The organism is Arthrobacter sp. AFG20, assembly GCF_002892795.1.
GTDB lineage: Bacteria > Actinomycetota > Actinomycetes > Actinomycetales > Micrococcaceae > Arthrobacter.
In genome coordinates, this window is record NZ_PJMC01000012.1 from 1 (window position 1) to 57,671 (window position 57,671).

Here is a 57,671-nt window from a genome sequence, read left to right on the forward strand (position 1 = left end):
CGCCGTGCGGGATGCAGAAGGTCTTGTGCAGGTTCAGGTGCGACACGTCACCGCCGAACTTGCCCGGCTGGGCCAGGCCTACGAGCGCATTGAGGTTGGCCCCGTCTACGTAGACCTGGCCGCCGGCCGCGTGCACGGCGTCGCAGACCTCGCGGACGTCGGCGTCGTACACACCGTGCGTGGACGGGTAGGTGATCATGATGCAGGACAGGGCGTCCTTGTTGGCCTCAATTTTCGCGTACAGATCGGTGTGGTCGATGGTGCCGTCGGCGGCGGTGGCCACGACGACGACCTTCATGCCGGCCAGCACAGCCGAGGCCGCGTTGGTGCCGTGCGCCGAAGCCGGAATGAGGCAGATGTTGCGCTGGTCATCGCCGCGGGACAGGTGGTAGCCGCGGATCGCAAGCAACCCTGCGAGCTCGCCCTGGGAGCCCGCGTTGGGCTGGATGGAGACCTGGTCGTAGCCGGTGATCTCGGCGAGGTCGGCTTCCAGGCCATCGATCAGTTCGCGCCAGCCCTCGGTCTGCGAGTCCGGCGCGAAGGGGTGGATCGAGGCGAACTCCGGCCAGGATATGGCCTCCATCTCGGCGGTGGCGTTCAGCTTCATGGTGCAGGAGCCCAGCGGGATCATGGTCCGGTCCAGCGCCAGGTCGCGGTCGGAGAGCTTGCGGATGTAGCGCAGCAGTTGGGTTTCGGAGCGGTGCGTGTTGAACACCGGGTGCTGCAGGTAGTCGGAAGTGCGCAGCACGGCTTCGGGGAGCTCAAAACCCGCTGCGTCCCCTACCGGACCGGCGCCGAAGGCGACGGCTACAGCGGAGAGTGTTGCCGTCGTCGTCGTCTCATCAATGGAAACGCCGACGGTGTCCGCGTCGATGAGGCGCAAGTTGATGCCGCGGGCCTCTGCCGCCGTGATGACCTTGGTGGCCTTGCCGGGCACGCGCACGGTGAGGGTGTCGAAGAAGGAGTCGCTGGCGAGGTCGCGGCCTGCTGTCCTAAGCGCGGTGGCGAGGATGCGGGCGTTGTTGTGGACGGTCTCGGCGATTGCCTTCAGGCCGTCGGGGCCGTGGTAGACGGCGTAAAAGGACGACACGATGGCCAGCAGCGCCTGGGCGGTGCAGATGTTGGAGGTCGCCTTCTCGCGGCGGATGTGCTGCTCGCGGGTCTGCAGCGCCAGGCGGTAGGCGGGGGCGCCGGCGTTGTCCTTGGAGACGCCGACGATGCGGCCCGGGAGCGTGCGCTCCATGCCGGTGCGCACTGCCATGTAGGCAGCGTGCGGGCCGCCGAAGAACAGCGGCACCCCGAGGCGCTGGGCGGTTCCGACGGCGATGTCCGCGCCCTGCTCGCCCGGAGGCGTGATCAGGGTCAGGGCGAGCAGATCGGCGGCCACCGTGATCAGCGCGCCGCGCTCCTTGGCGGCGGCGATGACGCCGGACTGGTCCCACACCCGGCCCGAAACGCCGGGCTGCTGGAGGACGATGCCGTTGATGTCGCCGTCGGGAAGTCCTTGGGAAAGGTCCGCCACCTCAACCTCGAAGCCGAGGGCTTCGGCGCGGCCAAGCACGACGGCGATGGTCTGGGGGAGGCAGTCGGCGTCAAGGACCGTCTTGCCGTCCTTGGCCCCTGCGTTCTTGTTGGCCCGGCGCATCAGCAGCACAGCCTCGGCCACCGCCGTCGCTTCATCCAGCAGGGAGGCGTTGGCGACCGGCAGTGCGGTGAGGTCCTGGACCATGGTCTGGAAGTTCAGCAATGCTTCGAGCCGGCCCTGCGAGATCTCCGGCTGGTATGGGGTGTACGCGGTGTACCAGGCGGGGGCTTCGAGGACGTTGCGCCGGATCACCGGCGGAGTGACGGTGTCGTAGTAGCCTTGGCCGATCATTTGCACGGCGGTCTTGTTCTTGCCGGCCAGGCGGCGGAGCTCGGCCAGGACCTCAGCTTCGCTCAGCGCAGCGGTGAGCAGCAGGGGGTTTTCCTGGCGGATGGACGCCGGAACGGCAGTATCAACGAGGCCATCGACTGAGTCATAGCCGATGTTCTTGAGCATGATGTCGATATCGGCCTGGCGCCGGGCGCCGATATGCCGGTCGGCAAAGGTTGATGGAAGCGATTGAATCGTCATGAGGAACTCCAGGTCTGGCCGGCCACGTGTGGCACGGCATCGTTTGGGTTCCTCCCCGCTCTGTATTGGACCTGAGAGATTCCGCGGACATGGTTCTCCGCTTGCACCGTCGGTGAGCCAAACACAGTTTGGCTGCTTTCCAGAGTTGCCTAGCCGCGGCGGTACGGGGGCCTGAGAGATTCCTGGGGAGGATTTGCTCCTACGGCGCCTGCCCGGTGAATGACTGGGAGGACTCTCCCGCCACGGGTCGAAAGGCTATGAAGATGTGGGGTGATTCGGCTCACAAGTTACCGGACAATTCCGTCCGCGCCAAATCGGAGGCCCCCGTTTGACATTTCTTCGTGACGGAGACCACACTGATCCGGTGGCCAGCGGGTCCGGCCGGGAAGACGGCCGCCGTCGGCGCGCACGATTTTTCTCTACATAATTGAAAATGCTTACGATCTGCGGCGGGAGAGTCCTGCCGGTACGTTCAGCAGGCGCCGTAGGAGCAAACCCTCCCCAGGAAACTCTCAGGCCCACGTACCGCCGCGGCGAGGCAACTCTGGAAAGCAGGCAGGCACGTCCTGTCTCACCGACGGTGCAAGCGGAAGACCATGTCCGCGGAATCTCTCAGGTCCAAGACAGAGCGGGGAGGAACCGAATCAGTGTGGCTATTGGCCACTTGAACGATGGAGTTCCTTATGACGATTCATCCGCCTGCCTCCCCGGCCGGTTCCCCGGCCGGTGAAGCTCCCCGCCTGGAGCGGCAGCTAAGCAACCGGCACATCCAGCTGATCGCCATCGGCGGTGCCATTGGTACGGGCCTGTTCATGGGCTCCGGCAAAACCATTTCCGCGGCCGGCCCGTCCGTGATCTTCGTGTACATGATCATCGGCTTCATGCTCTTTTTCGTCATGCGGGCCATGGGCGAGCTGCTGCTGAGCAACCTGAACTACAAGTCCTTCAGCGATTTCGCCGCTGACCTGCTGGGGCCCTGGGCGGGGTTCTTCACCGGATGGACTTACTGGTTCTGCTGGGTGATTACTGGGATCGCGGACGTCATCGCCATCGCAGGGTACTCGCGCGAGCTCTGGCCCGGACTGCCGCTCTGGATTCCGGGCCTGGCCACCGTCGCCATCCTGCTGCTGCTGAACCTCACCACAGTCAAGGCGTTCGGCGAAACCGAATTCTGGTTCGCCCTCATCAAAATCATCGCCATCGCCGCCCTGATCATCGTGGGCATGTTCATGATCTTCAGTGGTTTCCACAGCGACGCCGGACAGGCAAGCTTCACCAACCTGTGGAGCCATGGCGGCTTCTTCCCCAATGAATTCATGGGTTTTGTGGCCGGCTTCCAGATCGCCGTGTTCGCTTTTGTGGGCATTGAACTGGTGGGCACCACGGCTGCGGAGGCCAAGAACCCGGAGAAGAACCTTCCCAAGGCCATCAACTCCATCCCGGTCCGCGTGCTGCTCTTCTACGTCGGCGCCCTCATCATCCTGATGTCCGTCACGCCGTGGACCCAGTTCGCCGCCGGCCACAGCCCGTTCATTGCGATGTTCTCGCTGGCCGGACTCGGGGCCGCCGCCACGGTGGTCAACCTCGTGGTGTTGACCTCGGCGATGTCCTCGGCCAACTCCGGAATCTACTCCACCTCCCGCATGGTCTACGGCCTGGCCCAGGAGGGTGATGCCCCGTCGGTCTTCAGCGCCCTGTCACGCCGCAAGGTCCCGCAGAACGCCCTGTTCCTCTCCTGCGTCCTGCTGCTCTCGGGCGTGGTGCTGATGTACGCCGGCCAGGACATCGGCAAGGCCTTCGACATGGTCACCACCGTTTCGGCCGTCTGCTTCGTCTTCGTCTGGTCCATCATCCTCGCCAGCTACATCGCGTTCCGGCGCCGCCGCCCGCACCTGCACACCGCGTCCAAGTTCAAGATGCCCGGCGGCATTCCCATGGTGTGGGTGGTCTTCGCCTTCTTCGCCTTCGTGCTGTGGACCCTGACCACCCAGCCCGACACCCTGACCGCGCTGCTGGTCACCCCCGTCTGGTTCGTCCTGCTCGGTGCGGCCTGGCTGGTTCTGCGCCGCCGGCCCGCGCACCTGGCCCGCTACGCCGCCTTCCAGCATGAACTGCAGGCTGAGGAGACCGCCGCCCGCGACCATGCGAGCCAGCGTCTCGAGGAGAAGGAAAGCGTCAAGTGATGATCAGGACCGAGGAAAAGCCCTCATTTGCTGACCCGACGGCGGAAGGCCAGGCCCGCGGGGCCCAGACACCCGGGGCCGGCGGGGAGTTTGTGCTCACCTTCCATTGCCCGGATTCCCTGGGAATCGTCCAGTCGGTCGCGGACTTCCTGCTCAGGCAGGAGTGCTACATCGTTGACCTCAAGCAGTTTGGCGACCGGAATGCGGGGCACTTCTTCATGAGGGTCCACTTCGCCTCGACAGGTGACACGACAGGTGACACCGCCGCCGTCGAGCAGCTTCGGGACAGCTTCGCACCGCTGGCAGGTCAGTGGGGCATGGATTGGCGCCTGGAGCGCCAAGACCGCAAGCAGCGGATCCTGGTGATGGTGTCCAAGTATGATCACTGCCTCAATGACCTGCTGGTCCGCGCCCGCAACGGCGAACTGCCGGTCGAGATTGCGGCGGTGGTGTCCAACCACCCGGACCTCGAAGGGCTCGCGGCCTGGCACGGGGTCCCGTTCCACCACATCCCCGTGACGCCGGAGACCAAGGCCGAAGCGGAGGCCAAGCTGCTGGGTCTGGTGGATGCCTATGAGGTTGAACTGGTGGTCCTTGCCCGCTACATGCAGGTTCTCAGCGACTCGGCCACCGCCCGGCTCGCCGGCAGGGCCATCAACATCCACCACTCCTTCCTGCCCAGCTTCAAGGGCGCCAGACCGTACCACCAGGCGCATGAACGCGGGGTGAAGACGGTCGGCGCCACGGCCCACTACGTCAACTCAGAGCTTGACGAGGGCCCGATCATCGCGCAGCAGGTGATTGAGGTCGACCACACGTACACTCCCGCGGATCTGGTGTCAGTGGGCAAGGATGCGGAGTGCAGGGCGCTGACGAATGCCGTGCGCTGGCACGCCGAAGGAAGAATCATCCTGTCCGGGAACCGGACGGTCATCCTCCGCTGACAAGCCCGTCCAACCGAACCTGGAGTTGCTCATGACGAACCAATTGCCTGTGCGCCTGGAGATCATCCCCACGGACGGCATCATTCCCAAAGTCCAGGCGCACGTTCCGGCCGGATCAACGCTGACCGTGACGTGCCTGCCACACCACGGGGTCGAGGCCACCGTGCGGGCCTCGGTTCAACTTGGCCAGCTTGGCTACGAGGTGATTCCCCATCTGGCTGCGCGGAGCATCGAGAGCCGCCCGCAGTTGGCTGGCATGCTCCGGGACTGCGAGGCTGCGGGGATCACGGAGGTTTTCGCGATCGGAGGGGACGCTCCGGAGGCTGCCGGTCCCTACGGAAACAGCGGCCGGCTCATGGAAGACATTGCCGACCTGACCGGCGGGACCATGGCCATCGGCGTGGCCGGATATCCCGAAGGTCATCCGAAGCACAATGAGCTGCAGATGCTCGATGCACTGCTGGAGAAACAGCATCTGGCCTCGAACGTGGTGACCCAGATGTGCTTTTCGGCGCCCAGGATTGGCTGGTACGCCGAACTGCTGCGCCGCGAGGGCGTCGATCTTCCGGTCTGGGCGGGCGTGGCCGGGGCCGTCCCGCGCGCCAAGCTCATCGCTCTGGCCACCAAGATCGGGGTCGGCCCGTCGCTGAAGTTCCTGAACCGCAAGGGGCCCCTCGCCCGCAGGCTCCTGAACGCCGGCAGCTATTCATCCCGGTCCTTGGTTTCCGAACTGGCCGCCGCTGAGCCCGCACTCGCGGGCATCCACCTTTACACGTTCAACAACGTCGAAACCCAGCCCGCCATGAACTGGAGTGGCGGGGAAGGCGCGAAGGCTTCCTGAACTAAATCCCGTAACCACAGCGCGAACGTACAGTTGTGGCCCCCTTTCCGCCGGGAATTGGGGCCACAACTGTACGTTCGTGTTTTTTCATGCCCGCAACATCTTGCATTGTGAGCTTAAACCCATAATATGAGAACAGCGAATGTGTCGCTCCTCACGACCGACCCTGCTCCCAAGCCTTCAGTGCGGAAGGCCCAACGATCGGATTCCCCTCATGTCAGACATCGCTGTCCTGGTCAACACAGCCGTCGCGGTGCTCGCCGCCGTGCTGCTGATTGTCCGTTTCAGAGTCAACCCCGTCATCGCCCTGGTGGTCAGCTCCGTGTACCTCGGCCTCGCCGTCGGCCTCGGCGTCGAAAAGACCGTCGAAACCATCACCGCCGGATTCGGCGACATCATGGTGGACGTCGGCCTGCTCATCGCCTTCGGCGTCCTGATGGGCTCCATCCTCAACCAGAGCGGAGCCATCCGGCGCCTCGTGGAGCACCTGCTCAACACGTTCGGCCCCAAGCGACTGCCCTACACCATGGGCCTGGCCATCGGAACGGTGCTGCAGTCCATTTTCCTGGACGTCCTGCTCGTCATCTCGGCCCCGCTGGCCCGCAAGCTGGCCCCCAAAATCGGCAAACTCGGCACGGCACGCATGGCCACCGCCATGGCCATCGCCCTCGAATGCGGCATCGTCTTCACGGTTCCCGGCGTCGCATCCCTTGCCCTGGCAGGCCTCCTGAACGTGCCGCTCGGCAAAATGCTGCTGTTCGGCCTGCTGCTGGTTATCCCCACCATCATCATCTCCATCGCCATCATGACCTTCCTCTTCCGCCGCGGCTTCTGGAACGAAGCGAAGGATGAGGACCACACCTTCGTCGCCGAGGAAGACCGGGAGGGTGAGGAGGAAGAGTACGACGGCGGTGCTGGCCGCCCTGTTGCCGCCGGCAACGCCGCCAGCGGGCCGGGAACCAACGGAACCGTGGCCCAGGCGACCGGTAGCGTCGCCGTAGCTGAACGCGAAACCAAGCAGTTCCCGCTGATCGTCCTGTTCGCACCGCTCCTGACCTCGCTGCTCCTCATCGGCGCCGGGGCCATCCTGCAGATCCTGAAGATCGACCTGCCCTGGCTGCAGCTCCTGGGCGAACCCGTCATCGCCCTGCTGATCGGCCTGATCGGCACCTGCCTGGTCACCCGCTCAGCCATCGGGCAGAAGCGCGTCGAGGAGGCCATCGCCGTCGGTTTCAAGGAGAGCGGCCAGATCCTGATCCTCACCGGCGTGGGCGGCTCCCTCGCAGCAACCGTCGCCGCAGCCGGCCTCGGCCACATCCTCGGCGGTTTCTTCTCGGCAAGCACCGTCGCCCCGCTCCTCGTGGTCTGGGCCATCGCGGCCGTGCTCCACATCGCCGTCGGGTCCGTGACCCTGTCCGCCATCACCGCCGCAGGCCTGCTGGCCCCCATCGCACCCGTCATCGGCCTGGACCCCGTGCTGCTGGCGCTGTCCGCCGGCGCCGGATCACTGTTCATGGTCCACGTCACCAGCAACACCTTCTGGCTCCTGCAGTCGCTCCTGGGCCAGAGCGTCCGGGGTGCACTGAAATCGGTGACCGTCGGGGTGTCGGTGGCCTCCGTCGTCGCAATCCTCCTGATCCTGCCCATGAGCCTGCTGTTCTAATGAAACCTGAGACCCCCGAGCGTTCCCGGCGTACGGCCACGAAAGAAGAAGACACCATGACACCACCACGCATCGCGCCCCTGGAAGGCATCCGCGTCCTGGAACTCGGAAACTACATTGCCGCACCGACGGCGGGAAGGCTTCTCGCTGACTTCGGCGCCGAGGTCATCAAAGTGGAGCGGCCGGGGACCGGTGACGAGCTGCGCAACTGGCGGCTGCACAAGGGCGACACCTCCATGCTGTACCGGACCATCAACCGCAACAAGAAGTCCGTGGTGCTGGACCTGCGGACCGATGCAGGCAAGCAGGCGGTCCTGAAGCTCGCCGCGAAGTCGGACGTCCTGCTGGAAAACTTCCGCCCGGGCACGCTGGAGAAATGGGGCCTCGGCCCGGAGGTGCTCAACGAGGCCAACCCGGACCTCATCATCACGCGCATCTCCGCCTTCGGGCAGACCGGCCCACTGTCCGAGCGGCCGGGGTTTGCCGCCGTCGCCGAAGCGTACGGCGGGTTCCGTAACCTCGTCGGCGACCCCGACCGTCCGCCCGTACGGGTCGGCGTCTCCATTGGGGACTCGATCGCCGGGCTCTACGCCGCTTTTGGCTCCATGATGAGCCTCTACCAGCGCGAAGCGCGGCGCGGGGATGCGGGTGGTGCCGGGCCGCTGAGCCCCGTGCCGCTGACAGAACGCGTGATCGACGTGGCGCTCAACGAGGCCATGTTCTCCATGATGGAATCCCTGATCCCCGACTACCAGGCGTACGGTGTGGACCGGCAGCGCGTGGGCGGCAGGATGGAAGGGATAGCGCCTTCAAATGCATACATCTGCCGGGATGGGGCCAGCATCGTGGTCGCCGGAAACGGGGACTCCATCTACCAGCGGTACATGCAGACCATCGGCCGCCCCGACCTGGCCGAAGACCCCACGCTGCAGAGCAACGCCGGCCGGTGGGACCGCCGCGAGGAACTGGACCAGGCCATCGGCGCCTGGACCGCGGAACTGGATGCCGCAGACGCCCTGGCCGCCCTCGACGCAGCCGGCGTCCCGGCGGGCCCGATCTACACCGCGGCGGACATCAGCACCGACAGCCAGTACGCCGCCCGTAACATGGTCCAGAAATTCGACGTCTCCACCGGCGAGGAGATCCTGCCCGGCGTCGGCTTCCCGGGTATTGTTCCGGTGATCGGCAGCGAATCGCTTCCTATCCGGAACCTCGGACCGGACCTGGGCGAAAACACGGCAGAAATCCTCGCCGGACTCCTCGGCATGGACCCGGCAGAGATCAAAGCGGCATCGGGCCGCGAGGAGGCACTTCAGGCATGAACCAGCACCACAACTCGGCCCTTGCCGCCACCCTCGGTAACGCCATCCTGCGGGATGTCACCCTGCGGGACGGGCTGCAGCTCACCGGGAAAGTCCTGTCCACCGAACGGAAGCTGGAGACGGTCCGGGAATTGCTCCGCGTGGGCGTCCCGGCCATCGAGCTGGGCTCCATGGCCCGCCCGGACCTCGTCCCCACCATGGCCAACACCCTGGAGGTGGTCCAGAACCTCACGCCGGAGGAGCTGGAAAAGTGCTGGATCTGGGTGGCCACCCCCGGCCACGTGGCCAAGGCTGCGGCCGCCGGCGCTCGCAACTTCCAGTACTGCCTCTCGGCGTCGGACTCGCACAACAAGGCGAACATCGGGCGCACCACGGAGGAGAGCCTGGCCGCGCTGCCCCAGGCTGTGGTGTACGCCCAGGAGGTCAACGGGCAGATCCAGCTGTGCATCGCCACGTCCTTCACCTGCCCGTTCGAGGGGACCGTGCCCGAGGAGCGGGTCATGGCCATCGCCAACGACCCCCGTGCGGAGGGAACCACGGACATCGTCCTGTGCGACACACTGGGCCAGGCTATCCCCGCCCAGGTGTCGGGTCTCATCCAGCGCGTCCGGGCGGAATCCCCGGCACGGCGGATCGTCTACCACGGCCACGACACCTGGGGCCTGGGCGTGGCCAACACCCTCGCCGCGATCCAGGCAGGAGCCGCCATGGTGGACGGCGCGCTCGGCGGACTGGGCGGCTGCCCCTTCGCCCCGGGCGCCAGCGGCAACACCTCCAGTGAGGACATCCTGTTCGCCACCCGGCCCGCCTGGGTGACCCCGGAAACCTTCGCGGACCTCGTTGTTCTGTCCGAGAAGCTGCTCGCCGAACTGGGCGAAGCCAACCGCTCCAAGGCTGCCCAGGGCGCCAGGTCCAAGGCCCCGGCGTTCCGCTGGGTCATCCCGTCGGACAGTCCCGCTGCACCTTGCCCGACGGGAGGCAAGTAGGAATGGGCAGCAGTTTCCTGGTCACCACCGCGATCCCGGACCCCGGGCTTCAACTGCTTTCCGACGCCGGCACGGTCACCGTGCTACCGTCGCCTCCCGACTACGACACCCTGGCGGCGCTCTGCGCCTCGGGCGAGTACGACGTCGTCCTCACCCAGCTGCGCGACGTCGTCGACGCCCCATTGCTGGCCGGCGCACGGGTGAAGGGTGTGTCCAACTTCGCGGTGGGCTACAACAACATCGACGTGGACGCCGCCACCCGCCACGGCATTCTGGTGGGCAACACCCCCGGGGTGCTGACGGACGCGACGGCGGACATCGCCATGCTGCTCATCCTCGGCACCGCCCGCCGGGTGGTGGAGGCGGACCGGCTGGTCCGCGACGGGAAATTCCACGGCTGGGAACCCGAGCTGCTGCTGGGCCGGGACGTTTCCGGCGCGGTGCTGGGCCTGGCCGGGTTCGGCCGGATCGCCCGCGCCACCGCCCGCCGCGCCCTGGGCTTCGGGATGGAAATCCTGTTCGCGCCGCGGCCTCCCGGGCACCGGCCGGTCAGCGACGAGGAGCTGGGTGAATTCGCGGGGAAGGTGCGGCAGGTTTCCTGGGATGAGCTGGTGGAACGCAGCGACTTCCTGTCCCTGCACGTCCCGCTCAACGAGCAGACCAGACACCTGGTGGACCGGGCCGTGCTCCAGCGGATGAAGCCCGATGCCATCCTGATCAATACCGCCCGCGGGCCGGTGGTGGACGAGGCCGCCCTGGTCGAGGCGCTCCGGGACCGGGTCATTGCCGGTGCCGGGCTGGACGTCTTCGAGGACGAGCCGCGGCTCGCCCCCGGCCTCGCCCAGCTGCCCAACACCGTGCTGCTGCCGCACGTTGGCAGCGCCACCGTCCCGGTCCGCAGCGAGATGGCCCGCCTCAGCGCGCTGAACGCCGTCGCCATCGCCGAGGGACGCACCCCGCCGCACGCCGTCAACACCCTCACCGGCGCATGACCGTCCTGGTCGCCCCGGACAGCTTCAAGGGGACGTACCCGGCAGCGGAGGTGGCCGCTGCCGTCGCCGCCGGCATCCGTGATGCAGGCGGGACGGCGACAGAGCTGCCCGTCGCCGACGGCGGGGAGGGAACCTTCGACGCACTGTGCGGCAGCCTGCAGGCCTCGGCTGTTTCCGTCGTCGCGCAGAACCCATGGGGTGAGCCGCTCGCGGCCACAATCGGGCTGTCAGCGGACGGAACCGCCGTCGTCGAGCTTGCCCAGGCCAGCGGCCTGACGGTGCCGGGCAGCGGACCGCGCGATGCGGTGTCGGCCAGCACCTACGGCACGGGCATGATGGTTTCCGCCGCCGTGGACGCCGGCGCCACGCACATCATGGTGGCAGCGGGCGGCTCCGCCACCACTGACGGGGGAGCCGGTGCCGTCCAGGCGATCAACGACGGCGGCGGCCTCCGGGGTGCCCGGCTCACCGTGCTCTCCGATGTCACGTCGACGTTCCTGGATGCCCCGCGGATTTTCGGGCCGCAGAAGGGCGTGGGCCCTGCCGGGATCGGACTGCTGGAACAGCGGCTCAGGCAACTGGCGGATTCGTATCCCCGCAACCCCGTTGGCGTGCCGCGCACGGGGGCGGCGGGCGGCCTGTCCGGCGGACTGTGGGCGCACTTCGGCGCCGAGCTGGTGTCAGGGGCCGACGCCGTCCTGGATGCCTCGCAGTTCGACCGGCACCTGGCGGCCGCGGACGCCGTTGTGGTGGGCGAAGGGCGGCTCGATTCGCAGACCGGGGAGGGCAAGATCATCTCGGCCATCCTGGAACGGGTCCGGAGATCGGGGCGGACCATCCCCGTGGTGGCCATCGTGGGGTCCGTCGCGGAGGACCTCGGCGCGTATGCCGGGAACTTCAGCGAAATACTCGTGGCCTCGGATGCCGACGCGATGTACGCGGCGGGGAAGGCAGTAGCCGGGTACTCCGCGGCACGGTTGTAGCGGCGGGGTGCCTTTTTTCCTGGCGGGGCGCTACGCCTCGCCGGGGAACCGGCCGCCGAGCAGTCGTGTCATGTGTTCGGCCGCTGCAAGCATCGGCTCGACCCAGGCCTCACAGGTCTCCAGGGGCATGCGCAGGGTCGGTCCGCTGATGGTCACCGCGCCCACCAGTCCGGCCGCGGAGTCGAAAACCGGTGCGGAAAGCCCGGAAGCCCCGTCTTCCCGTTCACCCACCGTGATGGCAAAGCCGTCCGTCCGGGTCTGCTTCACCACGCTCTCCAGGTCTTCGGAACTGGTAATCGTGGACTCGGTGATCGGCTCCAGCGGATCCTTGAGGACGGCGTCCATGAGCTCGGGATCCCACGCCAGCAGGACCCGGCCCGCGGAGCCCGCGTAGAGCGGAAGCACCTTGCCAAGATGCATCTCCCGGCGCAGGGCATGGCGGGTCTCAGCCATGGCGACGCACACCCGGTAATGCTGCTCGGCCTTGAAGAAGCAGGCCGTCTCGCCGGTGGTGTCCCGCAGGGTCTTCAACAGGGGGCTGAGAACGTCGATGACTTCCATGCCCCGCGTGGCCGGGGCAGCCCAGTACGCCATCCGCATGCCGATGCGGTAGGCATCCTCCTCCCGGTCCAGGAAGCCCTGGGAGGTGAGGTTGGTGACCAGCCGTTGAACCGTGGAAGTGGGCATCCCGGTGAATTCCCGGATGTCGCTCAGCGAGAGCACCGGCCGGGAGAGCGAGAAGGCATCCAGGATCGACGTGATCTTCCCCAGGACAAGCAGGGGGTTGCTGCTGGATTTCGCTGAAGCATCGGCTGCCGACATAGGACTCACGCTAGACGGTGGCTTCACCCCGGTCCAATCCCACTGGCCAATCCTTCACCCGCTGGACCCCCCCTTCGAGTTTTTGTACAGATAATGGCCGCTAAACCCCCCGCAACCCGTGATATCTGTACAAAAACTCTAGAGGAGCTGCTCCCCGACGGTCAGCTGAAGCCTGATGGTGTCGGCTTCCTGCCGGACCGGCGTCGCCAGCCCGAGGTTCTCCCGCAGCGTGGATCCGGCGTACTCCGTCGGGTAGACGCCACGTTCCTGCAGCTCCGGGACGAGGTGGTTGACGATGTCGTCCAGGCCGGTGGGGATCAGCCACGGCGAGATGTTGAAGCCATCCACGGCGCCGGTTCGGGCGTACTCCGCCAGACGGTCGGCCACCTCGGTGTAGGAACCCGTGAAGCTGGAGTCCCCGCGGCTGGTCCGGGCCGAGACGAACTGCCGGATGCTGAGCCCCTTGTCCTTTGCTTCGGCCCGCCACTGGTCCGCCAGCTGCTTCGCCTTGGCGCCGTGGAAACCGCTGCCGCGGGTTTCGGAGGTCTCCTCCACTACCGGGTCGATGTCCGGCAGCGGCCCGTCCGGATCGAAGCCCTGAAGCTCGCGGCCCCAGAACTGTTCGAGATAGGCGATGGCCTGCTCGGGTCCGATCTGTAGGCTCCGCACCCAGTCCTTCTTCTCGAGTGCTTCCTGCGGGGTGGCGGCAAGAATGAACTCGCTCGCCGGCATGATCTTGACGTCGTTCGCACCGCGGCCGGCCTTGACGGTGCGCTCAACGATGTCGCGGCGGAAGTCGAGGGCGTCGTCGAGCCTTGGGTGGGCGGAGAAGATGACGTCGGCCTGCCGGGCAGCGAAGTCGCGTCCCTCCGGCGAGTCGCCGGCCTGGAACAGCACCGGCCGGTACTGGGCGCTGCGCGGCAGCCGCGGCACGTAGTCCACCGTGTAGTGCTTGCCCTCGTGGTGCACGGGCCGGGCCGAACCGGGTGCGGCCCAGGCGGAGGCGCCAGGCGTTTCGGCGATGGCGCCGTCCTCCCAGGAGTCCCAGATGCGCTTGGCGGTGTTGACGAATGCTTCAGCGTGCACGTACCGGTCGGCGTGGTCCAGGTAGCCGCCGCGGCGGAAGTTCGCCCCGGTCCAGGCGTTGTCCGTGGTGACCACGTTCCAGGCCGCGCGGCCGCCGGAGAGCAGGTCCAGGCTGGACAGCCGGTGTGCCAGATCAGCGGGATCGTTGTACGTGGTGTTCTGGGTGGCCACCAGGCCAATGCGGGTGGCCACGGAAGCCAGCGCGGCCAGCATGGTCTGCGCGTCCGGCCGGCCGGCGACGTCCAGGGCGTGTGGGCGGCCGAGGTGCTCGCGGAGCCTCAGCCCTTCGCCCAGGAAGAACGCGGCGAACAGTCCCCGTTCCGCTGTCTGGGCGATGCGGCGGAAGGACTCGAAGTCCGTCTGCGATCCGGATTCCGGCGACTTCCAGACGGTGCCGGAGTTCACGCCCTGGAAGAAGATGCCGAGCTGCAGCTGGCCTGAGGGCACGAAGCCGTTGCCGATGGGTGTGTCTTTCATGGGTCTCTCCCTAGTTATCGGCCGCGGAAGGCGCGTGCACAGTGGCTGATTCCGTGGCGGTGGCGGCGGCATACCGGCTGGCCGGACGCTGCAGGCCCAGCAGGTCCCGGAAGGTGGAACCCGGCTGCTGCGCCGCCAGCACGCCGCGGCGCCGGAGGGCAGGAAGCACCAGCTGGGCCAGCTCCTCCAGGTCCACGTCCAGGACCGCGGGGTGGAGGCGTACGCCGTCGGCAGTCTCCAAAACGGAGGCCAGCAGTTCGGTGAGCTCCGCAGCGGTGCCGACGAAACGGGCGCGGCTGCTCTGCCAGGGAGTATGCGCATCCAGCTCGGCGAGGCGCCCGACGGCGCTTTGCCCGCGGGCGTCGAGGACGACGTCGAGCTCGGCGATGACGGCGGCCGCGGGAACGGCTGCCCGCGCTTCGGCGATCTCGCCGGCCAGCAGCTCGGGTGTGGGCGCGGAGACGAGGACGGCGTCCGCCGCCCCGGCGGACAGCTGGTCCGCGCCCAGCAGGCCAGCGGGAGCCAGGACCGGCAGCTGTCCCTGCAGCGGACGGGGAATGATGGACGGCCCCTTGACGGAGTAGCCGGCGCCGGCAGCGCTCTCAAAGTCGACGTAGTGCAGCTTGTCGACGTCGAGGTACCGGCCGGTGGCGACGTCGCGGATCACGGCGTCGTCCTCCCAGGAATCCCACAGCCGGCGGCCCACCTCGATCGAATCGGCGGCCTCCCGGCCCAGCCCGTCAGCAGAGACGAAAGAACGTCCGACGGCGGCAGCGTCAACCGCCTGGTCCGAGGCAGCCACCAGCCAGCCGGCGCGCCCGCCGGACACGTAGTCCAGGCTGGCCAGCTGCGTCGAGATGTGGAATGGCTCCGTGTAGACGGTGTCCACCTCGGGGACCAGCACGATGGAACCCGTGACAGGCCCGGCGAAGGCTGCACGCTGCAGGGCGTTCAGCCGGCCTGGGACGTCGCGGCCGTCCACCGAGTCAGCCGCTGGCGGCAGCGATCCGTCGGCAAAAGTCGCCACGTGGAACCCGGCCGATTCGGCGGCCAGCACCGTGGCGCGGACCCGCGTTCCGTCGAGCAGTTCGGCGGGACTGTGCCGGGCCTTGCGCCACGCGGCGGGGTGCGCGCCGTCGCCGTCCAGTTCCAGGGCGAGGAAGCCCTGCCGCACCTGCTCGGTAGAAGGACCAGTGGAGGGGGTGGCTGCAGTGCTCACTTGCCGGCCTGCCTTTCGTAGGGGTTCTGTTCGCCGGCTTCGATGGCCACTGTCAGACGGTTTTCGGCTGGCGGCAGCGGGCAGGTGGCGAGGTCGGTGTAGGCGCACGGGAGGTTCACCGCGCGGTTGAAGTCCAGGGCCACGCGGCCGTCAGCGTCCGGTGCGACCACCGTGAGCGAGCGGTTCGCCGCGTAGGTGGTCTTGCCGGACGTCGCGTCCGTGAACAGCACGGACAGGGTGCCCGGCGCGTGGCCGTTGAAGGCCGTGAGCGTGAGGTCCTGGCCGTCCAGCTCGAACCGGATCTCGCCGGGTGCTTCGTACACGTGCACGATGCCCTCCACGGCGGCCCCAACGGTAGTGGGCCGGGGTGACTCGAACGGCACGTACACGCCCCCGACGGCGAAGCGCGGGTCCGGGGCGTAGGCCGGCGTGCCGCGGTACTCGTTGAGCAGCGGGTTCTCCGGGTGCCGGGGCCGCACGATGTATTCCCCGCCGCGCTTGGCGAGTTCGACGACGGCGGGACCGGCCGTGAGGTTGATGCCCTCACGCTCGGGGATGGGATCGAAGGCGACGGCGGTACTTCCGTCCGTAACTGAGCTGCTGTTCAGCTCCCGGCCGTCGCGCAGCAGGCTTTCGCCGGCCCCCAAAACCACCGTGACGGCGTCGTTCTGCACGCTCCAGATGCCCGGAACGCCCTCGAGCCGGGAGGGTTCCGCACCCAGCCAGTGCAGGTGGGTGACGGCGAGGAAGCCGTGGGGATCGGCGCGGCGGCGCTCATGCGCGGCGTGCCACTGCTCCCATTCGGCGGCGAAGACTGCTGTGCGGGAATCCTGTTCAGTGTGCGTAGACGTGGGCACGGTCGCTCCTGTGGTTGTCGTGGTCGGTGGTGACGGCGGAGGCGGCGTCCGGTTCGGTGGCTCCCGCAAAACCGGGACGGCCGCCAAAGGGATCCGCGGACTCCCAGAGGGTGGTGGGGGCTGATGCGCGCACGGCCGGGATCACCTCGAGCGCGAACCGCTCCAGGATCTCCAGCTGCTGCTCGAAGGGCAGGGTGGTGGGCAGTGAGATGGACTGCAGGTCGTGCCCGTACAGCTCGTGGTAGCTGAGGATCTTGTCGATCACCTGTTCCGGGCTGCCCACCAGTGCCGGGCCCTCCGCCACCGCGTGGTCGATGTCCCGGAACGGCGAGTTGTTGCCGGGAACGTTGCGGGCAGCCGTGAGGCCCTCGTACACCGGGCCGTATTGGCGCTTGGCCTCCTGCGTGGTGCTGGCAATGAACACCCCGCCGGCCCCGCTGCCAGAGCCGAGGTAACGGTGGCGGGGATCATGTCCGTGCCGCTCGTACTCCGCCACGTAGTGGTCGATGAGCACCTTGTAGTTTTCCCGCGGCTGGATGGCGTTCGCGGTGAACAGCGGGTCGCCCCAGCGCGCCGCCAGCGCCGCCGACGTCAGCGTTGTAGCAGACCCGTGCCAAATCCGCGGGGAACCGGCGTACGGACGTGGCGTGGTGGTGGTTTTATCGGTGAGCGCCGGACGGAAGCGGCCGGACCACGTCACGTCCTCCTCGCGCCAGAGCCGGCGCAGCAGGGCGTACTTCTCTTCCAGCAGGTCCCACTGGTCCGCCAGGTCCAGGCCGAAGAGAGGGTACTGCAGCACCTCGTTGCCCTTGCCGATCACCAGTTCCAGCCGGCCGCGGCTGAGCTGGTCGATCGTGGCGTAGTCCTCGGCCACGCGAACCGGGTCCAGGACGGACAGGACGGTGACGCCGCTCTGCAGCCGGATCCGGGAGGTGACCGCCGCGATGGCCGCGAGCACCGTGGTGGGGGAGGACGAGATGAACTCGCCGGCATGCCGCTCGCCTACGGAGAAGCTGTCGTAGCCTAGCTCCTCGGCGCGCCGGGCGGTCTGCACCACTTGGTTGAGACGGTCGGCTGTGGAGACGATTTCCCCGGTGACCGGATTCTTCAGGTGCGGGATGATGTCCAGGACCTGGAACTTCATTTTCCGGCCCCCGTTTGGGTGGAAGCGAAGTTGGCCTCGGTCACGGTCTTGGACTCCGGCAGAGCTTCCTCGGACAGTCCCCAGCGGTCCAGCACCTTGGCGTAGGAGCCGTCCTTGATGGCGGAGTTCAGCGCCTCGGCGATCACCGGTGCCAGGCCGTTGCCCTTGAGCATGGTGGCCGCCACCAGGGTTTCCGACGGCCAGCCGGCGTTGACCTTGCCGACGATCTTCAGGTCGTCGCGGGTGTTTTCCCGGTAGACCGTCGAGGGGTAGGGTGCGATGTTCAGGTCGGTCCGGCCCGAAGACAGCGCCAGGATGGTGTCGGCGTCGGACGAGTAGTACTGCAGGCTGGCGGGTTCTTTGCCTTTGGCCTCGAGCTCCTTGTTCCACGCCAGCAGGATCTTCTCCTGGTTGGTGCCGGAACCCACGGAGATCTTCAGGCCGGAGATGTCGTCGGCGCCCTGGATGTTATAGGACGAGGACTTCTTCGCCTCAAAGCCCATGTAGGCGGCCCGGTAGCTGGCGAAGTCGAACAGCTTCACCCGGTCCTTATTGATGCCCACGTTGGAGAAGACGGCCTCGAAGTCGCCGGACTGGGTCTTCAGCGGCCAGTTCTCCCAGGACGTCACTTGGATGTCGAGCTCCAGGCCCAGCTTGTCCGCCACGAGCTGGGCGATGTCCAACTCGGAGCCGATGGGCGTCTTGTCGTCCGTGGCGTGGAAGGACAGCGGAATCGAACCGGCGGTGGTGGCCACCGTGAGCTTGCCGTCCTTGCCGATCAGCGCCGGCACCTTCGCGGCCAGTGCGGCATCCCTTTCGGCGTGGATCCGCTGCTGGTCCGGTGAGGTGTTGTAGACGACGCCGTTCCGGGCCGCCGTCGTCGCCGCAGCTGATGCGGCACCGGCTGAACCGCCGGAGGCGACGGCGCCGGGATCGGAGCAGGCGGACAGGGCCGCTGTGCTGAGCAGCGTGCCGAGAAGCACGACGGCGGGCAGGGCACCGTTGCGGCGCTGGTTGGAGAAGGGTGCCATGGGAGTTCCTTAGATGTTGAAGGCGGGCTCGATCACCTTGGAGAAGAAACTCCGGGTGCGAACTTCGCGCGGGTTCGTGAAAATGTCCTGAGGTTTGCCTTGTTCGACGATCTGGCCTTGGTCCATGAACACCACGGTGTCCGCCACGTCGCGGGCGAAGCCCATCTCGTGCGTGACGATGACCAGGGTGGTGCCGGACTTGGCTAGCTCGCGGATCACGTCCAGCACCTCGTTGACCAGTTCGGGGTCAAGGGCCGAGGTGGGCTCGTCGAAGAGCAGGATCTTCGGGTCCAGGGCCAACGCCCGGGCGATGGCGACGCGCTGCTGCTGGCCCCCGGAGAGCTGGCGGGGGTACGCATCGGCACGGTCCCGCAGGCCCACACGGTCGAGGAGTTCCAGGCCACGCTCGCGGGCCTCGGACTTCGACCGTCCCTGCGCCACGACGGGTGCCTCGGCCACGTTCTCCAGCGCCGTGAGGTGCGGGAACAGGTTGAAGTTCTGGAACACCATGCCGATTTCGGTGCGCTGCTTCAGGATGTCCCTCTCGGGCAGCTCGTGCAGCTTGTTCCCTTTGACCCGGTAGCCCACCAGCTGGCCGTCGATGGCGATGAACCCGCCATCCACCTTTTCCAGGTGGTTGATGGTCCGCAGCAGGGTGGACTTGCCGGACCCCGACGGGCCCACGATGACGGCCACGCCGCCGGGCTCCACCGTCAGGGAAATGCCCTTCAGGACCTCGGTGGGGCCAAAGAACTTCCTGACCTTGGTGATCTCCACGAGCCCGCGCGTGGCGGCGGGGGCCTCAAGTGTTGTGCTCATCGGAGTCATTTCCTTCCGGTGGTGTTGACCGGGGCGTGGGTGGCGAAAAACTTCCGGGCCTTCTGCAGCGGTGTGAGGGGCAGGGTGCGCACGGCTCCCTTGGAGTAGTGGCGCTCGATGTAGTACTGGAACACGCTGAGCACGGAGGTGATCACCACGTACCAGAGCGTGGCCACGAGCAGCAGCGGCAGGACCTGCTGGGTTCGGTTGTAAATGACCTGCACTGTGTAGAAGAGCTCGGAGTAGGCCAGGACGTAGACGATGGAGGTGCCCTTGACCAGGCCGATGATCTCGTTGAAGGCCGTGGGCAGGATGGCGCGCATGGCCTGCGGCAGCACAATCCGGGTGGACCTGCGCCAGGCCGGGATGCCCAGGGCGGATGCTGCCTCGACCTGGCCCTGGTCCACGGAGAGGATTCCGCCACGGATGATCTCCGCGGAGTAGGCGGCCTGATTCAGCGTCAGGCCGAGCACGGCGGCCGCGAACTGGCTGATCAGGGTGGTGGTCTGCGCCTCGAAGAAGCGGATGTCCGTGAACGGAAGCCCTAAGCTGATCTTCTCGTAGAGGTAGCCCAGGTTGTACCAGAGGAGCATCTGGACCAGCAGCGGCGTGGAACGGAAGATCCACGAGAACGTCCAGGACACGGAGACCAGCAGCGGCGAAGCGGACAGCCGCATGAGGGCGAGGATGAAGCCCAGGATGAAGCCGAGAGCCCCGGAGATGGCCGTGAGCTTGAGGGTTTCCACCAGGCCGTTCACCACGGATTTGGCGGTGAACCACTGGGCCACCACGCCCCATTCCCAGCGCGGGTTCGTGGCCAGGGACCACACAACGGCCGCCACTCCGAGCGCCACCAGCACGGTGCCCACCCAGCGCCACGGGCGGCGGGCGGGAACCAGGCGGTAGTCGGCGTAGTCGACGGCGGCACGCAGCCCGGCGGGGCCGGCCGGCACTGCCGGGGCGGACGGTGAGTCAGCGGCGGGTGGTGTGTCCGTGACGGCCTGCGGGTCAATGGGGGACGGTGTCTCAGCCGGGGGCTGGGACGTCCTGGTAGCTGCTGAACTCATGCGCCATCTCGCTTCTTCCGGTTGATACTTCGGGGGTAGTTGGCTGCAAATCTAGGTGCGGCCGGAAGGTCCGGCAAAGCCGCCTGTTGCATTCGTTCACGCGGCTTAGCGGGGCGTCATGAGACGAATTCTTGCACTGATTTACGCGGCATTACGCGGGGTGAACGGCCGTGACAGGGCCCTCGACGGGCAGTTTGTCCAGACCCTAGATTGAGGGCCCAACCCTTTTCTAAGTGGCCCTTTCTCATCAGGAGTTTCCGATGTCAGCGCAGCACCCATCCGTGGTCTTCATCGGCGGCGGTCCGCGCACGGCCGGCATCCTCGAACGGCTCGCGGCCAACAGGCCCGGGCTCGCGGAGGGCCCGCTGCAGATCCATGTCGTGGAGCCGCACGAGCCAGGCTCCGGCAGGATCTGGCGCTACGACCAGCACCCCGGCCTGATGCTGAATTCCGCCGCGGCGGACGTCACCATGTTCACCGACTCCTCGGTGGTCTGCGAGGGACCGGCCATCGACGGGCCGGGGCTCGCGGCCTGGGCTGCCGGCATCCTGGACGGTTCCATCACCGACGCCCCGGCCCTGCCCCCGCACCTGAAGGAACAGCTGCGCTCACTGACGGCCGGCACCTTTCCCACCCGCCAGCTGCAGAGCAAATACCTCGAGTGGTTCTTCCGCCGCGCCGTCCGCGCCCTCGGCAGCGACGTCCGCGTCACCGTCCACCGCGACACCGCGGTCAGCGTCGAACCGCTGGGCGACCCGCGTGACGGCGGGACCGATGACGGCGGGTACAGCGTGCGGCTGGCCGGCGGCGCCATCCTGCACGCCGACGTCGTGGTTACCGCGCTGGGGCACACCGACGCGGAGCCGGACGCCGGCTCCGCCGCCTGGACCGATTTCGCGGCCCGGAACGGCGGGTTCCACGCGGCGCCCAGCTACACCACCGACGTCGACTATTCACCCATCGCGCCCGGCCAGGACGTCATCGTCTCCGGCATGGGCCTGGCTTTCGTGGACCTGCTGGTGCTGCTCACTGAAGGCCGCGGCGGGCGCTTTGAAGAGACGTCCGACGGCGGGCTGCGCTACCTTCCGTCCGGGGCCGAGCCCAGGCTCTGGGCCGGGTCGCGGCGCGGTGTGCCGTTCCACTCCAAGATCTCCGTGGCACTGCGCGGCGAACCGGCGGCGGCGCCCAGGTTCTTCACCGCCGACGCCGTGGGGGCGCTTCTTGCGGAGCACGCCGAACTGGATTTCCGCACGCATCTGTGGCCCCTGATCGCGAAGGACGCGGGCTACGGCTACTACCGGGAGCTGTTCACCGGCAGCCCGGAGCGGGTGGCGCTGGGCTGGGACGAGTTTGCCGGGCGGTTTGCTGCCCTGGACTGGTACAGCAGCGCACGCCACGAGCTCGTCGCCGCCGCCGTGCCGGACGCTGGGCTGCACCTGGACCTCGAACAGCTCGACAAGCCGTTCGACGGGCAGCTCTTCACCGGCCACGATGACGTCCAGGCAGCGGTGGCCGCCTACATCGAACATGACCTTGAGCTGCGGACAGGACCCGACCACCCGGAAACGCTGGCACTGTTCATGGCACTGCTGAAGGTGTACATGGAACTGGGCAGGATCGTCCCGCCCGAACGGCTGAACGCGCGCTCGCAGGAGGAGGTGCACGGCTGGTGGCACGGGTTCTTCAGCTTTGTGGATTCCGGCCCGCCGCCGCGCCGCCTGCGCGAAATGCTGGCCGTCCACCGCGCCGGGCTGCTGCACTTCCTGGGACCGGGACTCGCCGTAGCCGCCGACGACGCCACCGGCGAGTTCGTGGCGACGTCCGCGCAGTCACCGATAAGCATGCGGGCGAAGGCCTTCATCGAGGCCCGGCTCCCCGGTCCCGCCGTGGCCCGCTCCGCCAACCCGCTGCTCCGCTCGCTGCACGGCACGGGCCTGGGCGCTGAGCAGCACCTGCTCACGTCCGAGGGCGGCCACTCCACCGGCCGGCTCCTGGTCAACTCCGGCCACCAGATGGTGGGCCGCGGCGGCGATACCCGGAGCCGCCTGTTCGGCATCGGCCCCGGGACCTCAGGCTGGGGAGCGGGCGCCTTCGCCCGGCCCGGCACCAACGCCGCGCCGTTCCGGGAGAACGACGCCTTGGCACGAAGGATCCTCACTGCAGTGTCACGCTCTCCGCTCACTGTCCTGGAACTGCCCATGCACGATCCCCGGGTCCGGCCGCTCCTGGATGAGCTCGCCGTCGAATACGACACCCGCTACGGCGACCTTTTTGGCCGGGGCGCGGCGGCAGAGGAACTGAACAGGTACCCGGCCGAGGAATTCGAGGCGCCGGCGGGCGCCCTGCTGATCATCCAGGCGAATGGCGAATCCGTGGCCGGCGGGGCCTTCCGCCGGTACGACGCCGAAACCGCCGAGTTCAAGCGGATCTGGACACACTCGGCGCACCGGCGGCGGGGCCTGGCCCGGCGGGTGCTGGAGGAACTGGAGCGGCTCGCGGCCCGGCGCGGGTACCGCAGCGTCTACCTCACCACGGGTCCACGTCAGCCGGAGGCCAGGCACCTGTACCTGAACACCGGATACACGCCGCAGTTCGACCTCGCCGCCGATCCCGAGACCATCGGGCCGCTGGCGTTCAGGAAGGACCTGGCTGAACCTGTTCTCCTGGCAGGGGATCCGGCTCAGGACCGGGGTGAGGCGCCCAGGTTCACGGGGTCTTCATCGGTCAGGTAGGCGAACTCGGAGTGGGCGGCGAGGTCGATGCCGCGCAGTTCGTCCTCTTCGTGGATGCGCAGGCCCATGGCCATGTCCACCCCCTTGGCGATCACCCAGGTCAGGCCGAAGGAGTAGGCCAGCACGGCAACGGTCGCGAGTGACTGGATGCCCAGTTGCTTCAGCCCGCCGCCGTACAGCAGCCCGCTCACGCCGTTGGGGGCGCTGTCCGTGGCGAAGATGCCAATCAGGAGCGTGCCGATGATGCCACCCACGAGGTGCACGCCCACCACGTCCAGTGAATCGTCGAAGCCGAGGCGGAACTTCCATTCGATCGCCAGCGAGCAGACAGCGCCGGCGATGGCGCCGATGGCCACGGCGCCCAGCGGGCTGACTGCACCACAGGCGGGGGTGATGGCCACGAGGGCGGAGACCAGCCCCGAGGCGGCGCCCATGCTGGTGGTGGCGCCGTGCCGGATCCGTTCAATGAGGGCCCACGCGAGCAGGCCCGCAGAAGCCGCTACAGCCGTGTTGAGGAACACCACCGACGCCGAGTGGCCGGCGGTCAGCGCGGAGCCGGCGTTGAACCCGAACCAGCCGACCCAGAGCAGGCCCGCGCCCACCAGCACCAAGGGACGGCTGTGGGGCTTGGAATGCTCCATCTTGGGCCAGCCGGAGCTGCGGCCCAGGACCAGTGCCAGGGCGAGGGCGGCAGCACCGGCGTTCATGTGCACCGCTGTTCCGCCGGCGAAGTCGATGGCCTTGATGCCGTTGGCGATCCAGCCGCCCGTCACCGAGCCGTCGGCTGAGCTGAACGCGAAGACCCAGTGCGCGATGGGGAAGTAGACCAGCGTGGCCCATACCCCGGCGAACACCATCCAGGCGCCAAACTTCATCCGCCCGGCGGCCGCGCCGGCAACCAGTGCGGTGGTGACGCAGGCGAAGAACAGTTGGAAAGCCGTGAACAGCGCTGCCGGCAGTGCGGCGTCGGGGTTGTCCGTCAGCATCGGCTCAAGGCCCGCGTACTGCGTGACGTCCCCGATCAGGCCCAGGCCGTTCACGGAATTGCCAAAGGCCATCGAGTATCCAAACAGTGCCCACAGCACGGCCACCAGGCTGGCCCCGCCAAAGCACATCATCATCATGTTCAGGATCCGGCGCGATCCCACCATGCCCCCATAGAAGAGGGCCAGAGCGGGAATCATCATGCACACCAGTGCAGAACTTGCGAGGATCCAGGCAACATCTCCAGCGTTCATTTTGAACTCCACTCAAGAAATCGGTGGGTGGCATTTTGCTGAGACCGGACGAATGCCGTGTGTCCCCACAACATAGGCCGCCGGAAACTGCGGTGGGTTTCGGGCAGGTAAATTGCTTGTCACAAGTGTTGCTGGCCACCACGACGACGGCGGCGGGCCCCCCATCAGGGCCGCCGCCGTCGTCGTGTTTGTGTTGAGTCGTGTCCGTACAGATAACGCTCCTAATGTTGGGCGTTGTGGGTGGTGTTCCCGGAGATGTCCACGTCGCCCAACCAGCCGGGCACGGCTCCGGCCACACCCAGGGAGCCAATGGCGATAGCCCCCACCACAGCCAGTGCGCGGAGGTGGGCCGACGCCGTCTTCCGCCCCGCCGGCTCGCTGGCGTCCCGGCGTTTCGCGTGGAGCAGGACGACGGCGATCACCAGCGTTCCCAGCTCGAGGAGGCTTGCGGCCGAATCGGCCAGGCCCGCGGGCTCGGGCACTCCGGGGTTGGGGCCAAAGGGGAGCCCGGCAGTGCGGGACCACACCCACAGAACCAGCGGCACGGCCGAGGCGGCCACAATGGCAAAGAGGACGTTCGGGCCGGGCCGTCCCAGCAGCAGGACGCCGGCGGCCACCTCCGCCATTGCCAGGGCCAGGAAGAAGGCGCTGGCGACGACCCAGTGATTGAGGTGGTCCGGTATGACGGCGAGGTGGATGGCGGCGCAGCCGAACAGTGCCACCGTCGCCACCAACTGCCTGAGGTCCGTGGCGGCCGCCCGGGCCCTGCCGGTCACGGCATGCCGCGGGGTGCGCTCCGGCGTCGTCTTCTGCTGCCGGCTGACGTCCAGCCGGCCGCCCCGAATAGCTATGGTCCACCCGGTCACCACGAGGTTGGTGACCAGGAGCAGGCCGACGCCGTAGCCAAAGGCGGCCAGCTGCAGTCCCAGCGACGACTGGTCCAGCTGGTCCACCGACTGGACGGAGGACGCATGGTGCAGGTTGCTCATGAGATCGTGCTGCAGGGCGTAGTCCCAGGCCTCACTGGCGGCCAAGATGGCAGTCCCGGCCACCGTGCCGGCCGCGGCAATCAGCAGGGCCGTCGTGAAGAAGGCCTTCTTGCCCGCCAGCGCCGGCCCGAACCACCGCATCGCCAGCGTCACGGCCGCAATAACAGCCACTATGAACGCAGGGAGCAGCACGGTTGATTCCCGAAGCCAGCTTAGAAAAGGCTCCTGGGTGCGTTCGATGGCACCTACGGCGCCCCTGAGCGAAACCATCCAGAATCCGTCGGCGTAGGCCATCATCGCCGCCAGCGGGATGACCGTCCGCCAAGGGACCGCGGGGCGGGCCGGCGCCTGGGCGCCGGTCCCGCTGATGCTCCCGCTGGCAGTGCCCGCGGGTACGGCTGTCATGGGGTGATCTCCCAGCCGAACATCATGGCGTGGTCCTCGTGTGCCAGGTTGTGGCAGTGGGCCACATACGGTCCTACGAAGTCCCGGAAGCCGCGGTAGATGATCACCGACTCGCCTGGATCCAGGGCCACCAGGTCCTCACGAGAGACATCATCGGGATGGCCCTTGTCGCCGCCGCGGGTCACGTCCCTGTTGTTCCGCATGACTGTCCGGTGTTCCTCCATGTGCAGATGGAACGGATGGACCCAGCCGCCGCCGCCATTGCGGATCTCCCAGAGGTTGAAGCTGTTCTTCTTCTGCTGGGCAAGCGGTGAGCGGCCTGCGCGGTTCTTGAGGCTGGCGGCAACGGTATTTGGGGTAAAAGGCTTGCCGTTGATGAGCCACTCGGTTTCGCCGCCGCCGGAGCCGCGCTCCACCTCGAAGATCAGCCGGTTGTCCAGCATGGTCTGCCAGTTGCTCGGCAGCGGCGGCAGAGCGCGCATCTGCGTGGGGATCTGGCTGTCGTCGGGAGCGTCGTCGCCGATGACGAACTTGAGCACGGGAACCTTGTACTTCGGGTCCGGTGCGAACCGGGATGAGTTGCTCCACATCCGGCCATTGGGCATCTTCATCACGTTGGTGAGGTAGATGACGTCGCCCTTGGTGGTGGGTGTTCCGTCCTGGTACCGGGTGAAGTCGACGATCACCTCGCGGCGCTTGGCTGGCCACAGTTCAAAGGAATCGCGCTTGATCGGAGACGGCAGCAGGCCGCCGTCGGACGCGATCTGGGTGAACTGCATGCACTGCTGGCCGTCCGGGATGCGGTACTGGCCCTCGAGTTCGTCGCCCTTGTAGCCGAGCGACACGGAGCTCTTGGGGCCCTGGGTGGAGCTCATCAGCTTGAACTCGTAGATCCGGGCGATGGATGCGTCCAGGAACCGGAAGCGGTACTTGCGCCGCTTCACTTCCATCACCGGGCTGGCGGTGCCATTCACGGTGAAGATGTCGCCCACAAAGCCGTGGTTGGGGAAGTGCTTGTAGAACGTCTTTCCCCACCACTCCGGGTGCTTGGCCGGGTTCTTTGCATCCGGGAATTCCTTCTGGACATCGTGGATGTCCTTGTGCATGGTGACGCCGTCGTCGAGCCGGCAGTCGTAGAAGGCCAGCGGAATATCGTATTTGACGTCGAAGGATCCGTCCGAGTTGTCCTTGCGGACACCCGGAAGCCGCAAGCCTTTGGTCTCGTCGCCCATATCCATGCCGTTCTTCGGATCATAGATCGGGTAGAGGCCCACCATGCCCTTGTAGACATTGGATCCGGTATGGTCCATCCGGTGGTCGTGGAACCAGAAAAAGCTCTGCTTCTCGCGGTCATCATTGCCGGCCGGCCAGTTCAGGTACAGGTTGTCGCAGAACGTCTTTGGCAGGTAGCCCTCGTACTTCGGCCCGGCGGTCATCGAGTAGTGCGGGTTGCCGTCGCTCTCCGGGGCGGTGTGGCCGTTGTGCAGGTGGGTCAGGAAGGACCAGTCCGGCGAGCCGAAGTCCTGGCGGTCAAGGTTCAGCGGGTTCTCGTCGAGGTGGTTCTCGAACCGGACCAGGGCCGGCTTGCCGTATTCGGCATTGATCATCGGGCCGGGGAAGGTCCCGTTGAAGCTGTAGATCGTGCTGTCCGGCAGCTTCCGGATGGTGCCGGCCGGATAGGTCTTGCCCTTCTCGTCGAAGGAGATCGTCGGCCGGCCATTGGCATCGATGGGCAGCACATCGGATTTTGTGAACGCGTGCTGGCCCAATTGCACGTCTATCTTGTACACCAGAGGGTCGGGGGAGCCAACCTGGTTCGGCCAGATCTGGTGCCGCTCATTCCGCATCGAGTTCTGCTGGCCCTGGCCAGGGCCCGGCGGCTCGTTCCACTCCGTGTAGCCCTTCGTGGAGCTGTCGCCCACGGCCGGCGTGGGAGCCAGGGCCTTGGGAATGGTGAGCTCCTGGTCGAACGGCTTCAGGATCAGCGGGCTGGTGGGAAATGCCTCGATGTAGAACAGCAGATCACCGAGGGCGGTGGACGATGCGGCGAACGCGCCGTTCGGCGAAAGGAGCCCTTTCTGCGCGAGCAGCGGGCCCGCCCAGCCCTGGGCGGCGACCAGTGCCGCGCCGGCACCTCCTGCCGCGCCGAGCCGCAAGAGGTTGCGACGGGACACGTTGTTGGTCGGCACTTCGTTTGTGGTTGCGGTTTCTTCTGACACGGATATGCGCCTCCTTCGGGGCAAGAAAGAATGGCCTGTTGGTCCCGATAATTGAGCTTTCTCAGGGTCTTTCCCCGGCGGTTTCTGCACCGGGAAATCCTGGCCTTGCGGAAGCTGGCTGCGCTTGTCGTTGCCCCGCGCAACCACTGTGGGGGCAGGGGGTTGGGAAAACATTGGACGTATCCGATGCATACCCCCTCAATGAGATGGGTATGAGGGGGTGGCCGTCATAAGGCGGAGACCAGGCGAAGAAGCCGCGCCCGCCGGGGCCGTGGTGCTTAGAACAGCGGGGCGAGCCCGTTCCAGCCGGCGCTGATGCGCACCCGGGAGGCAAACAGGCCTGTGCCAAGCCCGGGGTAGAGCCACAGGACGCCGGCGGCGTCGCGCGCCAGCAGGTCCGGGTTGCGGTCACCGTTGAAGTCGCCGGGACTTACGACGGCGGTCATGGCGTTCCAGCCGGCGCCCACGCGGACGCGGGGGAGCCAGCCGCCCGTGCCGCTGCCGCGGTAGAGCCACAGGACACCGGTGGCCCGCTCGCGGGCCAAGACGTCGACGCTGCCGTCGCCGTTCATGTCACCCGGGCCCACCAGAGCGTTGAAGGTGTTCCAGCCGGCGCCCACGCGGACGCGGGGGAGCCAGCCGCCCGTGCCGTTGCCGCGGTACAGCCACAGGAAACCACTGGCAGACTCTCGGGCAAGGACGTCCACGCGCTGGTCACCGTTGAAATCACCAGGACCGATGATGGCGCTCATGGCGTTCCAGCCGGCGCCGATCCTGGTCCGGGGAAGGAAACCGCCGGTGCCGTTGCCGCGGTACAGCCAGAAGATGCCGGTGGCGTCCTCCCGGGCGAGGACGTCCAGCGGGCCGTCGCCGTTGAAGTCACCGGGCGTCTCAAGGGCGCTATAGCCCCGCCAGCCGTTACCGATCCGCGCGCCGGGGAGCGGACTGCCGCGGCCGTTCCCGCGGTACAGCCGCAGCTCGGCCGTTGCCGTGACCCGGGCAAGAATGTCCGTGTTCCAGTCTCCGTTGAAGTCGGCCGTCGACCGGGACAGGGTAGATGCCGGAACAGGCAGGGGAGTGAAGGCGTAGGGGTCGCAGGTCAGGTCGTAGTCCCGGACGTCGTCGTACCACTGCGATAGGTACACGCGGCCGCCGGAGAAGCTGGGCGCGCGGCAAAGATTCAGGGCTTCGGCGGGGAAATCCAGCCGCCCGGCGGTGGCCCACACCGGAACGCCGGAGAGCCGCCAGGAACCGGTGATGCTGGCCCAGCCCGAGGCGAACGAGTACAGCCCATAGGAATAGCCGGAATCCCGCAGGCCACGCATGAGGCCCTCGACGATGTACCGGTTTTCGCGCTGCTGCGCAGCGCCCGCGGTGGGCCACGGCTGGGCCGGGCGGGGTTCGACGTCGATCCACACCACGCGCGGCGCAAACGGGACCCGCGCCAGGCTTGCAACCGCAAACCTGGCTTCCGCGTAGCCGACGTTGGAAAGCTGCCCCGCCCGGGTGGCCGCCGACCACGGTCCCGAGGATCGGTGGGCGGTGAGCTGGGCGGGCGTGGGGAAGGCGGCCATGGTGTAGGCCTGGGCCGGCTTGCGGTTGCTGGACGCCCAGGCAACCTGGCTGGCCAGGCACGGATTCTCCGTGAAGGGCAGTCCCTTCGTCAGGCCGATCACCACGAACTGGGACGCCGCCGGCGGGAGGGGCAGGCCAAAGCCGCCCATCGACGTCGGGCACTGGGGCCAGGAGATGTCATGCCCGTTCAGTGATACTGCGCGTGCGGGAGCGGCGGCGGGCAGGTATCCAAGGAGGAGGGCGAGCAGGACCAAAAGGCCCGTCAGCATATGCCGTGCGGAAGATCCGGCCCCAGAATGATGAACTTTTCCGTCCATCGCCAGCGCTCCTTTGCTCCCATCAGTTTACGTCCCGCCGCGTCTATTCGTGCTTCCGGCTTGGGTCGCGCACAATTACCCCATGGCAAAAACCAGTGCCCGGATGCCCCGGCTTGAGGATGTGGCTGAGCGCGCGGGAGTCTCGCACCAGACCGTGTCCCGGGTGATCAACAACCACCCCAACGTCAGCAAGGCCACGCGTGAGCGCGTCGAGGCAGCGATTGCCGAACTGGGGTACCGGCGAAACACCGCGGCGCGGAGCCTGGTCACCCGGAAGTCGCAGACCATCGGCGTGCTCGGCAGCGAGCTGTCCCAGTACGGTCCGGCCAACACGTTGCTGGGCGTTGAGCATGCCGCGCGCGATGCCGGCTATTTCGTCAGCATCGCGGCCCTGCGCGCGGTGAGCCGCGAGGCGATCTTCGATGCCATCCGGCACTTCCTGGACCAGTCGGTGGACGGCATTGTGGTGATCGTGCCGCATTCCGAGACGCTCCTTGCCCTCGAGGAACTGAAACCCGGCGTGCCCGTGGTGGCCGTGGGATCACTGGGCAGTGAGTCGGTGAGCGGCGCCATGGTGGACCAGAAACGGGGCGCCGAGCTCGCCGTCGGGCATCTGATTGAGCAGGGCCACCGCCGGATCGGGCACATTGCCGGCCCGCAGGACTGGATCGACGCCGTGGCGCGCGCCGAGGGCTGGAGCGCGGCCCTGCGCGCGGCAGGACTGGATGACAACCTCGTGGTTGAAGGGGACTGGAGCGCCGGGAGCGGCTACGAGATCGGGCGGAAGCTGGCTTCAGAGCGGACTGCAACGGCGCTGTTCGTGGGCAATGACCAGATGTCCCTCGGCTTGCTCCGCGCCTTCAGCGAGGCCGGCGTCCGTGTGCCCGAGGACGTCTCCGTGGTGGGTTTCGACGACCAGCCGGAGTCGGGCTATTTCACGCCGCCCCTCACGACCGTGCGGCAGGACTTCGAGGAGCTCGGCCGGCGTTGCATGGATCTGATGCTGCGCGCCATCGAGAAGGGGGACACGGTGAGCACCACGGTGGTGGAGCCTGAACTCGTGGTCCGCGGGAGTACCGCCGCCCCCGCCTGATCCGGCGTCCGCCCGAAATCAATGAAGGTACTTGACGGAGTAAGTTGTTAGCGCTCACAATAGTTTCAGCCCGGAAAGCAACGGGCCTTTATCTGGAGGATTCATGGACGTCACAGCAGACGGCAGCGAAAACTATGTCATCGGGGTGGACTACGGCACCCTGTCCGGCCGGGCCGTGGTTGTGCGGGTCCGGGACGGCAAGGAACTCGGCAGCGGCGTGTTCGACTACCCGCACGCGGTAGTCACGGATGTGCTTCCGGCGGACGTGGCTGACGCTGCCGAGGGAACAGCCGCCCGGCTGCCCGGGGAATGGGCGCTGCAGGTGCCCAACGATTACCGCGACGTGCTGCGGCACGCTGTTCCCGCCGCGATCTCGGACGCCGGGATCGACCCGGCCGCCGTCGTCGGAATTGCCACGGACTTCACCGCCTGCACCATGGTTCCCGTCAAAGCCGACGGCACCCCGCTCAACGAACTGCCCGGATACGCCAACCGGCCGCACGCCTACGTCAAGCTCTGGCGGCACCACGCTGCGCAGGGCCAGGCCGACCGGATCAACGCGCTGGCCGCCGAGCTCGGCGAATCATGGCTGCCGCGGTATGGCGGTCTGATCTCGTCCGAGTGGGAGTTCGCCAAAGGGCTGCAGCTGCTGGAGGAGGATCCCGAAGCCTATGCCGAAATGGACCACTGGGTGGAGGCCGCCGACTGGATCGTCTGGCAGCTCTGCGGCAACTACGTCCGCAACGCCTGCACCGCCGGTTACAAGGGCATCTACCAGGACGGGCACTACCCGTCCGCTGACTTCCTCGCCGCCCTGAACCCGCAGTTCAAGGACTTCGTGAGCGCCAAGCTGGACCACACCATCGGCCGCCTGGGCGACGCCGCGGGTTACCTGACTGCCGAGGCCGCCGCCTGGACCGGGCTGCCGGCGGGAATCGCCGTCGCCGTCGGCAACGTGGACGCGCACGTTACCGCCCCGGCAGCGAAGGCCGTGGAGCCGGGCCAGCTCGTGGCCATCATGGGCACCTCCACCTGCCACGTCATGAACGGCGCCGAGCTCCATGAGGTGCCCGGCATGTGCGGCGTGGTGGACGGCGGCATCGTCGACGGGCTCTGGGGCTACGAGGCCGGACAGTCCGGCGTGGGCGACATCTTCGGCTGGTTCACCAAGTACGGCGTCCCGCCGGAATACCACCAGGCAGCGGCCGAAGCCGGACAGGGCATCCACGAATACCTGACGGACCTGGCCTCCGGGCAGGCGATCGGCGAGCACGGCCTGATAGCGCTCGACTGGCACTCGGGCAACCGGTCCGTGCTGGTGGACCACGAGCTCTCCGGCGTGGTGGTCGGCCAGACCCTGGCCACCCGGCCGGAGGACATCTACCGGGCACTGCTCGAGGCCACCGCCTTCGGCACCCGCACCATCGTGGACGCCTTCCGTGATTCCGGCGTTCCGGTGAAGGAGTTCATCGTGGCCGGCGGACTGCTGAAAAACCGGCTCCTCATGCAGATCTACTCCGACGTGACCGGCCTCCAGCTCTCCACCATCGGCTCCACGCAGGGCCCGGCCCTGGGCTCGGCCATCCACGCGGCCGTTGCCGCCGGGAAGTACGCCGACGTCAGGGCCGCCTCCGAGGCGATGGGCGCGGCTCCCGGTGCGGTCTACACACCCATCCCGGAGAACGTCGCGGCGTACGAAGAGCTGTTCCGCGAGTATCGGACCCTGCACGACTACTTCGGCAGGGGAACCAACGAGGTCATGCACCGGCTCAAGGCCATCCAGCGCAGCGCCGCCCAGTCCCAAAACTCCCACTCCCTGCACGCTGAATCCCTGACCGCTGAGGAGGTTTCCGCATGAGCGCACTGCTGGAAACCATTGCCCGTATCCGCCGCGAGGTCTGCGAACTGCACGCGGAACTGACCCGGTACGACCTCGTGGTCTGGACGGCAGGGAACGTGTCCGGCCGTATCCCCGGCTACGACCTCATGGTCATCAAGCCCTCGGGCGTCTCCTACGATGACCTGACGCCCGAAACCATGGTGGTCACCGATCTCTACGGCACCCCGGTCAGCGGCACCTCCACCGGCGGGAACGGCACGATTGTTGAGTGGGGCAACCCGGCGCTCACGCCGTCGTCGGACACCGCCGCGCATGCCTACGTCTACCGGAACATGCCCGACGTCGGCGGTGTGGTCCACACGCACTCCACGTACGCCACGGCCTGGGCCGCGCGGGGCGAGGAGATCCCGTGCGTGCTGACCATGATGGGCGACGAATTCGGCGGTCCGATCCCGGTGGGCCCGTTTGCGCTGATCGGTGACGATTCGATCGGCCAGGGAATCGTGGAGACGCTCAAGAACTCCAACTCCCCGGCGGTGCTCATGCAGAACCACGGCCCGTTCACCATCGGCAAGGACGCCCGCTCCGCGGTTAAGGCCGCCGTGATGTGTGAGGAGGTGGCCCGCACGGTTCACGTCTCCCGGCAGCTCGGCGAACCGCTGGCCATCGACCCGGCCCAGATCGAGTCGCTCTACGACCGCTACCAGAACGTTTACGGCCGCTAGTACCGGCCCCGCATACCGCGGCCCAGCACTCAAGACTTTTCAAAAGGAGACACCAATGCCCAGCGCCAACAACACCTCCCTCGAGCACTACGAGGTCTGGTTCCTCACCGGCAGCCAGCACCTCTACGGCGAGGACGTCCTGAAGCAGGTGGCGGCCCAGTCCCAGGAGATCGCCGCCGCCCTGAACGCGTCCTCAGACGTCCCGGTCAAGCTCGTCTGGAAGCCCGTGCTGACGGATTCGGACGCGATCCGCCGCACGGCGCTGGAAGCCAACTCGGACGATTCCGTGATCGGTGTGACGGCGTGGATGCACACGTTCTCCCCGGCCAAGATGTGGATCCAGGGCCTCGACCTGCTCCGCAAGCCCCTCCTGCACCTGCACACCCAGGCCAACGTGGAACTGCCCTGGGCGGACATCGACTTCGACTTCATGAACCTGAACCAGGCCGCGCACGGCGACCGCGAGTTCGGCTACATCCAGTCCCGGCTGGGCGTGCCGCGCAAGACTGTCGTGGGCCACGTATCCAACCCGGAGGTGGCCCGCCAGATCGGCGTATGGCAGCGCGCATCCGCCGGCTGGGCCGCCGTCCGGAACCTGAAGCTGACTCGCTTCGGGGACAACATGCGCAACGTCGCCGTCACCGAAGGTGACAAGACCGAGGCGGAGCTGCGCTTCGGCGTCTCGGTCAACACCTGGTCCGTCAACGAGCTCGCCGACGCCGTGCACGGCGCCGCGGAGTCCGACGTCGACGCCCTGGTGGCCGAATACGAGCGCCTTTACGATGTGGCGCCGGAACTTCGCTCCGACGGAGCCCGCCATGAGTCCCTCCGCTACAGCGCCCGCATCGAGCTCGGGCTGCGCAGCTTCCTCGAAGCCAACGGCTCTGCCGCCTTCACCACGTCCTTCGAGGACCTCGGCGAGCTACGGCAGCTGCCGGGCATGGCCGTCCAGCGGCTCATGGCCGACGGCTACGGCTTCGGCGCCGAGGGCGACTGGAAGACGGCCATCCTGATCCGCGCGGCCAAGGTCATGGGCGCCGGGCTGCCCGGCGGCGCCTCGCTCATGGAGGACTACACCTACCACCTGGTGCCCGGCCAGGAGAAGATCCTCGGCGCTCATATGCTCGAGGTCTGCCCCTCCCTGACCACCGCCAAGCCGCGCGTCGAAATCCACCCGCTGGGCATCGGCGGCAAAGAGGACCCGGTCCGCATGGTCTTCGACACCGACGCCGGCCCCGGCGTCGTCGTCGCACTGTCCGACATGCGCGACCGGTTCCGCCTCGTGGCGAACGCCGTCGACGTCGTCGACCTCGACGAGCCGCTGCCCAACCTCCCGGTGGCACGTGCCCTCTGGGAGCCGAAGCCCGACTTCGCCACTTCGGCCGCCGCCTGGCTGACCGCCGGGGCCGCGCACCACACCGTACTCTCCACCCAGGTGGGCGTGGACGTGTTCGAGGACTTTGCCGAGATCGCGCAGACCGAACTGCTCACCATCGACGAAGGCACCACGCTCAAGCAGTTCAAGAAGGAACTCGCCTGGAACGCCGCCTACTACAGGCTGGCCGGCAGGCTGTGACCGAATCCGGGGCGGCAACCGAATTCAAGATCCGGGCGGGGGAGTACGCCGCAGCCATCACTGCACGGGCGGGTGCGCTGCGGGAGCTCCGTTACCGGGGACGGGACCTCATCGTTCCGTTCCCCGAGGGCGGGCCCATCCCCGACTACCGGGGCATCATCGCGGTGCCCTGGCCCAACCGGATCGCCGACGGCAGGTACACGTTCGACGGCGCCGAGTACGAGCTGCCGGTCAACGAGACGGACCGCGGCTGCGCCCTGCACGGGGTGGCGTTCCCCCTGGACTGGGACCTGGAGTCGCATAACGAGTCGTCGGTGACGCTGTCCTGCACGCCGCAGCCGACGGTGGGATATCCGCACGAGGTGCGCATCGTCGTCGAGTACCGGCTTACGGAGGACGGCCTGCACAGCCGGGTCACGGCGTCGAACCTTGGCGGTACCGCGGCGCCCTACGGGGTCTGCCCGCACCCCTACCTGGTGGCCGGGCCCGCGCCGCTCGATGAGTGGACCCTCGACATTCCCGCCGGGCAGTTCCTCGAGGTCACGCCGGACCGGCTGCTGCCGAAGGAAACGCGCTCCGTGGCGGGGCACGAGTTCGACTTTCGCACGCCGCGCACCATCGGCGCCACGAAGATCGACCACGCGTTCACCGACGTAGCGTTCGACGGCGGCGGGCTCACCCGCGTGCTGGTCCGGGACCCGGGCGGAACCGGCGTCGGAATGGCCTGGGACCGCACCTGCCAGTGGCTCCAGATCCACACCGCCGACAAGCAGCCCCCGGCCCCCAACCGGCTGGGCCTTGCCGTGGAACCCATGACCTGCCCTCCTGATGCCTTCAACAGCGGCGTGGACCTGATCCGGCTGGAGCCGGGCACCACGCACGAGGCATCCTGGAGCATCTTCGGCACGTGACCCATTCGACGCAGTGAGCCCAAACACGACGCCACGTCCTCCCGTCATGGAGGACGTGGCGCGCCTCGCGGGCGTGTCCCACCAGACCGTGTCGCGGGTGCTGAATGCCCATCCGAACGTCAGTGCCCAGACCCGCAGGCGCGTGGAACGCGCCATTGCGGAGCTGGGGTACCGCCGCAACACCGCTGCGCGCAGCCTGGTCACCCGGCGTTCCCAGGCCATCGGGGTCCTGGGTGCCGGTACCGCACACTACGGTCCGGCGAACACGCTGCTGGGCGTCCAGCAGGCGGCCCGGAACGAGGGCTATTCCGTCAGCATGGCCAGCCTCAGCGAGGTGACGACCGCCGGCATCCACGATGCGCTCGAGCACTTCCTGCTGCAGTCCGTGGACGGGATCGTGGTGATCGTCCCGCACGAGACGATGCTGGAATCGCTGCATGCCATCGCGCTGTCCGTCCCGCTGGTTGCCGTGGGGTTCGGCGCGGATGAACACCTGACGGTTGCGGCGGTGAACCAGCGCGTTGGTGCGGCCCTCGCCGTGCAGCACCTGGTGAACCTCGGCCACACCGCGATCGCCCACGTTTCGGGGCCGCAGGACTGGATTGATGCCGCGGCCCGGACCGAGGGCTGGCGGCGCACGCTGAATCAGGCCGGACTGCCGGAGGGCGTCCTGATCCAGGGGGACTGGAGTGCCGAAAGCGGCTACCGCGCCGGACTGGAACTGGCGGCCGCCGGCGACGTCACAGCCCTGTTTGCGGCGAACGACCAGATGGCCCTGGGGGCACTGCGCGCGTTCAGTGAGGCAGGCCTGCGCGTGCCCGAAGACATCAGCGTGGTGGGCTTCGACGACCAGCCGGAGGCCGCCTATTTCGTCCCGCCGCTTACCACGGTGAACCAGGGGTTCAAGGAACTCGGCGCGCGCTGCATCCGGATGCTGCTGTCCGACATGGCCCACGGCCCCTCGGCAGCGGCTTCGGTCCTTAACCCCAGGCTCGTGGTGCGGGGCTCAACCGCCGCGCCGGCAGAACCAGCCCAATAAAGCACCACTCGCTCTTAACCAGCAGAGCCCCTCCGCGGTTGTCACCGGGAGGGGCTCTGCTGTGTTGCTCGGTTGGGGAGTAGCGCGTCAGTGGATGACTTCGCGCGTCATCCCGAACGGGACCCGGTCGGAAAGCGCGGCCGTATAGTTTCCCGGCCGGTGGCGGGTGACCAGTATGCCGTGCACGCCGGTGAGCATGGCCAGTTCCTGGAGGTCCTTCACGGCTGCTTCGAGGTGCTCGTCCAGGGCGTGCCGGTTCGTGACGTGGATGTCGATGGAATCGAGGAGGGCGGTCATAATGGATCCTTTCTGCTGGCTGTAGGCCGGTTGTCTAGGAGTTGTCTGACTGCCGGCTGCCTGCTGCCACGGGCGCGGCAGGTTCGGCCGGTGCTTTGGTTTCTGCCGGTGCCTTGGTTTCGGTGGCGGGCGGGGTGGTCCTGAGCTTGAAGCGCTTGGCGATGGAGGATCCGCCGCCGGCGCGGTTCTTGTTGAAGATGTCGAAGCCGACGGCGAGCAGGAGCACCAGGCCCTTGATGAGCTGCTGGTAGTCGGTGCCGAGTCCGAGGATGGACATGCCGTTGTTGAGGACGCCCATGATGAGGCCGCCGATCATGGCCCCGGCCACGGTTCCGATGCCGCCCTGGACCGCCGCGCCCCCGATGAAGGCGGCCGCGATGGAGTCCAGTTCGAAGCCGGTGCCGCCGGCAGGCTGCGCGGAGTTCAGCCGGGCCGTGAAAATCAGGCCGGCCAGGGCGGCGAGGACGCCCATGTTCACGAAGAGCCGGAAGGTCACAGCCTTGGTCTTGATGCCGGAGAGCTCCGCCGCGTGCAGGTTTCCGCCGATGGCGTAGGTGTGCCGGCCGAAGATGCTGTTGTTCATCAGCGCGGAGTAGGCGATGACCAGGGCGGCGAGGACGAGCAGCACGATCGGGGTACCGCGGTAGCTGGCGAGGAGGAACGTGATGACCAACATCAGCACGGCGATGAACGCGGTCTTCGTGGCGAACCATGCCATGGGTTCGTTTTCCAGATTGAACTTGCGGCGGACGCGGCGTTCTTTGATGGACTGGAACAGCAGGGCGGCGGTGCCGCCGACGCCGAGGATCACGGTGAGCCATTCGAGCACCGAGGTGCCGCCGGAGATGTCCGGGAGGAAGCCGCCGCCGAGGGCGCGGAGTTCGTCCGGGAAGGGGGTGATCTGCTGGTTCTTCAGGGTGATCAGGGTCAGGCCGCGGAAGATGAGCATGCCGGCGAGGGTGACGATGAACGCGGGAATGCCGACGTAGGCGATCCAGTACCCCTGCCAGGCGCCGACGAGGGCGCCCACGAGGAGGCAGGCCGGGATCGCCGCCCACCAGGCCCAGCCCCAGTGGACGATCATGACGCCGGCGACGGCGCCGATGAATCCGGCGATGGAACCGACGGAGAGGTCGATGTGCCCGGCGATGATGACCATGACCATGCCGATGGCCAGGATGAGGATGTAGCTGTTCTGGACAACGAGGTTGCTGACGTTCTGCGGCTGGAGCAGGATCCCGTCGGTGAGGACCTGGAACAGCAGGACGATCAGGATCAGGGCGACGAAGATGCCGACCTGGCGGAGGCGGCTTGCCAGGAAGCCGAGGGATTCTCGTAGGGCGGACATGTCCGTTATTCCTTCTCTTTTGTCATGTAGTGCATAAGGGTTTCCTGGGAGGCCTCGGCGATGGGGACTTCGCCCGTGACGTGGCCGGCGGACAGGGTGTAGATCCGGTCGCAGATGCCCAGGAGCTCGGGGAGCTCGGAGGAGATCACAATGACGGCTTTGCCCTGGGCGGCGAGCTCGGCGATGATCGTGTAGATCTCGAACTTGGCGCCGACGTCGATGCCGCGGGTGGGTTCGTCCAGGATCAGCACGTCGGGGTCGGAGAACATCCATTTGCTCAGGACCACTTTTTGCTGGTTGCCGCCGGAGAGTTTCCCGGTGATGGCCGCGACGGACGGTGCCTTGATGTTCATGCTCTTCCGGTAGCCGTTGGCCACCGTGGTTTCCTTGTTGCCGTCCACCCAGCCGCGCTTGGAGAGCTTCGGCAGGGCAGCCATGGAGATGTTCCGCTTGATGTCCTCGATGAGGTTCAGGCCGTAGTGCTTGCGGTCCTCGGTGGCGTAGGCGATGCCGTGGCGGATGGCCTCGGGAACGGTGGAGGTGTTGATTTCCTTGCCGTGCTTGAACACCTTTCCGGAGACGGCCCGGCCGTACGTCCGGCCGAAGACGCTCATGGCCAGTTCAGTGCGGCCGGCGCCCATGAGGCCGGCGAGTCCCACCACCTCGCCCTTGCGGACATTGAGGCTGGCGTTGTGGACCACCGTGCGGGTGTGGTCCTGCGGATGCTGGACCGTCCAGTCCTCGATGCGGAGGACTTCCTCGCCGATCTGCGGTTCACGCTCGGGGTAGAGGCTGTCCAGGTCGCGGCCCACCATGCCGCGGATGATGCGTTCCTGGGTGATCTGGCCCTGGTCCAGGCGCAGGGTCTCGATGGACTTGCCGTCCCGGATAATGGTGACGGCGTCCGCGACCTTGCGGATTTCGTTGAGTTTGTGGCTGATGATGATGCTGGTGACGCCCTGGCCCTTCAGGTGCAGGATGAGGTCCAGCAGGTGGTCGGAGTCCTCATCGTTCAGGGCGGCGGTGGGCTCGTCCAGGATCAGCAGCTTCACTTCCTTGGACAGCGCCTTGGCGATTTCGACGAGCTGCTGCTTGCCCACGCTGATGTGCTGGATGGGGGTGACCGGGTTCTCGTCGAGCCCGACCCGGGCCAGCAGCTTGGATGCCTCCAGATTGGTTTTGCGCCAGTCCACCCAGCCGCGGGAAGCCAGTTCGTTGCCCAGGAAGATGTTTTCCGCGATGGACAGGTACGGGCTCAGTGCCAGTTCCTGGTGGATGATCACAATCCCGCGCTTCTCGCTGTCGCTGATGGATGCGAAGTCGCACGGTTCGTTCTCGAAGAGGATGTCCCCCTCGAAGGTGTTGTGCGCGTAGACGCCGGAGAGGACCTTCATCAGGGTGGACTTGCCGGCCCCGTTTTCGCCGCAGATCGCGTGGACCTCGCCGCGGTTCACATCCAGGGTGACATCCTGGAGGGCCTTGACGCCGGGGAAGGTCTTGGTGATCCCGCGCATCTGAAGAATGGGTACGTTCATTGGTTATTTCCCGCTGATCTGTTCGATGAGCTGATCTGTTCGAGGGGTGCGGGGGCGCCTGCGGCTGCAGGCGCCCCGCCATGCTGCTATTGGATGCGGTGCTGCTACTTGATGTCGGCGTCCGTGTAGTAACCGGAGTCGATCAGTTCCTGCTTGTAGTTGTCCTTGGTGACGATCACGGACTTCAGCAGGAAGGCCGGGACAACCTTGACCTTGTTGTTGTAGGTCTCGGTGTCATTGGTCTCGGGCTGCTGGCCCTTGAGGACCGCGTCCACCATCTTCACGGCCTGCTCGCCGAGCTTGCGGGTGTCCTTGAAGATCGTGGAGTACTGCTCTCCGGCAACGATGGACTTCACCGAGCCCTTTTCCGCGTCCTGGCCGGTCACGACCGGCAGGCTGCCCTTGGAGTAGCCGCCGGTGCTGGTCAGGGCCGAGATGATGCCGATGGAGAGGCCGTCATAGGGCGACAGCACGCCGTCGAGCTTCTTGCCCGAACCGTAGGCGGCGGTGAGGATGTCTTCCATCCGCTTCTGGGCGGTTGCGGCCTGCCAGCGCAGGATGGCGGCCTGCTCAAACTTGGTCTGGCCGCTGGGGACCTTGAGGGTGCCGGCATCCAGGTACGGCTTCAGGGTGTCCATAGCGCCGGTCCAGAAGAAGTTGGCGTTGTTGTCATCCGGGCTGCCGGCGAAGAGCTCCACGTTGAACGGGCCCTTGCCCTCCACCTTCTTGCCGGAGGCATCCACGAGGCCCAGGCCGGTCAGCAGGGATGTTGCCTGCTGGACGCCCACCTCGTAGTTGTCAAAGGTGGTGTAGAAATCGACGTTCGGGGTTCCGTTGATCAGCCGGTCGTAGGCGATGACCTTGACGTTCTGCTCCTTGGCCTTCGCCAGGACGTCCGTCAGCGTGGTGCCGTCGATGGCGGCGACGATCAGGGACTTCGCGCCCTTGGTTAGCATGTTTTCAATCTGCGAAACCTGGGTGGGGATGTCGTCATTGGCGTACTGGAGGTCTGTCTTGTAGCCGAGCTTGGCCAGCGAGTCCGAGACGTTCTTTCCGTCAGCGATCCACCGTTCCGACGTCTGCGTCGGCATGGAGATTCCCACCAGGGCTCCGGCAGCGTCGGCGCTGCTGGTTCCGGTGGAGGCGCCGGGGCGGCTACCGCAGCCGGTGGCTCCCACCGTCACAGCCAGGACGACGGCGACGGCGCCCAGCAGTTTCTTAATTCTCACGTTATTCTCCTTCCGTGGCCTGGTTGGGCCACGAATCGGTGCTTGAGCGGAAAGCGTATGTACTTTCCGCCGGCGCCGGCCACTTGTGTCCGGCGTACCGAGGCCGTTCCGCAGGACGGCACCGGAGGGCTGTCATTACCAGAGCGGAGACTCCGGCTGCCCCAACATTTCTGTTAGCGCTAACAATCTTGGACAATATTATCCGGGGTAGGGCTGTGAAGCAAGACACAAATTGATGACGACTGCGGCGGCCCGCCGTCACGCCTGCTCCTCGCCATTGAAGGCGAAAGGGCGAGTAGGTAGACTGGTCTACCTACTCATCCGACTGTTGGAGGTATCCCCGTGCCTTCAGCTCAAGGCCAGCCAGCACTGAAGCGGCCAGCCCGTGCATCGCTCCTCGACGCTGCGGCCCGCCTCTTCTATTCCGATGGCGTTGCGGCCACAGGCATCGACGCGATCACTGCCGCGGCCGGTGTGGCCAAGAAAAGCCTCTACAACAACTTCGCTTCCAAGGCGGACCTGGTGGCGGCCTACCTCGCCGCCCGCCACGAGGAATGGCTAGGCCTGTACAGGGCCCGGGTTGCGGTGGCGGCCACCCCGCAAGAACGTGTCCTGGCAGTGTTCGATGCCTACATCGACCACGCGAACTTGGCATATGAACACGGCTTCAGGGGTTGCGGCCTGCTCAACGCCGCCGCGGAACTGCCTGCGGCCGCTCCCGGAAGACTGGCCGTGCGGCAGCACAAGGAAGAGGTCGAGGGCCTCCTGTTTAACCATGTCGGGGAGCTGCTGCAAGGACAGCATGAGGCGGCGGCCAGGGTGGCCCGGCATCTGGCCTTCCTGCTCGAGGGTTCCATGGCCAGGGCCGGCCTTGAAGGCGAAGACGGTTGCCTGCAGGAGGCCCGGATGATCGCTGCTCAGATGCTGGAGAAGCTGTGAAGGCGGTGCTTGGCCGTATGAACGGGCCCCTTCTGGGTGCCATTTTCATTGTGGGTGCGTCGGCGCTTTGGGGAACGACGGGAACGGCCGCCACGTTCGCGCCGTCCGTGAGTCCGCTTGCCATCGGTGCGGCGGCAATGGGTGTGGGCGGGTTGCTCCAGGCGCTGTGTGCGGTGCAGCCGATAGCCTGTCACTGGGCCAGCCTCCGCGGGCGGTGGCTGCTCGTCGTACTGGGGGCGGCCGCCGTCGCGGTCTACCCTCTCGCCTTCTACAGTTCCATGCGCCTTGCCGGCGTGGCGCTGGGAACGGTGGTTTCGATCGGCTCGGCCCCTCTGGCGTCGGCGGTCATCGAACGGTTGGCGGAACGGAAGGTGCTGACCCGCCGCTGGATGCTCGGCGCCCTGATCGGCGTGGCAGGCGCCGGACTCCTGAGTTTTGCCGGTGACAGTGCGGAACGCCCGGGCGCCCTTGCCGGATCCTGGGCCGTGCCGACGGGAATCGTTTTGGGGCTGGTGGCGGGCGTGACCTACGCGCTGTACTCGTGGGCGGCCCACGGCCTGATCAGCAGGGGAGTGCCGTCCCGGGCCGCGATGGGTGCGGTGTTCGGGCTGGGCGGGCTGCTGCTGATGCCCGTGCTTGCAATGACCGGCCGGCCGCTCCTTGAGTCCTGGACCAATTTCACGGTGGGGGCCTACATGGCGCTTGTCCCGATGTTCGCAGGCTACGTCTTGTTTGGTTGGGGATTGGCTCGCGTCCGCGCCAGCACGGCAACGGGCCTTTCCCTTATGGAGACCGTCGTCGCGGCCGTGCTGGCGGTTCTGGTCGTGGGGGAGCGGTTGCCGGCGCTGGGATGGCTCGGCGTCGCGATGGTGCTGGGGAGTTTGTTCGTCCTGACTCCCCGCGAGCCCGCCCGGGCATAGCCCGGAGCATGGGGCTGCTGCCAGAAACGCCCGCCCGTGCTACCCACGGGCGGGCGATTCTGCTTCCCAGAGCATGTGAATAGCTACAGGAGGCTTGTTCCGATGTCCTTTCCGATCCGGTGCAGCAGGGCGGCGGAAAGTTCGGGGTCTTTGGAGGAGTCCTGGTCCGTGTAGTCGGCGAGCGTGTAGACACGGCTCAACGCCATTTCGGACCAGCGGTTCTTGGGGAGCAGGGAGCGGCCGGCCACCGCGATGATCGGGCGGCCGCCCGAGCGGCGGGCGACGGCGGCGGGAAGCTTGCCGGCCAGGGTCTGTTCGTCGATGCTGCCTTCGCCGGTGATGACGACGTCGCAGCTGTCCTTGCGGGTGTTGAAATCCAGCAGGTCCAGGAAGTAATCGGCACCTGACACCTGCCTTGCCCCCAGCAGCAGGCAGGCGTAGCCGATGCCGCCGGCGCTTCCGGCCCCTTCGTGCTCAGCCAGGGCCGCGGCCTGGGGGATGCCTGCCTCTGACAGCTTGTGCACGAGGCGCGCCAGACCGTCGTCGAGGGCCGCAATCTCCGTGGACCCGGCGCCTTTCTGCGGTCCGAAGACGGCAGGAGCGCCCTGGGGCCCGAGCAGCGGATTGTGGACATCGCTGGCCACGATGAGCTTGGTGGCGGCGAGTTCCGGGAAGTGGGTCCGCTGGATGGAGTGGATCTGGCCCAAGGTCCTGCCGTTGCCCTCCAACTGCCGCCCGTTGGCATCGAGGAAGCGGTAGCCCAGGGCGGTCAGCATTCCCATGCCGCCGTCGGTGCTGGCGCTTCCGCCCAGGGCCAGCACGATCCTGGCGGGCTTGAGGCTGAGGGCAAGCAGGACGGCTTCGCCGAATCCACGGCTGGAGGCGTTGAGGGCTTCCAGTTTGCCTTCCGGCAGCAACCCGAGCCCGCAGGTGTTGGCGACCTCGACGACGGCGGTGTTGCCGTCGAACGCGATGGCTGCCTGGACCGGCTGGCCGGTGGGGCCGGCGACGGTGTAGCGGTGACGGGTGAAGCCGGCGGCGACGGCGGCGTCGACGCTGCCGTCGCCGCCGTCGGCCAGCGGAAGAAGTTCGCACTGGACCGCTCCGGCCGTGCCGGACACATTAGCTGCGGAGCGGAGCCCCGCGGCCAGGGCATCAGCCACTTCGGCCGCGGTGAGGCTGCCTTTGAACTTGTCTGGTGCGATCAGGGCCCGGACGGGCCTCGGGGCGGTGGTGCTGGTCATGTCAGACGTTTTCCGAGTAGGCGGGGCGGCGGTCTGCAGACGGTGAGGGGGAGGGCCCGTCGCCGGCAGCGTGCCGGGGTGTCGGAATTTCGCCGTCAGGCTGCTGCCTGGGTGAGTGGTGGCCGTATTCGGTCAGGTCGTCGTCGATGTCGGTGACGTCATCGCCGTGCACGGGGTCCTCTGCGGGCATCGGCTCGACGGTTTCGCCGGCGAAGACGCGGCGGGCGCGGTCTGCGTCGAGGGTGCGGTCCCACCAGGCGATGAAGAGGGTGGCGACGGCGTTGCCGGTGAAGTTCACCAGGGCACGGCATTCGGACATGAACTTGTCGATGCCGAAGATGAGCATGATGCCTGCGGCGGGGATGGTGCCGATGGTGGTCAGCGTGGCGGTGAGGGCGATGAAGCCGCCGCCGGCCACACCGGCTGCGCCCTTGGAGGTCAGCAGCATGACGGCGAGCAGGCCGAGCTGCTGGCCGATGGTGAGGTCGGTGTTGGTGGCCTGGGCGATGTAGAGGGCGGCCAGGGAGAGGTAGATGGCGGCGCCGTCGAGGTTGAAGCTATACCCGGTGGGGACAACGAGGCCGACGGTTTCCTTCTTCACGCCGGCGTGCTCGAGCTTGCGCATCAGGCCGGGCAGGGCCGGTTCGGCGGTTGAGGTGCCCAGGATGAGCATGTATTCCTCCTTGAGGTGGCGGATCATCGTGAAGATGTTCAGCTTCAGGAAGGCCATGACCGAGCCGAGCACGATCACCACGAAGAGGATGGAGGTGATGTAGAAGAGGGCGATGAGTCCGCCCATGCTGGTGAGGGAGGAGACGCCGAACTTGCCCACGGCGTAGGCCATCGCACCGAACGCGCCGATCGGGGCGGCCTTCATGATGAAGCCAAGGATTTTGAACATCACCGCGGTGAGGCGCTGCACACCGTCAAGGACGGGTGCGCCGACCTTGCCCATGGCGTTCAGGGCGATGCCGAAGACGACGGCGATGAAGATGATCTGGAGGATGTCGCCCTCAACGAAGGGTCCCACGATGCTGTTGGGGATGATGTGGGTGAGGAACTGCCACCACTCCTGGTGCTGGCCGGCGTCGATGAGCTTCGCCGCCGATTCGGAGGTTTTGATTGATCCTGCGTCAGCGTTGACGCCGTCGCCGAGGCGGAAGACGTTGATGGCGACCAGGCCGAAGACCATGGCGCAGATGGTGCCGATCTGGAAATAGGTGAGGGCCTTCAGCCCGGTCATGCCGACCTTCTTCAGGTCCGCAACGCTGGCGATGCCGCCCACGATGGTCAGGAACACGATCGGGCCGATGAGCATCTTCATCGAGTTGACGAAGGTGGTGCCGATGGGTTCCATGGCGATGCCGGCGGCCGGCGCCAGCCAGCCGAGCAGGATGCCGAAGACAATGGCTGTCAGTACCCAGAAGTACAGCTGCCGGTACCACCGGGGCTTGCGGGCCGGCGTCACGGCACCGGCCGGAGAAATGTGATCCATGATTCCTACCTCATTGTGGAATGTCGCTGGAGAATGCTAAGGGGTTTGGTGACGTCCGACGGCGGCGGGCCTGCCGCCGTCGAACATCACCGCAGATTCGGGCGAAGCGGCGTCCCGAGGGCCCCGACGCGAGCTTGCGAGCGTTGGGAAGGGACCTCCGCGTTAGACGGTTGCCAGGGTGCTGGTCAGGGCCTTGATGATGGCCTCGGTGACGTCCTCGGTGTTGGCTTCGCCGCCGATGTCGCGGGTCAGGTAGCCGGCGCCGGTGGTCTGCTCGATGGCGGCCTCCACCTTGCGGGCTTCCTCGTGCAGGCCGAAGTGGTCCAGCATCAGGGCGGCGCTGGCGATCGCGCCGATCGGGTTGCTGATGCCCTTGCCGGCGATGTCCGGGGCGGAGCCGTGGACCGGTTCGAACATGGACGGGAAGCGGCGCTCGGGGTTCAGGTTGGCGCTGGCGGCGAGGCCCAGGCTTCCGGCCAGCGCCGAGCCCAGGTCGGACAGGATGTCCGCGTTCAGGTTCGAGGCCACGACGACGGAGAGGTCCTCGGGCTTGAGGATGAACTTCGCGCTCATGGCGTCCACCAGGACGCTTTCGGTCTGCACGTCCGGGTAGTCCAGGGCCACGCGGTTGAAGACTTCGTCCCAGAGGACCATGCCGTACTGCTGGGCGTTGGACTTGGTGACCGAGGAAACCTTCTTCACCGTGCGGGTCCGGGCCAGGTCGAAGGCGAAGCGCATGATGCGCTCGCAGCCCTTCTCGGTGAACAGGGCGGTCTGGAGGGCAACTTCGTTGCCCGGGCCGCGGCCGCTGAGGTTCCGGCCGCCGAGGCCCGCGTACTCGCCTTCGCTGTTCTCGCGGACCACGATCCAGTCAAGTTCGGTGTTGTCGGCCTTGCGGAGCGGGGACTCAACACCCGACAGGAACTTCACCGGGCGGATGTTGGCCCACTGGTCGAAGTTCTGCGTGATGTTCAGGCGCAGGCCCCACAGGCTGATGTGGTCCGGAACGTTTTCCCAGCCGACGGCGCCGAAGTAGATGGCGTCGAAGTCCTTCAGGGCCTCCAGGCCCTTGGGATCCATCATCTGGCCGGTCTTTTCGTAGTAGCCGCAGCCCCAGGGGAACTCGGTCCAGTCGAAGGCGAACTTCCCGCCGGAGTTTTCGGCCACTGCGTCCAGGACGCGTCGGCCAGCAGATACAACTTCCTTGCCGACGCCGTCGGCGGGGATTGAAGCGATGCTGAATGTCTGGGTGGCGCTCATGTGCCTACCTCCTCGTTGAGTTTGTTGGCAGCGTGCTCCTGTTAGCGGGGTCACACTGTTTTCTTCCTCTTCAAGTAGACGGCCCGGCTGCTATTCGCGTCCAAGACTTAGTTTCGATACGGCAGATAGGTTCTGCCTATCGCTACAGCTCATGGCCGGCGTCCGGTTCCTTAGACACATGCAGCTCTGCAACCTTCAGGAACGCGCGGGCAGCGGGTGTGAGGCCGTCCTTCCGGCTCAGGATTGCCACGTCCAGATCGGACACCGGTTCGATAAGAAGGGTCCGCAGTCCGGATTTATGTGCCAGCGGCGCCCAGGAGGACGGCATGACAGCGTGGCCCACGCCGGCGAGCACTAGCGGGAGAATCGATGTCCGGTGCGCGACCTCGACGACGATCTCGATATCGACACCCTGGGCTAAAGCATCATCGACCAGCCAGCGCATCAAAGACCCGCGCTGGCTGGCGACCAGCCGGTGTCCGCCCAGATCTTCCCGTTGGATGGCGGACCCGGGCCTGAAGGTATCGGTCTGCGGGTTCACGATCAGAATCAATGGCTGGCGCTCCAGCTCAAGCACCTGGACGCCTGGTACACGGATCGGGGTAGGTGATCCGGCCAGCCCAATCTCCGTGCTGCCGCTACGGACAGACTCGATGACTTCCTCAGGAGTGAATGCAGCGCCGACATTCAGCCGGACGGAAGGGTGCAGCCGGGTAAAGCCAGCGATCATCGACGTCAGCGGCTCAATGCCAGGGGACGGCATGGTGATGATGTCCAACCTGCCACTGCGCACGCCTCTAAGAGCCTGAACCGCCGACTGTGCAGCGTCCAAGTCCCGCATCACCAGCCGGGCCGGACCCACCAGTTCCTGACCCGCCTCGCTAAGAACGGCCCGCCGACCGATCCTGTGGAACAGCGGCACCCCCAATTCCCTCTCCAAGCCCGCAATGGTCTGGGAGAGGGAAGGCTGCGCAATAAGCAGATGCTCCGCCGCCCGATTGAAACCGTCGTGATCTACAACGGCCAAAAAATACTTCAGCTTGCGAGTATCCATTCCAGCTCCTCAACCAGTTCATTGGCTTCCTTCCAGCGGTCCGAGAAGCGGGCAACAAGGCTCACGCGCTGAAGCACTAAATAGCCTACGCCTATCAGGCGCATTACAGCCCCTGTTGGCGGCTGCTCCCAACAGGGGCTGTAATACGAGCTACAGGGCAGGCTGGACATTGCCCGAACCGCCCCGTCGCGTGAGCCGGTGCTCCCCTCAGGAAATAGGGGTCCAGTCGCGGTCATTGATGAACTCGTCCGGGCGGAACTCAACAAAGTTGGCGCCATCGAGTCCCAGTGACGTTGCGGTGCGCTGCAGGTTGGAGGTCGTGGCCACGGCCCCCCAGTTGCCGGTTTCGAGCCGCTGGTTCATGGCTTCGATGGCCGCGATATTTTCAGCCACGGTGAAGTTGCAGTGTCCTGCCCGATCAACGAAAGCCTGGCGAAGCAGGGAGTTTTTGCCCGCATGGCGGATAGTCTCGGCGTATTCTTCCTGGAATTCCACAGGCGCCAGAAGATCGACTGTGGTGTGCGTAGTCAGCAGTGGTACCTGCAGTTCGCCCGTGGGGGTGGAGGTGCGATGCATCCAATCGAGACCGTCCTGACCGGGTGCAATGTCGGCGTTGGCCGTCAAAGTGGACAGGTCCTTGCTCAGGTTCAGGCCGGCCACGCTGTACATCTGCTCCACTTGCCGGCGTTGGCCAGAGGAGCGAAGGACCTTGGAGTAGTCCACACCGGCCGTCCAGCCGCTGTCGCCGCCTGCCGCGTTGACGATGGTGTAACGGCGTTCGATGACGGTGGGGAGGCTGTCCAAAACCAGCTTCGCCTGGGCGGCTGCCAGCGCCTCCGGGTTGTCCACGTCCACGCCGTCCAGTTCCGTGGGGGTGTTCAGCAGGGCGGCCACCAGTGCGATCCTGGCCCTGCCTTCAGCGGATTTGTTGGCCTGCTGCAAGGCGGCCTTCAGGCTCCCGATGGTGGCGGTGGACTGCTCCGGGGCGGTGAAACCGGTGAGCTGGATGTCCTGCCCGGGGAGCAGCAGCTCGGCGGCAGCATAGGCCGCGTCCAGCTGGTAGTTGTTCAGCGACACCCCGCCGCCAACCAGGCCGCAGGTGCTGACGGCACCGTCGATGCCCGATTCCGGGATTTCGGCCATCATGCTGGTCACGAGGCCTCCCATGGACCGGCCGACGGCGATGACGCGGCCTGGATCGCCGAACCGTTCCCCGAAAGCTGCCAGCGTGTCCAGCTGATCCTGCGCTGCAGTCCCGAAGGCCCAGCCGGTGGTGGCGTAGGACGAGGACGCGACGGCGTAACCCCTGCGGACCAGTTCGCTGGCGGTGGGGGCGAATCCGTTGTCCCAGGCCGGGTTGGCCGGTCCTGGCCGGAAGCCATGCGCGAAGAGCACCAGCTTGCCGTTCCAGTCCGCCGGCACATCAGCGCGCCAGGCCGCTCCGTCTGGAAGGGTTCCCTCAGTGGTGACGGGTGAGCCGGTCGGCGCTGTGGCAAAAGCTGACGGGCCGGTGGCTGGCGGGGCGGCAACGGCGGCCGGGGACATGGCGGCTGCCGCAAGCACTGCGGTAAGGGCTGATGTTGAAACGATGGTGCGGCGGCGTCGGCGCAGTTTGGGGGGCAATTTGGAAACCTCACTCGAAATCGTTGAATAAGACAACTGATGATTATCTTAACGATTTCAAAAGTCAACGTTTTTTGTAGGGCTGTCAGGCGCCTGCTCCCCACAGGGCCTTCCGCAGCAGCGCCCGAAGTTGGTCCGCCTCGGCAGTGGTGAGGGCTGAGAGCTGCTCGTGCTCGCAGGCGTCCAGGGCCGAGCGTGCCTTGGTGTGCATCTTCCGGCCCTCGGCAGTGGAGGTGATGATCTTGGCGCGCCTGTCCTGCTTGCCCTGCGTGCGCTCCACGAGGCCGCGCCGTTCCAGGTCGTCCACGAGGCTGACCACCTGGCTGGGGTCAAGGCTGAGGAAATCAGCCAGTTCCCGCTGGGTCGGTTCCAGTCCGCTGCAGGCAAGGGTCAGGACCGAGAAGGAACGTTCCCGGAGCCCGAAGTCCGCCAGTGCCCGGTTGTTCAGCACCGAGCCCGCCGCGTGCAGCTTCGCCAGCAGCAGGCCGATGTCGTTGCCGATCCGGGACGCGGCAAGCCGCGGGGTTCCGACTTCAGTGCTCTGCGTAGCCATGCCAACTCCAGTAGTAGTAAAAAAAGATCATTGACAATTTCAACGATCTATCTTTTCATTGATCAGGACAAGGATCTCACGTCGCAGTGGGATCGGACTTACCGGCTTCGGCCGGAACTGCATGCGAAGGAGCACGCCATGAGCTTGAACGGCAAGGTTGCGATCGTCACCGGAAGCGGGCAGGGCCTCGGCCTCGCCTATGCAAGGGAACTCGCCCGCCAGGGTGCCGCCGTCGTCATCAACGACGTGAATACCGAAACGGCAGCGCAGGCCGTCGCGCAGATTGAGGCCGACGGCGGACGGGCAGCCGCCGTCGTTGTCCCCGTCGGAACCACGGCCGCCGCCAAGGCATTGGTTGCAGGAGCGGTTGAGAACTTCGGCCGCCTGGACATCCTGGTCACCAACGCTGGCATCCTGCGGGACAAGAGCCTGCTGAAGATGACCGACGAGGACTTCGACCTGGTCATCAACGTGCACCTGAAAGGGACCTTCACCTGCGTCCGCGAGGCGTTCGCCTACTTCAAGGAAAACAGCATCGCGGGCCGGATCATCACCATCGGTTCGCCCACGGGCCAGCGCGGCAACTTCGGCCAGACCAACTACGCTGCGGCGAAGGCCGGCATTGTAGGCATGGTGCGGACCTGGGCGCTGGAGATGAAGAAGGCCGGGGTGACGGTTAACACGGTCATTCCGGTCGCGGCCACGGCGATGACCAAGACGGTGCCGTACTTCCAGAAGGCCGTCGAGGCCGAGGAACGGGGCGAGACCATGCCATCTTTCTTCCGCCACGACCTGGGCTTCGGCACCGCCGGCGACGTCGCCGGGCTGATTGCGTTCCTCGCCTCCGACGGGGCAGCCGCCATCACCGGGCAGGCCATTGGCGCCGGCGGGGACCGCCTCCAGGTCTGGACCCACCCCACCGCGGCAACCACCGAATACCGCGACGGCGGCTGGAGCTACCAGGCTCTGCACGACAACGCCGGCGAACTCTTCAACGCGGACACGCTTCAGGGCTACGGCGAGGAATTCCTCCCGCTGCCGGCCGAGCTGCAGCCCGAACCGGCCCCGGCCCGCTGACTACCAGCCTTCATAAGGAAGAGACATGCGCTACGAACTGGGCATCGACGCCGCGAAGCTCGACGCGATCGACATGCACGTCCACCTCGAGGTGGACAGTTGCGGCCACGGCTCGCTGCCGGAGGCGCTCACCGAAGCCTCCGCGAAGTACTTCAAGGCCGAGGACCGCACCCCGTCCCTTGACCGCATTGCCGAGGTCTACCGCGAACTGAACATGGCCGCGGTCGTCTTTACCGTGGACGCGCGGACCCAGCTCAAGCACGAGCCCAACAGCATCCCGGACCTTATCGTGGGTGCGGCCCGGAACAACGACGTGCTGATCCCGTTCGGCAGTGTTGATCCCCGCACGGGGGAGGACGCCATCGCCGGGGCCAAGCACCAGGCCGTGGAACTCGGCGCCCGCGGCTTCAAGTTCCACCCCAGCCTGCAGGGCTTCGACCCTTCCAATGAACGGTTTTACCCGCTCTGGGAGACACTCCAGGAACTGGGGTTGCCCGCCGTCTTCCACACCGGCCAGAACGGGATGGGTGCCGGGCTGCCCGGCGGGTACGGCATCAAGCTGGCCTACTCCAACCCGCTGCTGCTGGATGCGGTCGCGGCGGATTTCCCCGGCCTGCAGATCATCATGGCCCACCCCTCAGTGCCGTGGCAGGAGGAGGCGAACTCGATCGCCACTCACAAGGCCAATGTCTTCATCGACCTCTCCGGCTGGTCACCCAAGTACTTCCCGGAGTCACTCGTGAAGGCTTCCAACTCCTACCTGCAGGACAAGGTGCTGTTCGGCACGGACTTCCCGCTGATCACGCCGCAGAAATGGCTCGCTGCCTTCGCTGACCTGCCGCTGAAGGACGAGGTCCGCCCGAAGATCCTCAAGGACAACGCCGTGCGGCTCCTCGGTCTGGTTGGCTGAGATGGGAACGACGACGGCGGAACGGGCCGCGGGTGCCGCACCCGCGGACGGCGGGACCAGGCTCTACGGGGTTTCTGACTTCTACGACACCGAGGCCCTCCTCACCCACGACGAACGACAGGTCCTGACCCGGCTCCGGAATTTCCTCGACCGGGACGCCAAACCCTTGCTGGCCGAGTACTGGGAGCGGGGCGAATTCCCGGAACAGCTAGCGAAGCCCCTGATCGGTCTTGACCTCATGGAACCGGCCGAACTGGCTGGGTCCGGCCCGGCAGACGTTCCCGCCCGGGGGATCTACCAGGGCTTCCGGATCTTTGAACTTGCCCGCACTGACGCGTCCCTCGCCACCTGGTACACCGCGCAGGCCGGCCTCTTCCGCACGGCCATCCGCGTGGGTGCTTCCGAGGAACAGCAGCACGAATGGATGCCCAAGGTCATCGACTTCTCGCTCAAAGGCGTCTTCTCGCTGACTGAACCGGAATCCGGATCGGACATCGCCGGCGGCCTGTCCACCACTGCCCGTTTCGAAGCGGACGCGGACGGCGGCAGCTGGGTCCTGGACGGCGCCAAGCGCTGGATTGGGGGAGCATCAACGGCCGACGTCCTCGCCGTGTTCGCCCGCGACACGGCCGACGGACAGGTCAAGGGGTTCCTCGTGGACCGGAAGGCCGCAGGCGTCAGCCTGGAGAAGATCCACGGCAAGACATCGCTGCGGATGATGCAGAACGCCCACATCACCCTCGACGGCGTCCGGGTTCCAGAGTCCATGCGCCTGCACAACGTCAACTCCTTCCCGGACGTCGCGGCCATGCTCCGGGCCATGCGCTCGGACGTTGCGTGGATCGCCACCGGCATCCAAGCGGGCGCCTTCGAAGCGGCACTGGCCTACGTCAACCACCGCAGGCAGTTCGGCCGCCCATTGGGGTCGTTCCAGCTGGTGCAAGAGAAACTGGCCCGGATGCTGGGAAACATCACCTCTTCCCTGTCGCTTGTGGTCCGGCTGACTGAACAACAGGCCCGCGGCATTTACCGGGACCAGGATTCAGCCCTGGCCAAGATGCAGACCAGCCTGTTGATGCGCGAAACCGTGGCGCTTGCCCGCGAAGTGGCCGGCGGCAACGGCATCACCCTGGACTCCGGCGTCGCGCGTTTCCATGCCGACGCGGAAGCCGTCTATTCGTACGAGGGCACGCATGAGATGAATGCCCTCATTATCGGCCGCGCCCTCACGGGCGAAAGCGCCTTCACCCACTAACCCACCACCGCGCCACAACCAGGAGGCAAAGATGCCCAATCTCGTCGTCGATTTCGACACCCTGCTCACCATGACCGGGACCGACCTCGGCACCACCGACTACCGCCAGATCACCCAGGAACAAATCAACCTCTTCGCCGACGCCACCGACGACCAGCAGTGGATCCACACCGATCCCGAACGCGCCAAAGACGGCCCGTTCGGCGCCCCCATCGCCCACGGCTTCCTCACCCTCTCCCTGATCATTCCGTTCTGGGGCGAACTGTTCGACGTCGACGGCGTCACCACCAAAGTGAACTACGGCCTGGACAAAGTGCGCTTCACGTCCCCGGTCAAGGTCGGCTCGAAAGTGCGCATGCAGGCCACCATCGCCGAAGTCATCGAGGTCAAGGGCGGCGCCCAGATCAAGGTCAACGCAACCATCGAAATCGAAGGCCAGGAACGCCCCGCCGTCGTGGCCGAATTCCTCGCCCGGTTCTACAAGTAAGCGGCCCTGCAGGCAACCACTCCTCAAAGCTCAAGGCGGTTCACAACGTGAACCGGCCCTGCAGTGCACCCCAAAACACCCTCCCTCATCCCGAAGGAACAGCCATGTCCGGACACACCACGCTCGCAGTTGCGGGCACGACCGCGAAGCGCAAAGAGGCGCGCACGGTCATCCTGTCCAGCTATCTGGGCAGCACCATCGAGTTCTACGACTTCCTGCTCTACGCCACGGCCGCCGCAGTGGCCTTCCCGAAAGTCTTCTTCACCGGTGCCGACGAATGGGTGGGTGTCGTCGCCGCCTACGGCACCTTCGCAGCCGGTTACGTGGCGCGTCCCCTGGGCGGCGTGATCTTTGGCCACTTCGGTGACCGGATCGGCCGCAAGGGCATGCTCATCATTTCCATGGCAATGATGGGCATTGCCTCCACCCTCATCGGGCTGATCCCCGGCGCCAGTGTGATCGGCCCCTGGGGAGCAGTTCTCCTGGTGCTCCTGCGCGTCTGCCAAGGGATCGCCGTCGGCGGCGAATGGGGCGGAGCGGCACTGATGGCGCTGGAACACTCCGACCCCAAGCGGCGCGGCTTCGCCGCCTCCTTCGTCAACGCCGGTGCCCCCACCGGTGCGGTGCTCGGAACCGTTGTAATGGGGATCTTCTCCGCCCTGCCCCAGGATGCTTTCCTCGCCTGGGGATGGCGCGTGCCGTTCCTACTGTCCTTCGTGCTCCTGATTGTGGGCATGTTCGTGCGGCTGCGGGTAGCGGAAAGCCCGATTTTCGCTGAGGCCGTCGCCAGGGAAGGCGCCCAAGGCGCCAAGCGCAAAATCCCGCTGCTGGAGGTGTTGCGCCGCCCCAAGGCACTGATCATGATCATGTTCGCCGGTGCCGCAGGCTTCGGGCTCCAGGTGGTGCTGCCCACATTCTCCGTGACCTACGCAGTGTCCAAGGGCGCTCCGCAACAGGGTGTCCTGTATGCCTTCGCCGGTGCCTCGGCGATCTCCATCCTGTTCGTCCTGCTGGGCGGCCGCTTGTCCGACCGGTTCGGCCGCCGTCCAGTGATGGTTGCAGGACTGGCGCTGTTTATCGCCTACCTGTTCCCCATGTTTGGAATGCTCAGTTCCGGCAATGTCGGCCTGATCTTCCTGGCCTTCACAGTGGCCCTCATCCTCCACTCATCCCTCTACGGCCCGCTTGCAGCTTTCGTGTCCGAGCAGTTCGGCACCACCAACCGCTACACCGGTGCCGCCGTCGGATACCAGCTGGCCACCCTGATCGGCGCAGGATTTACCCCGGGCATCATCGCCGGTCTGTACAAGGACTCCGGCCAGAGCATCGTCCCCGTGGTGGTGTTCCTGTCTGTCATGGCAATGGTGTCGATTGTTTTCATCCTGCTGACGCGGGAGTCTAAGAACAACGACCTCACTACGGTCCGTTAGGAGAACCCATCATGGACAACAACGGAGTTGGATCCTGGCTGCACCGCCGCCGCGCCAAGTCAGGCCCGAAGGCAGCACTGGTCTCCGGAGCGCACACCCTGAGCTATGGCGAACTCGCAGACCGCACTGACCGGCTGGCCAATGCCCTCCACGACCGGGGAGTGGCCAGGGGGGACCGGGTGGCCTACCTCGGTGAGAACCACCACTCGTTCGTAGAGACCTTCTTTGCCTGCGGTCTCCTCGGGGCGATTTTTGTCCCGCTGAACACCCGGCTCGCCGCCCCGGAACTGCAGTTCCAGCTGCAGGACTCCGGGGCGCGGCTCCTTGTCAACGCCTCCGCCATCGACGCGCTGGCCGTCGCTTCTACGGAGGAAACCGTCGTGACCCGCCGCCTGGTAGTGGCGTCCGACGGCGTCACAGGGGGTTACGCAGCCCAGTCACCGTCTGGCCAGCCGCCCGCCGGCGTCGAACACTACGAGGAGGTGCTGGCAGCGGCAGCCGCGGTTCCCCTGGATGAACCGGTGAGCCTGGACGACCCGGCGATGATCCTCTACACCTCCGGCACCACGGGCAAGCCCAAGGGCGCTCTGCTGACCCACGGCAACATCACTTGGAACTGCATCAACACTGTGGTGGACATGGACCTGAGCCGGAACGACGTTGCGCTCATGATCTCGCCGCTGTTCCACGTGGCCTCGCTGGACATGGGCCTCCTGCCCATGCTCCTCAAGGGCGCCACCGTAGTACTCGAAGCCAAGTTCGACGCCGGCCGGGTTCTTGAGGTGATCCAGCAGCACAAAGTCACCACCCTCAACGGCGTTCCCACCACGTTCCAGATGCTCTGCGACCACCCAGAGTGGCCGACGGCGGACCTCAGCTCCCTGGACAAACTCACCTGCGGTGGTTCGGCGGTTCCACGCAGAGTGCTGGACGCCTACGAGGCACGCGGCATTGGGTTCACCAGCAACTACGGCATGACCGAAACCGCGCCCGGCGCCACCATGCTGCCCGTGGCGCGGTCCAAGGACAAAGCCGGCTCGGCAGGCCTGCCCCAGTTCTTCACGGACGTGCGTATCGCCGACCCATTCGGCTGCGTGGTCGCCCCTGGCGAGGTGGGCGAAATCCAAATCTCCGGGCCCAACGTCATCAGCGGATACTGGAACCGCCCGGAGGCCAATGCGGAAAGCTATGCGGACTCGTCCTGGTTCCGCTCGGGCGACGTCGGCTATCAGGACGACGAAGGGTTCCTGTTCGTCTCGGACCGGCTCAAGGACATGATCATCTCCGGCGGGGAGAACATCTACCCGGCAGAAGTTGAAGCAGCTATCATCGAACTTTCCGCCGTAGGCAGCGTAGCCGTTATCGGGGTTGAAGATGACAAATGGGGTGAAGTGCCGCGCGCCATCGTCACGCTCCGCCAAGGTGCTTCACTCAGCGAAGAACAATTGCGGTCCCATCTTGAGGGACGACTGGCCCGCTACAAGATCCCAAAATCCGTGGTCTTCGTGGATGAAATGCCCCGCACGGCGAGCGGCAAAATCCGCAAGATGGAGCTTAGAACGCAATTTGCGCAATGACTTTCCCCGCCTCTGGCAGCCTGTCAATCCACCGCCTTTGAGCGCCAGCACGAGGGCATTCCGTTGCTCTACCTTGATGGGACATTCGAGGGTGGGGTGGGATTTTAGGGCTGTTCAGGGGCAAGTACAGGCTCTAAGCTTTTGCCTCACCCACCAGCTTTAGGAGGCACTTGTGCACAGCGCTGACCAGATGGACCGAGCGGTTCAGACTCATCACCTCCAAGAAG

46 protein-coding genes, 1 pseudogene and 2 riboswitches are annotated in these 57,671 nt (G+C 66.5%); of the genes and pseudogenes, 24 read left to right on the top strand and 23 right to left on the bottom strand.

Translation table 11 applies throughout. The features are described 5' to 3' along the window. The coding region (gcvP, locus tag CXZ05_RS14575) for an aminomethyl-transferring glycine dehydrogenase (protein ID WP_102973268.1) at positions 1 to 2,116 on the bottom strand (2,116 nt) is incomplete at its 3' end. 149 nt (positions 2,117 to 2,265) lie between these two features. Continuing rightward, positions 2,266 to 2,366, bottom strand: a riboswitch (glycine riboswitch). A 190-nt stretch (positions 2,367 to 2,556) separates the two neighbouring features. Further along, positions 2,557 to 2,654, top strand: a riboswitch (glycine riboswitch). A 145-nt stretch (positions 2,655 to 2,799) separates the two neighbouring features. Between gcvP and cycA the strand changes: the two genes are divergently transcribed. The 8 genes from cycA (at position 2,800) to CXZ05_RS14615 (ending at position 12,030) form a co-directional block, all read left to right on the top strand. After that, positions 2,800 to 4,299 carry a D-serine/D-alanine/glycine transporter gene (gene cycA / locus CXZ05_RS14580; protein ID WP_102973269.1) on the top strand — a complete coding sequence of 500 codons (1,500 nt, stop codon included), beginning with the start codon at positions 2,800 to 2,802 and terminating at the stop codon, positions 4,297 to 4,299. Then, a complete protein-coding gene (gene purU, locus CXZ05_RS14585; protein ID WP_102973270.1) occupies positions 4,299 to 5,243 on the top strand; it encodes a formyltetrahydrofolate deformylase in 945 nt (314 codons plus the stop codon). Before cycA ends, purU begins: the two co-directional genes overlap by 1 nt. A gap of 31 nt (positions 5,244 to 5,274) precedes the next feature. Beyond that, positions 5,275 to 6,084 carry a methylenetetrahydrofolate reductase gene (locus CXZ05_RS14590; RefSeq protein ID WP_102973271.1) on the top strand — a complete coding sequence of 270 codons (810 nt, stop codon included), beginning with the start codon at positions 5,275 to 5,277 and terminating at the stop codon, positions 6,082 to 6,084. Positions 6,085 to 6,298: 214 nt separating this feature from the next. Next, positions 6,299 to 7,747, top strand: a complete 1,449-nt coding sequence (locus tag CXZ05_RS14595; RefSeq protein ID WP_102973272.1) for a GntP family permease — start codon at positions 6,299 to 6,301, stop codon at positions 7,745 to 7,747. 56 nt (positions 7,748 to 7,803) lie between these two features. Beyond that, entirely contained in the window at positions 7,804 to 9,069 is a 1,266-nt protein-coding gene (locus CXZ05_RS14600; RefSeq protein WP_102973273.1) for a CaiB/BaiF CoA-transferase family protein, read from the top strand. After that, positions 9,066 to 10,055 (top strand): hydroxymethylglutaryl-CoA lyase, encoded by a 990-nt coding sequence (locus CXZ05_RS14605; protein WP_102973274.1) that lies wholly within the window; start codon positions 9,066 to 9,068, stop codon positions 10,053 to 10,055. Before CXZ05_RS14600 ends, CXZ05_RS14605 begins: the two co-directional genes overlap by 4 nt. Positions 10,056 to 10,057: 2 nt before the next feature. After that, on the top strand, positions 10,058 to 11,047 hold the full coding sequence (locus tag CXZ05_RS14610) for a D-glycerate dehydrogenase (RefSeq protein ID WP_102973275.1): 990 nt from the start codon (positions 10,058 to 10,060) through the stop codon (positions 11,045 to 11,047). Beyond that, positions 11,044 to 12,030: a glycerate kinase gene (locus CXZ05_RS14615; RefSeq protein WP_102973276.1), complete on the top strand. Its 987-nt coding sequence runs from the start codon at positions 11,044 to 11,046 to the stop codon at positions 12,028 to 12,030. Before CXZ05_RS14610 ends, CXZ05_RS14615 begins: the two co-directional genes overlap by 4 nt. A 30-nt stretch (positions 12,031 to 12,060) precedes the next feature. Here the strand turns inward: CXZ05_RS14615 and CXZ05_RS14620 are convergent, their stop codons facing one another. From CXZ05_RS14620 to CXZ05_RS14655, 8 genes are all read right to left on the bottom strand, one after another. Next, positions 12,061 to 12,852: an IclR family transcriptional regulator gene (locus CXZ05_RS14620; protein WP_102973277.1), complete on the bottom strand. Its 792-nt coding sequence runs from the start codon at positions 12,850 to 12,852 to the stop codon at positions 12,061 to 12,063. Positions 12,853 to 12,990: 138 nt separating this feature from the next. Continuing rightward, a complete protein-coding gene (locus CXZ05_RS14625) occupies positions 12,991 to 14,415 on the bottom strand; it encodes an NtaA/DmoA family FMN-dependent monooxygenase (protein ID WP_102973278.1) in 1,425 nt (474 codons plus the stop codon). Positions 14,416 to 14,425: 10 nt separating this feature from the next. Next, positions 14,426 to 15,634, bottom strand: a complete 1,209-nt coding sequence (locus tag CXZ05_RS14630; protein WP_102973279.1) for an LLM class flavin-dependent oxidoreductase — start codon at positions 15,632 to 15,634, stop codon at positions 14,426 to 14,428. Next, entirely contained in the window at positions 15,631 to 16,491 is an 861-nt protein-coding gene (locus tag CXZ05_RS14635; RefSeq protein WP_102973280.1) for a DUF1684 domain-containing protein, read from the bottom strand. The genes CXZ05_RS14630 and CXZ05_RS14635 overlap by 4 nt, the downstream gene beginning before the upstream one ends. Continuing rightward, entirely contained in the window at positions 16,469 to 17,635 is a 1,167-nt protein-coding gene (locus tag CXZ05_RS14640; RefSeq protein WP_102973281.1) for an LLM class flavin-dependent oxidoreductase, read from the bottom strand. Before CXZ05_RS14640 ends, CXZ05_RS14635 begins: the two co-directional genes overlap by 23 nt. Beyond that, the gene (locus tag CXZ05_RS14645; protein WP_102973282.1) at positions 17,632 to 18,666 is read right to left on the bottom strand and encodes an ABC transporter substrate-binding protein; all 1,035 of its coding nucleotides are present in this window, start codon (positions 18,664 to 18,666) and stop codon (positions 17,632 to 17,634) included. The genes CXZ05_RS14640 and CXZ05_RS14645 overlap by 4 nt, the downstream gene beginning before the upstream one ends. Before the next feature lie 9 nt (positions 18,667 to 18,675). After that, a complete protein-coding gene (locus tag CXZ05_RS14650; protein WP_102973283.1) occupies positions 18,676 to 19,485 on the bottom strand; it encodes an amino acid ABC transporter ATP-binding protein in 810 nt (269 codons plus the stop codon). 5 nt (positions 19,486 to 19,490) lie between these two features. Next, on the bottom strand, positions 19,491 to 20,552 hold the full coding sequence (locus tag CXZ05_RS14655; RefSeq protein WP_180987400.1) for an amino acid ABC transporter permease: 1,062 nt from the start codon (positions 20,550 to 20,552) through the stop codon (positions 19,491 to 19,493). A 260-nt stretch (positions 20,553 to 20,812) separates the two neighbouring features. On the opposite strand from CXZ05_RS14655, the pseudogene CXZ05_RS14660 reads away from it, so the two are divergent. After that, positions 20,813 to 22,720, top strand: a pseudogene (locus tag CXZ05_RS14660) (FAD/NAD(P)-binding protein); the annotation flags it as partial. A gap of 30 nt (positions 22,721 to 22,750) precedes the next feature. Continuing rightward, positions 22,751 to 23,284: a GNAT family N-acetyltransferase gene (locus CXZ05_RS23460; protein WP_258006603.1), complete on the top strand. Its 534-nt coding sequence runs from the start codon at positions 22,751 to 22,753 to the stop codon at positions 23,282 to 23,284. Here CXZ05_RS23460 and CXZ05_RS14665 read toward each other — a convergent pair. From CXZ05_RS14665 to CXZ05_RS14680, 4 genes are all read right to left on the bottom strand, one after another. Then, the gene (locus tag CXZ05_RS14665; protein WP_102973285.1) at positions 23,233 to 24,522 is read right to left on the bottom strand and encodes an ammonium transporter; all 1,290 of its coding nucleotides are present in this window, start codon (positions 24,520 to 24,522) and stop codon (positions 23,233 to 23,235) included. The genes CXZ05_RS23460 and CXZ05_RS14665 overlap by 52 nt on opposite strands. 221 nt (positions 24,523 to 24,743) lie before the next feature. Then, positions 24,744 to 25,916: a hypothetical protein gene (locus tag CXZ05_RS14670; RefSeq protein ID WP_102973286.1), complete on the bottom strand. Its 1,173-nt coding sequence runs from the start codon at positions 25,914 to 25,916 to the stop codon at positions 24,744 to 24,746. Next, complete coding sequence (locus tag CXZ05_RS14675) at positions 25,913 to 28,135, bottom strand: multicopper oxidase family protein (RefSeq protein ID WP_102973287.1); 2,223 nt, start codon at positions 28,133 to 28,135, stop codon at positions 25,913 to 25,915. The genes CXZ05_RS14670 and CXZ05_RS14675 overlap by 4 nt, the downstream gene beginning before the upstream one ends. A gap of 278 nt (positions 28,136 to 28,413) precedes the next feature. Further along, the gene (locus CXZ05_RS14680; protein ID WP_258006596.1) at positions 28,414 to 29,979 is read right to left on the bottom strand and encodes an FG-GAP-like repeat-containing protein; all 1,566 of its coding nucleotides are present in this window, start codon (positions 29,977 to 29,979) and stop codon (positions 28,414 to 28,416) included. Positions 29,980 to 30,109: 130 nt separating this feature from the next. On the opposite strand from CXZ05_RS14680, the gene CXZ05_RS14685 reads away from it, so the two are divergent. The 6 genes from CXZ05_RS14685 to CXZ05_RS14710 all read left to right on the top strand — a co-directional run bounded on the left by CXZ05_RS14685 (position 30,110) and on the right by CXZ05_RS14710 (position 37,211). After that, positions 30,110 to 31,120, top strand: a complete 1,011-nt coding sequence (locus tag CXZ05_RS14685; RefSeq protein ID WP_102973289.1) for a LacI family DNA-binding transcriptional regulator — start codon at positions 30,110 to 30,112, stop codon at positions 31,118 to 31,120. A 103-nt stretch (positions 31,121 to 31,223) separates the two neighbouring features. Beyond that, entirely contained in the window at positions 31,224 to 32,978 is a 1,755-nt protein-coding gene (araB, locus tag CXZ05_RS14690) for a ribulokinase (RefSeq protein ID WP_102973290.1), read from the top strand. Further along, positions 32,975 to 33,685: an L-ribulose-5-phosphate 4-epimerase gene (locus CXZ05_RS14695; RefSeq protein ID WP_102973291.1), complete on the top strand. Its 711-nt coding sequence runs from the start codon at positions 32,975 to 32,977 to the stop codon at positions 33,683 to 33,685. The genes araB and CXZ05_RS14695 overlap by 4 nt, the downstream gene beginning before the upstream one ends. A 55-nt stretch (positions 33,686 to 33,740) precedes the next feature. Further along, positions 33,741 to 35,261 carry an L-arabinose isomerase gene (gene araA, locus CXZ05_RS14700; RefSeq protein WP_102973292.1) on the top strand — a complete coding sequence of 507 codons (1,521 nt, stop codon included), beginning with the start codon at positions 33,741 to 33,743 and terminating at the stop codon, positions 35,259 to 35,261. After that, positions 35,258 to 36,172 carry an aldose 1-epimerase family protein gene (locus CXZ05_RS14705; RefSeq protein WP_102973293.1) on the top strand — a complete coding sequence of 305 codons (915 nt, stop codon included), beginning with the start codon at positions 35,258 to 35,260 and terminating at the stop codon, positions 36,170 to 36,172. Before araA ends, CXZ05_RS14705 begins: the two co-directional genes overlap by 4 nt. A gap of 13 nt (positions 36,173 to 36,185) precedes the next feature. Beyond that, positions 36,186 to 37,211, top strand: a complete 1,026-nt coding sequence (locus CXZ05_RS14710; RefSeq protein ID WP_102973294.1) for a LacI family DNA-binding transcriptional regulator — start codon at positions 36,186 to 36,188, stop codon at positions 37,209 to 37,211. Between the two features lie 87 nt (positions 37,212 to 37,298). Here CXZ05_RS14710 and CXZ05_RS14715 read toward each other — a convergent pair whose 3' ends face one another. The 4 genes from CXZ05_RS14715 to chvE all read right to left on the bottom strand — a co-directional run bounded on the left by CXZ05_RS14715 (position 37,299) and on the right by chvE (position 41,620). Beyond that, entirely contained in the window at positions 37,299 to 37,508 is a 210-nt protein-coding gene (locus tag CXZ05_RS14715; RefSeq protein WP_102973295.1) for a hypothetical protein, read from the bottom strand. Positions 37,509 to 37,542: 34 nt separating this feature from the next. Then, positions 37,543 to 38,856: a multiple monosaccharide ABC transporter permease gene (gene mmsB / locus CXZ05_RS14720; protein ID WP_102973296.1), complete on the bottom strand. Its 1,314-nt coding sequence runs from the start codon at positions 38,854 to 38,856 to the stop codon at positions 37,543 to 37,545. A 5-nt stretch (positions 38,857 to 38,861) separates the two neighbouring features. Then, positions 38,862 to 40,391, bottom strand: a complete 1,530-nt coding sequence (gene mmsA / locus CXZ05_RS14725; RefSeq protein ID WP_102973297.1) for a multiple monosaccharide ABC transporter ATP-binding protein — start codon at positions 40,389 to 40,391, stop codon at positions 38,862 to 38,864. A 104-nt stretch (positions 40,392 to 40,495) separates the two neighbouring features. Continuing rightward, the gene (gene chvE, locus CXZ05_RS14730) at positions 40,496 to 41,620 is read right to left on the bottom strand and encodes a multiple monosaccharide ABC transporter substrate-binding protein (protein WP_180987401.1); all 1,125 of its coding nucleotides are present in this window, start codon (positions 41,618 to 41,620) and stop codon (positions 40,496 to 40,498) included. A 342-nt stretch (positions 41,621 to 41,962) separates the two neighbouring features. On the opposite strand from chvE, the gene CXZ05_RS14735 reads away from it, so the two are divergent. Both CXZ05_RS14735 and CXZ05_RS14740 read left to right on the top strand, forming a co-directional pair. Next, positions 41,963 to 42,559, top strand: a complete 597-nt coding sequence (locus tag CXZ05_RS14735; protein ID WP_102973299.1) for a TetR/AcrR family transcriptional regulator — start codon at positions 41,963 to 41,965, stop codon at positions 42,557 to 42,559. A gap of 17 nt (positions 42,560 to 42,576) precedes the next feature. After that, on the top strand, positions 42,577 to 43,479 hold the full coding sequence (locus CXZ05_RS14740) for a DMT family transporter (RefSeq protein ID WP_102973397.1): 903 nt from the start codon (positions 42,577 to 42,579) through the stop codon (positions 43,477 to 43,479). Between the two features lie 83 nt (positions 43,480 to 43,562). On the opposite strand, the gene CXZ05_RS14745 is transcribed toward CXZ05_RS14740, so the two are convergent. The 6 genes from CXZ05_RS14745 to CXZ05_RS14770 all read right to left on the bottom strand — a co-directional run bounded on the left by CXZ05_RS14745 (position 43,563) and on the right by CXZ05_RS14770 (position 50,708). Beyond that, positions 43,563 to 44,723 carry a glycerate kinase gene (locus CXZ05_RS14745; protein WP_102973300.1) on the bottom strand — a complete coding sequence of 387 codons (1,161 nt, stop codon included), beginning with the start codon at positions 44,721 to 44,723 and terminating at the stop codon, positions 43,563 to 43,565. A 1-nt stretch (position 44,724) separates the two neighbouring features. Further along, complete coding sequence (dctA, locus tag CXZ05_RS14750) at positions 44,725 to 46,218, bottom strand: C4-dicarboxylate transporter DctA (protein WP_102973301.1); 1,494 nt, start codon at positions 46,216 to 46,218, stop codon at positions 44,725 to 44,727. Positions 46,219 to 46,380: 162 nt separating this feature from the next. Continuing rightward, on the bottom strand, positions 46,381 to 47,478 hold the full coding sequence (locus CXZ05_RS14755; RefSeq protein WP_102973302.1) for a tartrate dehydrogenase: 1,098 nt from the start codon (positions 47,476 to 47,478) through the stop codon (positions 46,381 to 46,383). A 142-nt stretch (positions 47,479 to 47,620) separates the two neighbouring features. Beyond that, positions 47,621 to 48,532, bottom strand: a complete 912-nt coding sequence (locus tag CXZ05_RS14760; RefSeq protein ID WP_102973303.1) for a LysR family transcriptional regulator — start codon at positions 48,530 to 48,532, stop codon at positions 47,621 to 47,623. 207 nt (positions 48,533 to 48,739) lie between these two features. Then, positions 48,740 to 50,155, bottom strand: a complete 1,416-nt coding sequence (locus CXZ05_RS14765) for a S9 family peptidase (protein WP_102973304.1) — start codon at positions 50,153 to 50,155, stop codon at positions 48,740 to 48,742. 85 nt (positions 50,156 to 50,240) lie between these two features. Continuing rightward, positions 50,241 to 50,708: a MarR family winged helix-turn-helix transcriptional regulator gene (locus CXZ05_RS14770; protein ID WP_102973305.1), complete on the bottom strand. Its 468-nt coding sequence runs from the start codon at positions 50,706 to 50,708 to the stop codon at positions 50,241 to 50,243. Positions 50,709 to 50,846: 138 nt separating this feature from the next. Between CXZ05_RS14770 and CXZ05_RS14775 the strand changes: the two genes are divergently transcribed. The 6 genes from CXZ05_RS14775 to menE all read left to right on the top strand — a co-directional run bounded on the left by CXZ05_RS14775 (position 50,847) and on the right by menE (position 57,444). Further along, positions 50,847 to 51,785, top strand: a complete 939-nt coding sequence (locus tag CXZ05_RS14775; protein WP_102973306.1) for an SDR family NAD(P)-dependent oxidoreductase — start codon at positions 50,847 to 50,849, stop codon at positions 51,783 to 51,785. A 25-nt stretch (positions 51,786 to 51,810) separates the two neighbouring features. Next, positions 51,811 to 52,695: an amidohydrolase family protein gene (locus CXZ05_RS14780; RefSeq protein WP_102973307.1), complete on the top strand. Its 885-nt coding sequence runs from the start codon at positions 51,811 to 51,813 to the stop codon at positions 52,693 to 52,695. A 1-nt stretch (position 52,696) separates the two neighbouring features. Next, entirely contained in the window at positions 52,697 to 53,950 is a 1,254-nt protein-coding gene (locus CXZ05_RS14785; RefSeq protein ID WP_102973308.1) for an acyl-CoA dehydrogenase family protein, read from the top strand. A 31-nt stretch (positions 53,951 to 53,981) separates the two neighbouring features. Next, on the top strand, positions 53,982 to 54,437 hold the full coding sequence (locus CXZ05_RS14790) for a MaoC family dehydratase (protein ID WP_102973309.1): 456 nt from the start codon (positions 53,982 to 53,984) through the stop codon (positions 54,435 to 54,437). Positions 54,438 to 54,541: 104 nt separating this feature from the next. Further along, positions 54,542 to 55,867 (top strand): MFS transporter, encoded by a 1,326-nt coding sequence (locus CXZ05_RS14795; RefSeq protein ID WP_102973310.1) that lies wholly within the window; start codon positions 54,542 to 54,544, stop codon positions 55,865 to 55,867. Between the two features lie 11 nt (positions 55,868 to 55,878). Continuing rightward, entirely contained in the window at positions 55,879 to 57,444 is a 1,566-nt protein-coding gene (menE, locus tag CXZ05_RS14800; RefSeq protein ID WP_102973311.1) for an o-succinylbenzoate--CoA ligase, read from the top strand. Positions 57,445 to 57,671 lie beyond the last annotated feature (227 nt).

Excerpts from the sequence above, each read along its gene's own strand:
- araB (WP_102973290.1), top strand. The coding sequence starts at position 31,224 with ATGGACGTCACAGCAGACGGCAGCGAAAACTATGTCATCGGGGTGGAC.
- CXZ05_RS14610 (WP_102973275.1), top strand. The coding sequence starts at position 10,058 with ATGGGCAGCAGTTTCCTGGTCACCACCGCGATCCCGGACCCCGGGCTT.
- CXZ05_RS14795 (WP_102973310.1), top strand. The coding sequence starts at position 54,542 with ATGTCCGGACACACCACGCTCGCAGTTGCGGGCACGACCGCGAAGCGC.
- CXZ05_RS14760 (WP_102973303.1), bottom strand. The coding sequence starts at position 48,532 with ATGGATACTCGCAAGCTGAAGTATTTTTTGGCCGTTGTAGATCACGAC.
- CXZ05_RS14670 (WP_102973286.1), bottom strand. The coding sequence starts at position 25,916 with ATGACAGCCGTACCCGCGGGCACTGCCAGCGGGAGCATCAGCGGGACC.
- CXZ05_RS14645 (WP_102973282.1), bottom strand. The coding sequence starts at position 18,666 with ATGGCACCCTTCTCCAACCAGCGCCGCAACGGTGCCCTGCCCGCCGTC.
- mmsA (WP_102973297.1), bottom strand. The coding sequence starts at position 40,391 with ATGAACGTACCCATTCTTCAGATGCGCGGGATCACCAAGACCTTCCCC.
- CXZ05_RS14755 (WP_102973302.1), bottom strand. The coding sequence starts at position 47,478 with ATGAGCGCCACCCAGACATTCAGCATCGCTTCAATCCCCGCCGACGGC.
- CXZ05_RS14665 (WP_102973285.1), bottom strand. The coding sequence starts at position 24,522 with ATGAACGCTGGAGATGTTGCCTGGATCCTCGCAAGTTCTGCACTGGTG.
- mmsB (WP_102973296.1), bottom strand. The coding sequence starts at position 38,856 with ATGTCCGCCCTACGAGAATCCCTCGGCTTCCTGGCAAGCCGCCTCCGC.
- dctA (WP_102973301.1), bottom strand. The coding sequence starts at position 46,218 with ATGGATCACATTTCTCCGGCCGGTGCCGTGACGCCGGCCCGCAAGCCC.
- CXZ05_RS14605 (WP_102973274.1), top strand. The coding sequence starts at position 9,066 with ATGAACCAGCACCACAACTCGGCCCTTGCCGCCACCCTCGGTAACGCC.
- CXZ05_RS14790 (WP_102973309.1), top strand. The coding sequence starts at position 53,982 with ATGCCCAATCTCGTCGTCGATTTCGACACCCTGCTCACCATGACCGGG.
- menE (WP_102973311.1), top strand. The coding sequence starts at position 55,879 with ATGGACAACAACGGAGTTGGATCCTGGCTGCACCGCCGCCGCGCCAAG.
- araA (WP_102973292.1), top strand. The coding sequence starts at position 33,741 with ATGCCCAGCGCCAACAACACCTCCCTCGAGCACTACGAGGTCTGGTTC.
- cycA (WP_102973269.1), top strand. The coding sequence starts at position 2,800 with ATGACGATTCATCCGCCTGCCTCCCCGGCCGGTTCCCCGGCCGGTGAA.
- CXZ05_RS14640 (WP_102973281.1), bottom strand. The coding sequence starts at position 17,635 with ATGAAGTTCCAGGTCCTGGACATCATCCCGCACCTGAAGAATCCGGTC.
- CXZ05_RS14775 (WP_102973306.1), top strand. The coding sequence starts at position 50,847 with ATGAGCTTGAACGGCAAGGTTGCGATCGTCACCGGAAGCGGGCAGGGC.
- CXZ05_RS14600 (WP_102973273.1), top strand. The coding sequence starts at position 7,804 with ATGACACCACCACGCATCGCGCCCCTGGAAGGCATCCGCGTCCTGGAA.
- CXZ05_RS14680 (WP_258006596.1), bottom strand. The coding sequence starts at position 29,979 with ATGCTGACGGGCCTTTTGGTCCTGCTCGCCCTCCTCCTTGGATACCTG.
- CXZ05_RS14785 (WP_102973308.1), top strand. The coding sequence starts at position 52,697 with ATGGGAACGACGACGGCGGAACGGGCCGCGGGTGCCGCACCCGCGGAC.
- purU (WP_102973270.1), top strand. The coding sequence starts at position 4,299 with ATGATCAGGACCGAGGAAAAGCCCTCATTTGCTGACCCGACGGCGGAA.
- CXZ05_RS23460 (WP_258006603.1), top strand. The coding sequence starts at position 22,751 with ATGCACGATCCCCGGGTCCGGCCGCTCCTGGATGAGCTCGCCGTCGAA.
- CXZ05_RS14590 (WP_102973271.1), top strand. The coding sequence starts at position 5,275 with ATGACGAACCAATTGCCTGTGCGCCTGGAGATCATCCCCACGGACGGC.
- CXZ05_RS14625 (WP_102973278.1), bottom strand. The coding sequence starts at position 14,415 with ATGAAAGACACACCCATCGGCAACGGCTTCGTGCCCTCAGGCCAGCTG.
- CXZ05_RS14695 (WP_102973291.1), top strand. The coding sequence starts at position 32,975 with ATGAGCGCACTGCTGGAAACCATTGCCCGTATCCGCCGCGAGGTCTGC.
- CXZ05_RS14740 (WP_102973397.1), top strand. The coding sequence starts at position 42,577 with ATGAACGGGCCCCTTCTGGGTGCCATTTTCATTGTGGGTGCGTCGGCG.
- CXZ05_RS14745 (WP_102973300.1), bottom strand. The coding sequence starts at position 44,723 with ATGACCAGCACCACCGCCCCGAGGCCCGTCCGGGCCCTGATCGCACCA.
- CXZ05_RS14595 (WP_102973272.1), top strand. The coding sequence starts at position 6,299 with ATGTCAGACATCGCTGTCCTGGTCAACACAGCCGTCGCGGTGCTCGCC.
- CXZ05_RS14715 (WP_102973295.1), bottom strand. The coding sequence starts at position 37,508 with ATGACCGCCCTCCTCGATTCCATCGACATCCACGTCACGAACCGGCAC.
- CXZ05_RS14615 (WP_102973276.1), top strand. The coding sequence starts at position 11,044 with ATGACCGTCCTGGTCGCCCCGGACAGCTTCAAGGGGACGTACCCGGCA.
- CXZ05_RS14650 (WP_102973283.1), bottom strand. The coding sequence starts at position 19,485 with ATGAGCACAACACTTGAGGCCCCCGCCGCCACGCGCGGGCTCGTGGAG.
- CXZ05_RS14655 (WP_180987400.1), bottom strand. The coding sequence starts at position 20,552 with ATGAGTTCAGCAGCTACCAGGACGTCCCAGCCCCCGGCTGAGACACCG.
- CXZ05_RS14780 (WP_102973307.1), top strand. The coding sequence starts at position 51,811 with ATGCGCTACGAACTGGGCATCGACGCCGCGAAGCTCGACGCGATCGAC.
- CXZ05_RS14685 (WP_102973289.1), top strand. The coding sequence starts at position 30,110 with ATGGCAAAAACCAGTGCCCGGATGCCCCGGCTTGAGGATGTGGCTGAG.
- CXZ05_RS14770 (WP_102973305.1), bottom strand. The coding sequence starts at position 50,708 with ATGGCTACGCAGAGCACTGAAGTCGGAACCCCGCGGCTTGCCGCGTCC.
- CXZ05_RS14620 (WP_102973277.1), bottom strand. The coding sequence starts at position 12,852 with ATGTCGGCAGCCGATGCTTCAGCGAAATCCAGCAGCAACCCCCTGCTT.